The 56,398-nt window shown below is 71.4% G+C and carries 54 protein-coding genes (1 of these 54 cut by a window edge); 25 read left to right on the plus strand and 29 right to left on the minus strand.

Annotation, left to right across the window (positions count from 1 at the left end; translation table 11 throughout):
* The first annotated feature begins 72 nt into the window (after positions 1-72).
* From DEI83_RS16140 to DEI83_RS12980, 4 genes are all read left to right on the plus strand, one after another.
* A complete protein-coding gene (locus DEI83_RS16140) occupies positions 73-315 on the plus strand; it encodes a siderophore-interacting protein (protein WP_220036798.1) in 243 nt (80 codons plus the stop codon).
* Positions 308-895, plus strand: a complete 588-nt coding sequence (locus tag DEI83_RS12970; RefSeq protein ID WP_258371212.1) for a siderophore-interacting protein — start codon at positions 308-310, stop codon at positions 893-895. The genes DEI83_RS16140 and DEI83_RS12970 overlap by 8 nt, the downstream gene beginning before the upstream one ends.
* 80 nt (positions 896-975) lie before the next feature.
* Positions 976-1,749 (plus strand): hypothetical protein, encoded by a 774-nt coding sequence (locus DEI83_RS12975; protein WP_111082371.1) that lies wholly within the window; start codon positions 976-978, stop codon positions 1,747-1,749.
* A 36-nt stretch (positions 1,750-1,785) separates the two neighbouring features.
* The gene (locus tag DEI83_RS12980) at positions 1,786-2,172 is read left to right on the plus strand and encodes a VOC family protein (RefSeq protein WP_111082372.1); all 387 of its coding nucleotides are present in this window, start codon (positions 1,786-1,788) and stop codon (positions 2,170-2,172) included.
* A 72-nt stretch (positions 2,173-2,244) separates the two neighbouring features.
* Here DEI83_RS12980 and DEI83_RS12985 read toward each other — a convergent pair whose 3' ends face one another.
* Genes DEI83_RS12985 through DEI83_RS12995 form a run of 3 tightly spaced genes read right to left on the minus strand, consistent with a single transcriptional unit; the run spans position 2,245 to position 5,524 of the window.
* On the minus strand, positions 2,245-3,159 hold the full coding sequence (locus DEI83_RS12985; protein WP_111082373.1) for a carbohydrate ABC transporter permease: 915 nt from the start codon (positions 3,157-3,159) through the stop codon (positions 2,245-2,247).
* A 1-nt stretch (position 3,160) separates the two neighbouring features.
* Complete coding sequence (locus DEI83_RS12990) at positions 3,161-4,126, minus strand: carbohydrate ABC transporter permease (RefSeq protein ID WP_111082374.1); 966 nt, start codon at positions 4,124-4,126, stop codon at positions 3,161-3,163.
* Positions 4,127-4,162: 36 nt separating this feature from the next.
* Positions 4,163-5,524: an extracellular solute-binding protein gene (locus DEI83_RS12995; protein WP_111082375.1), complete on the minus strand. Its 1,362-nt coding sequence runs from the start codon at positions 5,522-5,524 to the stop codon at positions 4,163-4,165.
* Between the two features lie 232 nt (positions 5,525-5,756).
* Between DEI83_RS12995 and DEI83_RS13000 the strand changes: the two genes are divergently transcribed.
* On the plus strand, positions 5,757-7,259 hold the full coding sequence (locus DEI83_RS13000; RefSeq protein WP_111082376.1) for an alpha-N-arabinofuranosidase: 1,503 nt from the start codon (positions 5,757-5,759) through the stop codon (positions 7,257-7,259).
* A gap of 416 nt (positions 7,260-7,675) precedes the next feature.
* On the opposite strand, the gene DEI83_RS13005 is transcribed toward DEI83_RS13000, so the two are convergent.
* Entirely contained in the window at positions 7,676-8,716 is a 1,041-nt protein-coding gene (locus DEI83_RS13005) for a LacI family DNA-binding transcriptional regulator (protein ID WP_375334673.1), read from the minus strand.
* 209 nt (positions 8,717-8,925) lie between these two features.
* On the opposite strand from DEI83_RS13005, the gene DEI83_RS13010 reads away from it, so the two are divergent.
* The 4 genes from DEI83_RS13010 (at position 8,926) to DEI83_RS13025 (ending at position 14,233) form a co-directional block, all read left to right on the plus strand.
* A complete protein-coding gene (locus DEI83_RS13010; RefSeq protein WP_111082378.1) occupies positions 8,926-9,876 on the plus strand; it encodes a carbohydrate ABC transporter permease in 951 nt (316 codons plus the stop codon).
* Complete coding sequence (locus DEI83_RS13015; protein ID WP_220034343.1) at positions 9,873-10,844, plus strand: carbohydrate ABC transporter permease; 972 nt, start codon at positions 9,873-9,875, stop codon at positions 10,842-10,844. The genes DEI83_RS13010 and DEI83_RS13015 overlap by 4 nt, the downstream gene beginning before the upstream one ends.
* A 146-nt stretch (positions 10,845-10,990) precedes the next feature.
* Positions 10,991-12,325: a sugar ABC transporter substrate-binding protein gene (locus tag DEI83_RS13020; protein WP_111082379.1), complete on the plus strand. Its 1,335-nt coding sequence runs from the start codon at positions 10,991-10,993 to the stop codon at positions 12,323-12,325.
* Positions 12,326-12,403: 78 nt separating this feature from the next.
* Positions 12,404-14,233, plus strand: coding sequence for a beta-galactosidase family protein (locus tag DEI83_RS13025; protein WP_111082380.1), 1,830 nt, complete (start codon positions 12,404-12,406; stop codon positions 14,231-14,233).
* 64 nt (positions 14,234-14,297) lie between these two features.
* On the opposite strand, the gene DEI83_RS13030 is transcribed toward DEI83_RS13025, so the two are convergent.
* Positions 14,298-14,603: a hypothetical protein gene (locus DEI83_RS13030; RefSeq protein ID WP_110911731.1), complete on the minus strand. Its 306-nt coding sequence runs from the start codon at positions 14,601-14,603 to the stop codon at positions 14,298-14,300.
* A 126-nt stretch (positions 14,604-14,729) separates the two neighbouring features.
* Complete coding sequence (locus DEI83_RS13035) at positions 14,730-15,038, minus strand: biopolymer transporter Tol (RefSeq protein ID WP_111082381.1); 309 nt, start codon at positions 15,036-15,038, stop codon at positions 14,730-14,732.
* A 62-nt stretch (positions 15,039-15,100) separates the two neighbouring features.
* Between DEI83_RS13035 and DEI83_RS13040 the strand changes: the two genes are divergently transcribed.
* Positions 15,101-16,174, plus strand: a complete 1,074-nt coding sequence (locus DEI83_RS13040) for a spore photoproduct lyase family protein (RefSeq protein WP_111082382.1) — start codon at positions 15,101-15,103, stop codon at positions 16,172-16,174.
* Between the two features lie 24 nt (positions 16,175-16,198).
* Entirely contained in the window at positions 16,199-16,603 is a 405-nt protein-coding gene (locus tag DEI83_RS13045) for a DUF6640 family protein (RefSeq protein ID WP_220036799.1), read from the plus strand.
* 141 nt (positions 16,604-16,744) lie between these two features.
* Here the strand turns inward: DEI83_RS13045 and DEI83_RS16255 are convergent, their stop codons facing one another.
* Together DEI83_RS16255 and DEI83_RS13050 are read right to left on the minus strand one after the other, a co-directional pair.
* Positions 16,745-16,873 carry a hypothetical protein gene (locus DEI83_RS16255; RefSeq protein WP_258371202.1) on the minus strand — a complete coding sequence of 43 codons (129 nt, stop codon included), beginning with the start codon at positions 16,871-16,873 and terminating at the stop codon, positions 16,745-16,747.
* A 45-nt stretch (positions 16,874-16,918) separates the two neighbouring features.
* Positions 16,919-17,230 carry a DUF3253 domain-containing protein gene (locus DEI83_RS13050; protein WP_258371203.1) on the minus strand — a complete coding sequence of 104 codons (312 nt, stop codon included), beginning with the start codon at positions 17,228-17,230 and terminating at the stop codon, positions 16,919-16,921.
* Positions 17,231-17,409: 179 nt separating this feature from the next.
* Between DEI83_RS13050 and DEI83_RS13055 the strand changes: the two genes are divergently transcribed.
* The gene (locus DEI83_RS13055; protein ID WP_111082384.1) at positions 17,410-18,774 is read left to right on the plus strand and encodes an alpha-amylase family glycosyl hydrolase; all 1,365 of its coding nucleotides are present in this window, start codon (positions 17,410-17,412) and stop codon (positions 18,772-18,774) included.
* Between the two features lie 88 nt (positions 18,775-18,862).
* On the opposite strand, the gene mmsB is transcribed toward DEI83_RS13055, so the two are convergent.
* The 3 genes from mmsB to chvE form a co-directional block, all read right to left on the minus strand.
* Positions 18,863-20,044: a multiple monosaccharide ABC transporter permease gene (gene mmsB, locus DEI83_RS13060; protein ID WP_111082385.1), complete on the minus strand. Its 1,182-nt coding sequence runs from the start codon at positions 20,042-20,044 to the stop codon at positions 18,863-18,865.
* Complete coding sequence (gene mmsA / locus DEI83_RS13065) at positions 20,031-21,581, minus strand: multiple monosaccharide ABC transporter ATP-binding protein (RefSeq protein WP_111082386.1); 1,551 nt, start codon at positions 21,579-21,581, stop codon at positions 20,031-20,033. The genes mmsB and mmsA overlap by 14 nt, the downstream gene beginning before the upstream one ends.
* Before the next feature lie 109 nt (positions 21,582-21,690).
* Complete coding sequence (gene chvE, locus DEI83_RS13070) at positions 21,691-22,827, minus strand: multiple monosaccharide ABC transporter substrate-binding protein (RefSeq protein WP_111082387.1); 1,137 nt, start codon at positions 22,825-22,827, stop codon at positions 21,691-21,693.
* Between the two features lie 185 nt (positions 22,828-23,012).
* Between chvE and DEI83_RS13075 the strand changes: the two genes are divergently transcribed.
* The 7 genes from DEI83_RS13075 to DEI83_RS13105 all read left to right on the plus strand — a co-directional run bounded on the left by DEI83_RS13075 (position 23,013) and on the right by DEI83_RS13105 (position 32,528).
* A complete protein-coding gene (locus tag DEI83_RS13075) occupies positions 23,013-24,071 on the plus strand; it encodes a substrate-binding domain-containing protein (protein WP_220036800.1) in 1,059 nt (352 codons plus the stop codon).
* 30 nt (positions 24,072-24,101) lie between these two features.
* Positions 24,102-25,997 carry a glycoside hydrolase family 127 protein gene (locus DEI83_RS13080; protein WP_111082388.1) on the plus strand — a complete coding sequence of 632 codons (1,896 nt, stop codon included), beginning with the start codon at positions 24,102-24,104 and terminating at the stop codon, positions 25,995-25,997.
* A 97-nt stretch (positions 25,998-26,094) separates the two neighbouring features.
* Positions 26,095-27,786, plus strand: coding sequence for a xylulokinase (locus tag DEI83_RS13085; protein WP_111082389.1), 1,692 nt, complete (start codon positions 26,095-26,097; stop codon positions 27,784-27,786).
* Positions 27,783-28,484, plus strand: a complete 702-nt coding sequence (locus DEI83_RS13090; RefSeq protein ID WP_111082390.1) for an L-ribulose-5-phosphate 4-epimerase — start codon at positions 27,783-27,785, stop codon at positions 28,482-28,484. Before DEI83_RS13085 ends, DEI83_RS13090 begins: the two co-directional genes overlap by 4 nt.
* The gene (araA, locus tag DEI83_RS13095; RefSeq protein ID WP_111082391.1) at positions 28,481-30,013 is read left to right on the plus strand and encodes an L-arabinose isomerase; all 1,533 of its coding nucleotides are present in this window, start codon (positions 28,481-28,483) and stop codon (positions 30,011-30,013) included. The genes DEI83_RS13090 and araA overlap by 4 nt, the downstream gene beginning before the upstream one ends.
* 28 nt (positions 30,014-30,041) lie before the next feature.
* Positions 30,042-31,322, plus strand: a complete 1,281-nt coding sequence (locus DEI83_RS13100; protein ID WP_258371204.1) for an FAD-binding protein — start codon at positions 30,042-30,044, stop codon at positions 31,320-31,322.
* 303 nt (positions 31,323-31,625) lie between these two features.
* On the plus strand, positions 31,626-32,528 hold the full coding sequence (locus DEI83_RS13105) for a cation-transporting ATPase (protein WP_111082393.1): 903 nt from the start codon (positions 31,626-31,628) through the stop codon (positions 32,526-32,528).
* A gap of 64 nt (positions 32,529-32,592) precedes the next feature.
* Here the strand turns inward: DEI83_RS13105 and DEI83_RS13110 are convergent, their stop codons facing one another.
* Both DEI83_RS13110 and DEI83_RS13115 read right to left on the minus strand, forming a co-directional pair.
* Complete coding sequence (locus tag DEI83_RS13110; RefSeq protein WP_111082394.1) at positions 32,593-33,921, minus strand: GNAT family N-acetyltransferase; 1,329 nt, start codon at positions 33,919-33,921, stop codon at positions 32,593-32,595.
* 115 nt (positions 33,922-34,036) lie between these two features.
* Positions 34,037-34,564 carry a hypothetical protein gene (locus tag DEI83_RS13115; RefSeq protein ID WP_111082395.1) on the minus strand — a complete coding sequence of 176 codons (528 nt, stop codon included), beginning with the start codon at positions 34,562-34,564 and terminating at the stop codon, positions 34,037-34,039.
* A 230-nt stretch (positions 34,565-34,794) separates the two neighbouring features.
* Here DEI83_RS13115 and DEI83_RS13120 point away from each other — a divergent pair, with 230 nt between their 5' ends.
* Positions 34,795-36,345 carry a Mur ligase family protein gene (locus DEI83_RS13120; protein WP_181431225.1) on the plus strand — a complete coding sequence of 517 codons (1,551 nt, stop codon included), beginning with the start codon at positions 34,795-34,797 and terminating at the stop codon, positions 36,343-36,345.
* Here DEI83_RS13120 and DEI83_RS13125 read toward each other — a convergent pair.
* From DEI83_RS13125 to DEI83_RS13145, 4 genes are all read right to left on the minus strand, one after another.
* Positions 36,312-37,007, minus strand: a complete 696-nt coding sequence (locus DEI83_RS13125; protein ID WP_111082434.1) for a signal peptidase I — start codon at positions 37,005-37,007, stop codon at positions 36,312-36,314. The two genes, DEI83_RS13120 and DEI83_RS13125, sit on opposite strands and share 34 nt — an antisense overlap.
* Entirely contained in the window at positions 37,004-37,882 is an 879-nt protein-coding gene (locus DEI83_RS13130; protein ID WP_111082397.1) for a hypothetical protein, read from the minus strand. The genes DEI83_RS13125 and DEI83_RS13130 overlap by 4 nt, the downstream gene beginning before the upstream one ends.
* Entirely contained in the window at positions 37,879-38,481 is a 603-nt protein-coding gene (locus DEI83_RS13135; RefSeq protein ID WP_146241607.1) for a TasA family protein, read from the minus strand. The genes DEI83_RS13130 and DEI83_RS13135 overlap by 4 nt, the downstream gene beginning before the upstream one ends.
* A 106-nt stretch (positions 38,482-38,587) precedes the next feature.
* Positions 38,588-39,136: an alternate-type signal peptide domain-containing protein gene (locus DEI83_RS13145; RefSeq protein ID WP_111082400.1), complete on the minus strand. Its 549-nt coding sequence runs from the start codon at positions 39,134-39,136 to the stop codon at positions 38,588-38,590.
* A gap of 315 nt (positions 39,137-39,451) precedes the next feature.
* On the opposite strand from DEI83_RS13145, the gene pnuC reads away from it, so the two are divergent.
* Together pnuC and DEI83_RS13155 are read left to right on the plus strand one after the other, a co-directional pair.
* A complete protein-coding gene (pnuC, locus tag DEI83_RS13150; protein WP_111082401.1) occupies positions 39,452-40,117 on the plus strand; it encodes a nicotinamide riboside transporter PnuC in 666 nt (221 codons plus the stop codon).
* 19 nt (positions 40,118-40,136) lie between these two features.
* The gene (locus DEI83_RS13155) at positions 40,137-40,829 is read left to right on the plus strand and encodes a hypothetical protein (protein ID WP_111082402.1); all 693 of its coding nucleotides are present in this window, start codon (positions 40,137-40,139) and stop codon (positions 40,827-40,829) included.
* 48 nt (positions 40,830-40,877) lie between these two features.
* On the opposite strand, the gene DEI83_RS13160 is transcribed toward DEI83_RS13155, so the two are convergent.
* The 6 genes from DEI83_RS13160 to DEI83_RS13185 all read right to left on the minus strand — a co-directional run bounded on the left by DEI83_RS13160 (position 40,878) and on the right by DEI83_RS13185 (position 48,096).
* Positions 40,878-42,110, minus strand: coding sequence for an ABC transporter permease (locus DEI83_RS13160; RefSeq protein WP_111082403.1), 1,233 nt, complete (start codon positions 42,108-42,110; stop codon positions 40,878-40,880).
* A complete protein-coding gene (locus DEI83_RS13165) occupies positions 42,107-43,075 on the minus strand; it encodes an ABC transporter ATP-binding protein (RefSeq protein ID WP_258371205.1) in 969 nt (322 codons plus the stop codon). The genes DEI83_RS13160 and DEI83_RS13165 overlap by 4 nt, the downstream gene beginning before the upstream one ends.
* Before the next feature lie 129 nt (positions 43,076-43,204).
* Complete coding sequence (locus DEI83_RS13170) at positions 43,205-44,893, minus strand: glycoside hydrolase family 13 protein (RefSeq protein ID WP_111082404.1); 1,689 nt, start codon at positions 44,891-44,893, stop codon at positions 43,205-43,207.
* Between the two features lie 37 nt (positions 44,894-44,930).
* Complete coding sequence (locus tag DEI83_RS13175) at positions 44,931-45,851, minus strand: carbohydrate ABC transporter permease (RefSeq protein ID WP_111082405.1); 921 nt, start codon at positions 45,849-45,851, stop codon at positions 44,931-44,933.
* Complete coding sequence (locus tag DEI83_RS13180) at positions 45,851-46,783, minus strand: carbohydrate ABC transporter permease (RefSeq protein WP_258371206.1); 933 nt, start codon at positions 46,781-46,783, stop codon at positions 45,851-45,853. Before DEI83_RS13180 ends, DEI83_RS13175 begins: the two co-directional genes overlap by 1 nt.
* Positions 46,784-46,794: 11 nt before the next feature.
* Positions 46,795-48,096: an ABC transporter substrate-binding protein gene (locus DEI83_RS13185; protein WP_111082406.1), complete on the minus strand. Its 1,302-nt coding sequence runs from the start codon at positions 48,094-48,096 to the stop codon at positions 46,795-46,797.
* A gap of 131 nt (positions 48,097-48,227) precedes the next feature.
* Here DEI83_RS13185 and DEI83_RS13190 point away from each other — a divergent pair, with 131 nt between their 5' ends.
* The gene (locus DEI83_RS13190) at positions 48,228-49,436 is read left to right on the plus strand and encodes an ROK family protein (RefSeq protein ID WP_111082407.1); all 1,209 of its coding nucleotides are present in this window, start codon (positions 48,228-48,230) and stop codon (positions 49,434-49,436) included.
* Positions 49,437-49,455: 19 nt separating this feature from the next.
* Here DEI83_RS13190 and DEI83_RS13195 read toward each other — a convergent pair whose 3' ends face one another.
* Positions 49,456-50,454, minus strand: coding sequence for a low specificity L-threonine aldolase (locus DEI83_RS13195; RefSeq protein ID WP_111082408.1), 999 nt, complete (start codon positions 50,452-50,454; stop codon positions 49,456-49,458).
* A gap of 59 nt (positions 50,455-50,513) precedes the next feature.
* Here DEI83_RS13195 and DEI83_RS13200 point away from each other — a divergent pair, with 59 nt between their 5' ends.
* Both DEI83_RS13200 and DEI83_RS13205 read left to right on the plus strand, forming a co-directional pair.
* Positions 50,514-51,425: a metallophosphoesterase gene (locus DEI83_RS13200; protein WP_111082409.1), complete on the plus strand. Its 912-nt coding sequence runs from the start codon at positions 50,514-50,516 to the stop codon at positions 51,423-51,425.
* Between the two features lie 173 nt (positions 51,426-51,598).
* Entirely contained in the window at positions 51,599-52,660 is a 1,062-nt protein-coding gene (locus DEI83_RS13205; protein ID WP_111082410.1) for an NADP-dependent oxidoreductase, read from the plus strand.
* 59 nt (positions 52,661-52,719) lie between these two features.
* On the opposite strand, the gene DEI83_RS13210 is transcribed toward DEI83_RS13205, so the two are convergent.
* From DEI83_RS13210 to DEI83_RS13230, 5 genes are all read right to left on the minus strand, one after another.
* Positions 52,720-53,607: an ABC transporter permease gene (locus DEI83_RS13210; RefSeq protein ID WP_258371207.1), complete on the minus strand. Its 888-nt coding sequence runs from the start codon at positions 53,605-53,607 to the stop codon at positions 52,720-52,722.
* Complete coding sequence (locus tag DEI83_RS13215; protein WP_111082412.1) at positions 53,594-54,583, minus strand: ABC transporter ATP-binding protein; 990 nt, start codon at positions 54,581-54,583, stop codon at positions 53,594-53,596. Before DEI83_RS13215 ends, DEI83_RS13210 begins: the two co-directional genes overlap by 14 nt.
* Positions 54,580-55,659 carry a DUF2092 domain-containing protein gene (locus DEI83_RS13220; RefSeq protein ID WP_111082413.1) on the minus strand — a complete coding sequence of 360 codons (1,080 nt, stop codon included), beginning with the start codon at positions 55,657-55,659 and terminating at the stop codon, positions 54,580-54,582. Before DEI83_RS13220 ends, DEI83_RS13215 begins: the two co-directional genes overlap by 4 nt.
* Before the next feature lie 129 nt (positions 55,660-55,788).
* On the minus strand, positions 55,789-56,250 hold the full coding sequence (locus DEI83_RS13225; RefSeq protein WP_111082414.1) for a ribose-5-phosphate isomerase: 462 nt from the start codon (positions 56,248-56,250) through the stop codon (positions 55,789-55,791).
* Positions 56,247-56,398: the 3' end of a dihydroxyacetone kinase family protein gene (locus tag DEI83_RS13230; RefSeq protein ID WP_111082415.1), read on the minus strand. It continues 1,663 nt past the right edge of the window; only the last 152 of its 1,815 coding nucleotides appear in the window; its start codon lies beyond the right edge, outside the window — the gene reads right to left on this strand; its stop codon occupies positions 56,247-56,249. Before DEI83_RS13230 ends, DEI83_RS13225 begins: the two co-directional genes overlap by 4 nt.

The raw sequence follows: 56,398 nt of genomic DNA on the forward strand, positions 1-56,398 counted from the left end.
TGTATAAGAGACAGGGTGGGGACGGCGAGGGGAGGGGGTGGCACGGAAGCCATATTAGGTTAGCCTTCCCTCATGGCGAAGATCCCGAGGCTGATGCCCGAGAACCCGCGGCTGTTCCGGGCACGGGTCGTGCGCACCGGACGGCACACCCCGTCGATCCACCGCGTCACCATCGCGAGCGACGAGATCCGCGACTTCCCGTTCCTCGGCTTCGACCACTGGTTCCGCCTGTTCCTGCAGCGCCCTGAGCAGGACGCCTTCTGGATGCCCGATCGACGGCGCCAAGTGGTGGCCGCAGTACCTCCGCATCCCTGAGGAGTCGCGACCGCACTGCGCCAACTACACGGTCGCCGGACACCGGCCGGAACTCGGCGAGATGGACATCGACTTCGTCGTGCACACGAACGGTGACGGTGGACTCGAGGGCCGCGCCGCCGTCTGGGCCTGCGGAGCCCGCCCCGGGGACGAACTCGCCCTGCTCGACCAGGGCTGCATCTTCGACTGCCCGGACGACACCAGCGAGGTCGTCATCGCCGCCGAGGAGACCGGCCTGCCCGCCGTCGTCGGCATCGCCCGGTCCCTGCCCCGTGACACCGTCGGCCGCATCATCCAGGAGGTACCGACCGCGCTCGACATCCGCGACCTGGACGCTCCGGTCGGCGTCACCGTGACGTGGCTCGTCCGCGGCGACGCCCACGCGGTGCCCGGCCGGGCGGCGCTCGCGGAACTCCAGCGGCACGTGCCCCGTGACGACCGCGGGTACGCCTTCGTCGTCGGGGAGTCCCGGCTCGCCACCGAGGGGCGCCGCCACCTGCACCGCGCGGGGCTCCCGAAGTCGCGGATCACCTTCTCCGGGTTCTGGAAGCACGACGCCCGGATGCCCGTCCCGGCCTGAGGCGCTGCGCCCGGCGGTCCCCGTGGACCGCGTCCGCCACCGGCCGGTGGCGTCCGCACCCGATGTGGCACGCTGTGCGCATGGGGGAACACGACGGACGACACATCCGACGCGCGGGCACGACGGGGGCGGCCGTCGCAGCGCTCCTGCTCGTCGCCGGCTGCTCGATGCTGACGGGCGGCAGCGTCCCGGACACCGCCGCGACCGACGGCACGGCTCCGCGACGGACCGCGTCACCGAGCCCGTCAGCGACGCCGACCCCGACGGCGACGACGCCGCCGGTCGCGGAACTCGTCGGGGTCACGCTGGACGCCGGGGACGTCGGTGAGGGCGCTCCCGCGACCGTCTCCGGCACCGGCCCCGCCGACGTCGCCTTCCGGGTCCGCGGCGACTTCGCCGTGGTGATGGACCTGGACTGCTCGCGGTGCGTCGGCACCGCGGCCGTCACGGCACCCGGGCGGATGTCGCCGTTCGGTGAGGCCACGGCTCCGCTGACCGCGTCCTTCCTGACGGGGGTCATGCGGTCCGATCCGGACGAGCAGATGCTCATCGTCCAGGCGGACGGTCCCTGGTCGATGACGATGCGGAGCTGGAACGACCTGCCGTCGGTGTCCGGCCCGCAGTCGGGCACGGGCCCCGCGGTCCTGTTCTTCTCGGACGACGTCTCGCACGTGCAGGTCGACTACACGCCGGCCGATGCCGACGACCGGTTCGGTGCCCGGGTCTTCACGACGTCGGACGACACGCAGCTGTTCGGGGACACCGAGGCGTTCTCGGACACCTTCGAAGCCGACCTGCCAGGCGTGGTGGCCGTCGCGACGAACGGGTCGTGGAGCATCACCCCGACGCCCTGAGCCGGTCCGGTCGGGAGACGCGCGTAGCCTCGCGCCATGAGCTGCCGCCTGAGCGAACTGGTCCTCAACTGCGACGACCCCGAGGCGCTGTCGCGCTTCTGGTGCGCCGTCCTCGACTACGTGGAACTCGGCCGGGAGGACGACGGCATCGAGATCGGCCCGGCCTCCGGTTTCGGCGGAGCGGCCCCGACGATCATCCTGGCGCGCGTCGCACACGCGAAGTCCCAGCCGCTGCGCCTGCACCTCGACGTCAACCCCGTCGACCGCGACCAGGACGCGGAACTCGAGCGGCTCCTCGCCCTCGGCGCGCGTCCGGCCGACGTGGGGCAGACCGGTGACGAGTCGTGGCACGTGCTGCAGGACCCGGAGGGAAACGAGTTCTGCCTGCTGCGCTCGCGCCTCGCGCCGCTCGCCTCCGCCTGAGGCGACCCCCGACGGACGGGAGGCTCCCCACCTGCTGGTGGGGAGCCTCCCGTCCGTCGTGCGGTCCGGACGTCAGCCCTTCAGACCGGACCCCGTGACGCCCTCGACGATCTGCCGCTGGAAGACCAGGTACAGGATGATGAGCGGCAGCGCGGCGAGGAGCGCGCCCGCCTGGATGTCCGCGTACCGCTGGCCGAAGCTGCCCTGGACCGTGGCGAGCCCCACCGGGATCGTCATGAGGTCCGGGTTCGACAGCACGAACAGGGGCAGCAGCAGGTTGTTCCACACCCCGACGAAGGTCAGGATCGTCACCGCGGCGATGACCGGGCGGGACAGCGGCAGGATGACCGACCAGTAGACCTTCCAGATGCTCGCGCCGTCGATGCGGGCGGCTTCCTCGAGCTCCTTCGGGATGCCGTCGAAGAACTGCTTGAAGATGAACACCGCGATCACGGCGGGCACCTGCGGGAAGATCACCGACCAGTAGGTGTTGAGCAGGCCGACCGCGTTGAGCTCCTGGAAGATCGGGATGATCAGCACCTGCGTCGGGATCATGATGCCCAGGATGATGAGCAGGAACGCGACGTTGCGGCCGCGGAACACCAGGCGGGACAGCGCGAAGGCCGCCATCGAGGCGAACATCACCGTGAGCACCGCCGTGACGACGCTCGTGATGCCGCTGGCCAGGTACCAGTTCCAGATGTCGCCGGACTGGAACAGCGACGAGTAGGAGTGGAGCGTCGGGTTCCAGTCCGACAGGATCGCGCCCGCACCGAGCGCGGCGACGCCGTTGTCGGACAGCGACGTCTTCAGGGCGAACAGGCTCGGGATGAGCCAGATGATCGCGAAGACCGTCAGGACGACGGCCGACGCGATCGTGAACCCCCTGCCGGAGACGCCGATCTTCGCGGCGCTCGTGGGCGCGGCCGAGGAGACGCCGGTGCGGAGCTTGGTGCGACCGGTGGTGATGCTCTCGGTGGCGGTCATGTCAGGCCCCGATCTCTCGCTTGGCGGCAGCGCGCTCGACGAGCTGCCGGATGACCGCGATCGCGACGATCACGATGAACAGGAGGACGGACGCTGCCGAGGCGGCGCCGAGCCGGTTGTCGGTGAAGCCGACGCCGGTGATGAGCTGCAGTGAGACCTGGGTCGAGATGCCCGGCCCACCGTTCGTCATCAGGTACACCTGGTCGAAGATCTTCAGGGACGCGATGATCTGCAGCAGGATGACCAGCGTCGTGGTGCGGCCGAGCAGCGGCAGGGTGATCGACTTGATCTGCTGCCAGTTCGACGCACCGTCGACGGCGGCGGCCTCGTACAGCTCGCGCGGGATCTCCTGCAGGCCGGCCAGGTACAGCACGAAGTTGAAGCCGAGGGTCCACCAGATCGTGGCGATGGCGACACCGATCATCGCGGTGTTCGGGCTCGACAGCATGCCCGAGCCCGGGGTCATGCCGAGTGCGGTCTGCAGGGTCGCCCAGAGGCCGGTCGCCGGGGTGAAGATGAACACCCAGATGAGCGAGATCGTCGCCGACGGCAGGATGAACGGCAGGAAGAACGCCAGGCGGAAGAACCACTGGCCCTTGTTCATCCGGTTCGTCAGCACCGCGAAGACGAACGCCAGGACCACCAGCGGCGGCGTCGTGTAGAGCGTGAACTGCAGGGTGTGCCACAGCGACGACCAGAAGTCGGAGCGTCCGAGCATCTCCGCGTAGTTCGCGAACCCGGCGAAGCTGCCGAGCCCGGTCCGCACGGTCGAGGTGTTGAAGAAGCTCGTGACGATCATCCAGATCGTCGGGCCGAGCAGGAAGGCCACGTAGAACAGGCCGAACGGGGCGAGGAACAGCCATCCGCTGCGACCCTGGCCGCGGGTGACGCTGGTGCGGTAGCTGCGGAGTCGCCGCGGCGCGGTCGCCGCGTCCGTCGGGCGGTCGAGGACTGGTGCTGTGGTCACGTCATCGTGCCTTTCGCAGGGTGTTCACGTGCCCGCTCACAGGGGGCTCGGGGTGTTGAGGTAGGTCGCCAGCTGGCTCTTGATCGCGCTGAGCGCCTGCGCAGGGGACGAGCTGCCCTGCTGCACGAGGGCGAGCTGGGCGCCCACGGTGCCCTCGAAGGTCGAACCGGACCCGCCGTACCAGGCGGCGTCGTCGAAGACCGCGGTCTCGGCGGCGGCGGCGTAGTTCGACTGCGGCTTGAGCTCCTTGTACGCGCTGCTGTCGAAGGTGGGCATGTAGGCCGGGACGTGCCCGCCCTCCGCCCAGGTCAGGCTCTGCTCGAGCATCTGCTTGATGAAGAGCATGTGCTGCTTGCGCTGCTCGGGCGTTCGGTCCTTCTTCGGCAGGATGAAGGTGTGCGCGTCGGCCTGCGTGGCGGGCTTGTCGTAGAGCTGCGGGATCGGCGCCATGCCGAACTCCAGACCCTTGATCGACTGGGCCGTGCTGATCTCCCACTCGCCCTGCATGAAGAAGCCGGCCTTGCCGTCGAACATGAGCGACTGCGCGGTGGCGTAGTCCAGGGCCTTGTTCATCCAGCCCTCCTTCACCCACTTCTGGGTGCGGCTGGTGACCTCGTTGTAGGCGTCCTCGTTGACGGTGAGCTTCGCGCCGCCGTCACTGATGAACGGGGTGGCACCCTCGATCTGGTTGTACATCGTCCAGAAGAACCGCCACGGTGTCGCGGTCTCGGGCACGACGTTCGCGACGTTGACCGCGTTGCCACCGGTGACCTTCGACACGGCGGCGAGGGCACGCTCGAAGTTCTCCATCCCGTTCAGGTCCGTGAGCTGGTCGTCGCTGTCGAGCAGTCCGGCCTTGCGGCAGACCTCGACGTTGTAGAACAGCACGAACGGGTGCGTGTCGAGCGGGATCGCGATGTTGTTGCCGTCGGTCTTCTGCGCGGTCCACGCCTTCTGGTTGAAGTCGCTCGCCTTGAGGCCCACGCTCGCCAGGTCGTCCGCCGTGATCGGGTCGAGCAGGTCGCCGTCCCAGAGTGGCTTCGCGCGGGTCAGGTGCGCGATCGCGACGTCCGGCGGCTTGTTCCCGACGGTCGCCAGTGTGACCTTCGAGTAGTACGGGTTCCCCCACGCGAACGTGGTGGCCTGCAGGGCGGAGGAGCCGCCGTGCTGCTTCGCGTACCCGTCCTCCATGGTCTTCATGCGGACGCCGTCGCCACCACCGAACAGGTTCCAGAAGACGAGCGTCTCGGGGTTCAGGGGGGCGCCGGCGATCCCGGCTGCGAGGGGGCTCGCGCACGAGGCGAGCGGCAGGACCGTGGCCGCCGCTGCCCCGGCGGCGAGCAGGCTCCTGCGGGTGAACGTGGACCCGCGGGGTGGCGGGACTGGACGGTTCGGCATGGCATCACTCCATCGGGACGGGCCGAAGCGGGACGTCATCCGGGGATGCTGCCGTCCCGATCGCGGGGCGTCGGTGCCCCGTGAGCGCTCACATTAGCGCCGCGCCGACGCGCGCGCCAGCCCTTCCGTCCGGTGTCGACACCCGGTAGCGTTCCTGTCAGGTGAGCGCTCACTTCCGTGACACCGCGGAACACTTGTGCTCGACGCACAGCCTGATCGAAGGAGATCATCCATGCCCCGCACACACCTCGTCCTCGACTCCGCGTTCACGGTGGGCCCGGTGCGGCGCCGACTGTTCGGCGGGTTCGTCGAGCACCTCGGCCGCCACGTCTACGACGGCATCCACGAGCCCGCGCACGAGTCGGCCGACGAACACGGCTTCCGCAAGGACGTCATCGAACTCGTCAAGGAGCTCGGCGTCACCACCATCCGCTACCCCGGCGGCAACTTCGTCTCCGGCTACAAGTGGGAGGACGGCGTCGGACCGGTCGAGCAGCGTCCCCGGCGCCTCGACCTGGCGTGGCACTCGACCGAGACGAACGAGGTCGGCCTGCACGAGTTCCAGCAGTGGCTCGACTCGGTCGGCTCCGAGCTCATGCTCGCCGTGAACCTCGGCACCCGCGGCACCGCCGAAGCCATCGAACTGCTCGAGTACGCGAACATCGGCGGCGGCACCGCCCGGTCCGAGGAGCGCAAGGCCAACGGCCGCGAGGAGCCCTTCGGCATCACCATGTGGTGCCTCGGCAACGAGATGGACGGCCCGTGGCAGCTCGGCCACAAGAACGCCGAGGACTACGGCAAGCTCGCCGCGATGACGGCCAAGGCGATGCGACAGATCCAGCCTGACCTGGAACTCGTCGCCTGCGGTTCCTCGGGGGCGTCGATGCCGACGTTCGGCGAGTGGGAGCGCACCGTGCTCGAGCACGCGTACGACGACGTCGACTACATCTCGGCGCACGCGTACTACGAGGAGGACGACGACCTCACCTCGTTCCTGGCCTCCGGCGCCAACATGGACCACTTCATCAAGACGGTGACCACGGCGGCGGACCACGTGCAGGCGCACAAGAAGTCCGACAAGCGCATCGACATCTCGTTCGACGAGTGGAACGTCTGGTCGATCACGAAGTGGGAGGCGAAGGCCAAGACCTTCACGCTCGAGGACTGGCCGGTCGCCCCGCGCCTCCTGGAGGACGTCTACACCGTGGCCGACGCGGTCGTGCTCGGCGGTCTGCTCATCTCGCTCCTCCGCCATGCCGACCGCGTCGCGTCCGCGTCGATCGCGCAGCTCGTCAACGTCATCGGGCCGATCATGACCGAGCCCGGTGGCGAGGCCTGGCGCCAGACCACGTTCTTCCCGTTCTCGGTCACCTCGCGCCTGGCCCAGGGCACGTCGCTCGACGTCGTCGCCTCGGGTGACACCGTCGACGGCGGCAAGCACGGCACCGTCCCGGTCGTCGACGCTGCCGCCACGGTGGAGGAGGGCCGCGCCGCGGTCTTCCTCGTCAACCGCCACCAGACCGAGAGCACCACCGTGACGATCGACCTGGCCGGCCTGTCCGTCGAGGGCGACGTCCACGCCGAGGGCATCTGGGACGACGACCTGCACGCCGTGAACGACCTGTCGAACACCGCCCGCGTCGGCCTGCGGACCAACGAGTCCGTCCGCCGCGAGGGTGACACGGTCACGATCGAGCTGCCGCCCGTGTCCTGGACGGCGCTCTCGATCGGTTGAGTGCCTCGGCGCACGCTGCACGCGGCGGGCGTCGAGTGAGCAGAGGACGCCGGGTCCCTTCGGGAGCCCGGCGTTCCTCGTGTCGGGGCCGGGCCGGCGCCGGCGGGCATCGGCCGGACGGGCCCGAGGCTCGGCTGTGCGGACACTTCCCGGCTCCCGGGACCGGGATCTCGTCCGCCGAGCCGAGCCTCGGCTGTGCCCGGCGCGGCACGACCGGGAGGCCCGCTCCGGGCCCGCCCCGAGCCTCCCGTCCGCTGAGCCTCGCCTGGGCGGGCACGTCCTGGACGCCGTCGGGCGCGTTCTGTCCGCGGGGCCGAGCCTCGGCACCGCGCGTCGCGCTCCGCGACGCCGCACTTGGTCGCCGTCGCGAGGACTGTCGCGGAGCGCGGAGCGCGGAGCGTGCCCGTGCCCGCCGCTCAGCGCGCCGGCGGCGCCGCCGTGCTCGCGCGCTCGACGAGCCGCACCGGCACCAGGTCCGTCGCCGCGGTGGCCGCCCCGCCCTCGATCTGGGTGAGCAGCGTGGCGACCGCGCGTCGTCCGACCTCGTCGAACGACTGGTGCACGGTGGTCAGCGGCGGCCAGAACGAGTCGGACTCGGGGGAGTCGTCGAAGCCCACCACGCTCAGGGTCGACGGGACCGGCCGGCCGAGCTCGTGGCAGGCGCGGAGCACTCCGAGTGCGGTCTGGTCGTTCGCCGCGAACACCGCCGTGATATCGGGCCGTGCCGCGATCGACAGACCGGCGCGGTACCCGGACGAGGTGTTCCAGTCGCCCTCGAACACCGGGGGCACGGTGCGTCCCGCCGCCGTCAGCGTCGCCGCCCACGCTGCCTGCCGTCGCGCCGCCGAGTACGACGACGCCGGACCGGAGACGTGCCAGACGGTCTCGTGGCCGAGGTCGAGCAGGTGCTGCGTGGCGAGCCGGGCGCCGTCGGCCTGGTCGGTGTCGATCGCCGGGTGCTCGGTGGTACCGGTCGAGTCGACCACGACCATGGGGACGCCGTCGGGCAGGGCGACCTCGGCGGTGTCGATGACGTGCGACTCGATGATGATGACGACGCCGTCGACGGCCTGTTCGTGCAGGCGGGAGAAGGCGCTCCGGACGCCCTCCTCGGTCCGTGAGGCCATGGGCAGCAGCGTGATCGTGAAGTCGGCGGCTCCCGCGGCGTCGGCGATGGCCTCGAGCGTGCGCATGTTGCCGAAGGACGCCAGGGTGAACATGATCACGCCGATGGTCCGGAAGCGCCCGGAACGCAGCGCGCGGGCGGCACGGTTCGGGCGGTACCCGAGTTCGGCCATCGCCTGCTGGACGCGGGACCGGGTCTCGGGGCTGACGTTGTCGAAGCCCCGGGCCACCCGGGAGACGGTCTGCATGGAGACGCCGGCGACCTCGGCCACGGCGGAGAGCGACGGCGCGCGGCGAGGGGTCGCCGCGGGGTCGGTGGTGGTGGTCGAGATGGTCACGCGCCCCCTTCGTGCGGACGGCCGGGTCGGCGTCGGAGCGCGACCACTCCTGCGAACGCTAGCGCATGTTGACGTTGCCATGGTACGGTCGCCTCGTTCGATGTTGACGTCAACATCGGTCGTCCGCAGACAGCACGCAGCAGTGCTGGCGCACGACGACCGAGGTCACATCGACGTCCCGCAGGACACGACGAAGGAGTCACATGAGCACGCTCACCGCGCGGAGCCCCGAGGCCGCGCCGCGACGCGGCGAGGGTACGACGCCCGCACCGCGTCGCCGTGCGAAGCCTCGCGGCCGCATGACCGGCTGGCTCTTCGTCGGCCCGTTCGTCGCCGTCCTCGTCCTCATGCTCATCGTCCCGATCGGCTACGCCCTGTGGCTCAGCCTGTTCCGCGACCAGCTCATCGGTGGCAACCAGTTCGTCTGGTTCGCCAACTACGTCCAGCTCTTCCAGGACGCCAAGTTCTGGTCCGGGTTCGGTCGGGTCGCGGTCTTCCTGGTCGTGCAGGTGCCGATCATGCTCGGTCTCGCCCTCGTCGCCGCCCTGGCCCTCGACAGCGCCCGCCTGTGGGGCACGTCCTTCTTCCGCATCGCGGTGTTCCTGCCGTACGCGGTCCCCGGCGTCGTCGCAGCACTCATCTGGGGCTTCATCTACGGCAACCAGTTCGGTCTCACCGGTGCGGCGAACGACGCGCTCGGCATCGACCTGCTCCAGCCGTTCAGCCCGACCTGGGTCCTCACGTCGATCGGCAACGTCGTCACGTGGGAGTTCCTCGGCTACAACATGCTGATCTTCTACGCCGCCCTGCGGACCGTCCCCGGCGAGCTGTACGAGGCGGCCGAGCTCGACGGCGCCGGCCCGATGCGCACCGTCTTCTCGATCAAGCTCCCGGCCCTCCGCGGTCCGATGGTCATCGCCACGATCTTCTCGATCATCGGCAGCTTCCAGCTCTTCAACGAGCCGAACCTGCTCAAGACCCTGGCTCCGAACGTCATCGGCAGCGCCTTCACCCCGAACATGTACGCCTACTCGCTGTCCTTCAGCGGCCAGCAGTTCAACTACTCCGCCACCGTCGCGATCGTGATGGGCGTCATCACCGCGGTGATCGCCTACGTCGTCCAGGTCCGCGGCACCCGCGAGGAGAACCGATGAGCACCATCCAGCACCCCACCGGACCCGCCGCGGCCACGGTCACCGAGGCGACCACGACGCAGCGTGAGCCGCGTACCCGGTCGACCCGTGCCTCCCGGAAGGCCGAGCAGCACGTCGACGGACGCAAGCCGAAGCGTTCCGGCCTGCTGACGGCGGTCATGGTCGTCTTCGTCGTCTACTCGTTCGCACCGCTCTTCTACCTGCTGGTGAACAGCACGAAGACGCAGGCGTCGCTGCTGTCCACCTTCGGCCTCTGGTTCGGCGGGGACTTCCACCTCTGGCAGAACATCGTCGACACGCTCACCTACAACGACGGCATCTTCGTCCAGTGGCTCGGCAACACGCTGCTCTACGTGGTCGTCGGGGCCGGTGGCGCGACGCTGCTCGCGACCGTCGCCGGGTACGGCATGGCGAAGTTCCAGTTCCCCGGGCGCCGCGCCGTGTTCGCCGTCGTCCTCGGCGCGATCGCCGTCCCGGGCACCGCCCTGGCGGTCCCGACGTTCCTGCTCTTCTCGCAGGTCGGCCTGACGAACACCCCGTGGGCGATCATCCTGCCCTCGCTCATCAGTCCGTTCGGGATGTACCTCATCTGGACCTACGCGGTCGAGGCGATCCCGACGGAGCTCATCGAGGCCGCCCGCATGGACGGCGCCGGTGAGTTCCGGATCTTCTTCACCATCGCACTGAAGCTCCTGGCCCCCGGCGTCGTCACGGTCTTGCTGTTCGCGGTCGTCGCCACATGGAACAACTACTTCCTGCCGCTCATCATGCTCAGCGACCCGAAGTGGTACCCGCTGACCGTCGGCCTCAACCAGTGGAACGCGCAGGCCACCGGCTCCGGTGCGCAGCCGATCTACAACCTCGTCGTCACCGGTTCACTCCTCACGATCATCCCGATCGTGGTCGCGTTCCTCTTCCTCCAGCGCTTCTGGCAGTCCGGCCTCGCGGCCGGGTCCGTCAAGGCCTGATCCCGCCCTCCGGCCCCGGGCAGCAGCACCGGACCCCCGGCCGGGAGGCACGGCGCGGCCCCGCAACGGACCGCACCGACCAGCACCGAGCAGTCCCTCCCCACACGAAGAAACACCTTCTCCACGACGAAGTGAAAGGCACCACCATGCAGAAGCGTCTCCGGCGCGGGCTCAGCGCCCTCGCCATCGGCGTCACCGCCGCCATGGCCCTCGCCGCCTGTGCGTCCGGCGGCTCCGGCTCCGGCGGCTCCGCCTCGGACATCGACAAGGCCCTCGACGAGGGTGGCACCCTGACCTACTGGTCGTGGACGCCGTCCGCGAAGGACCAGGTCGCCGCGTTCGAGAAGGCCTACCCGAAGGTGAAGGTCAAGCTCGTCAACGCCGGCACCGGCGCCGACCAGTACACCAAGCTGCAGAACACCGTGAAGGCCGGCTCGGGCGCGCCCGACGTCGCCCAGGTCGAGTACTACGCCCTGCCGCAGTTCGCCCTGTCCGAGTCGCTCCTCAACCTGTCCGACTACGGGTTCGGTGACCTGGAGGACAAGTTCGCCGCGAGCACCTGGAACTCCGTGTCGATGGACGGCGAGGTCTACGGCCTGCCCCAGGACTCCGGCCCCATGGCGATGTTCTACAACAAGACCGTGTTCGACGAGTACGGCATCGAGGTGCCGAAGACCTGGGACGAGTACGTCGCGGCTGCGAAGAAGCTGCACGAAGCCGACCCCGAGAAGTACCTGGCCGCCGACTCCGGCGACGCGGGCTTCACGACGAGCATGATCGCCCAGGCCGGCGGCACCCCGTTCACCACCGACGGTGAGGAGGTGACGATCAACCTGCAGGACGAGGGCACGAAGAAGTGGACCGAGACCTGGGACCAGCTCGTCGAGCAGGGGCTCCTGGCCAAGACCGTCGGCTGGACCGACGACTGGTACAAGCAGCTCGGCAACGGCCAGATCGCGACGATGATCACCGGCGCGTGGATGCCCGGCAACCTCGAGGCGAGCGTCGCCGAGGCCGCAGGCGACTGGCGTGTCGCCCCGATGCCGACCTACGACGGCGGCACCGCGACCACCGCGAACAACGGCGGCAGCGCCGAGGTCGTCATGGAGCAGTCGAAGAACCCGGCCCTGGCCGCGGGCTTCCTCAAGTGGCTGAACTCGTCGGAGGAGTCCACGAAGGTCTTCATGGAGTCGGGCGGGTTCCCGTCGACCACCGCCGACCTGGAGTCCTCGGCGTTCCTCGAGGAGAAGCCCGAGTACTTCGGCGGGCAGCAGATCAACAAGGTGCTCGTCGATGCGTCGAAGTCCTCGGACAACGACTTCAGCTACCTGCCGTACCAGGTGTACGCCAACAGCGTCTACGCCGACACCGTCGGACAGTCGTACGAGAAGGGCACGTCGCTCGAGTCCGGGCTCGAGGCCTGGCAGGACGCGCTCGTGAAGTACGGCAAGGACCAGGGCTTCACGGTCTCCACGAAGTAGCAGCACCCCACCGACGCGGCCGTGCGGGCATCCCGCACGGCCGCGTCACCCTGCCGTCCCCTCCCAGAAAGGCGCGAGATGCGCTTCGCCATCGGCGACACCGACTTCCTGCTCGACGGGCAGCCGCACCGCGTGCTCTCCGGCGCGATCCACTACTTCCGCGTCCACCCCGACCTGTGGGCGGACCGCATCCGCAAGGCCAAGCTCATGGGCCTCAACACCGTCGAGACCTACGTCGCCTGGAACGCGCACGAAGCGACTCCCGGCACCTTCGACTTCTCCGGCGGGCTCGACCTCGGCCGGTTCCTCGACCTCGTGGCCGCCGAGGGCATGCACGCGATCGTCCGCCCTGGCCCGTACATCTGCGCCGAGTGGACCAACGGTGGGCTCCCGTTCTGGTTGTTCACCGACGGCACGGTCGGCATCCGCCGCGACGAACCGCAGTTCCTCGCCGCCGTCGGCCGCTACCTCGATGCCCTCGCGCCCGTCCTGGTGCCCCGCCAGATCGACGCCGGCGGACCGATCGTGCTCGTGCAGGTGGAGAACGAGTACGGCGCGTACGGCTCCGACCCCGTGTACCTCGAGAAGCTCGAGCGCATGCACCGGGACATCGGGCTCACCGTGCCGTTCACGAGCGTCGACCAGCCGATGGACTCCATGCTCGAGGACGGGTCGCTGCCGTCGTTGCACAAGACCGGGTCGTTCGGGTCCCGGTCCGCCGAGCGGCTGGCGCGCCTCCGCCGGGCACAGCCGACCGGACCGCTCATGTGCTCCGAGTTCTGGGACGGGTGGTTCGACAGCTGGGGCGAGCACCACCACACCACGCCGGCCGCGGCCAGCGCCGAGGACCTCGACGTCCTGCTCGCCGCCGGGGGATCCGTGAACATCTACATGTTCCACGGCGGGACCAACTTCGGCTTCACCAACGGTGCGAACGACAAGGGCGTCTACCGTCCCATCGCGACGTCCTACGACTACGACGCCCCGCTCGACGAGGCCGGCCGTCCGACCGACAAGTTCCACGCCTTCCGTCAGGTCATCGCGCGCTACGCGCCTGTGCCGGAGCTGCCGCCGACGATGCAGCCAGGCGGGTCCGGTCGGCTCGCGACGCACGACGACGGACGGGAGGCCCGACCCAGCCCCGCCGCTGACGTGGCCGTCCGCCTCGACCGCGTCGTGCCCCTCGCCGGCCTCCTGCCGACGATCACGTCCTGGAGCACGCACGAGACGCCGCCGACGTTCGACGAGCTCGGCGCCGCCTCCGGGTTCGTCCTGTACCGGACCGAGGTCGACCTGCCGGAGGGCGGCGTCCTCACCGTCGCCGAGGAGGTCCGTGACCGCGTGCTCGTCAGCCTCGACGGGCGTCCGGTCGGGGTCCTGGAGCGGGAGCACCACGACCGTGCGATCGCGCTGCCGCCGGCCACGGGCCTCCTGGAGCTGCTCGTCGAGGACCAGGGCCGCGTCGACTACGGGCCCCGGATCGGCGAGCCGAAGGGGCTCATCGGTGCCGTGCGTGTCGACGACGTCGTGCTCTCGCGGTGGACGGTCTCGCCGCTCGCCCTCGACCCGGTGCCGGAGGCTGCGCTCGAGGTGCTCCGCACGGCACCGTCGGCGATGGGGGAGACCGTCGCCGGACCCGCGTTCGCCGTGGGGACGTTCGACCTCTCCGAGCGCGCGGCGGACCTCGACCGCTACCTGGCGCTCGACGGCTTCCGCAAGGGCGTGGCCTGGGTCAACGGGTTCTGCCTCGGCCGGTACTGGTCGCGCGGGCCCCAGGGCACGTTGGCCGTCCCCGGTCCGGTGCTCCGACCCGGGCGCAACGAGGTCGTCGTCTTCGAGGTGCACGCGTCGGCATCCCGCACGGTCTGCATGTGCGTCGAGCCCGAGCTCGGACACACCGAGGCCTGACGGCGGGCTCCACGACGACGAACGGCCCCGGGGATGCCCGGGGCCGTTCGTCGTGGTCGTGCGGTCAGCAGGTCGGTTCGGGCACGAGCACCGCGATCCGCCCGACCCGCACGAGCGGCACCCCACCGCGCTCGCCCAGACGCTCGCCAGCGAACCGGACGAGCACCCCGGGCTCGGTCCGTTCCGCCTCGACGAGCGCGGCCGCCTGCGCCGGCGTGACCAGCAACTCCCACGGGCGGCGGACCCCGGCGCTGTCCTCGGAGCACAGCTCCAGCAGCACGCCGACCCGCGTCCCCGTCGGTCCCTCGGTGGTGGTCGTCCCGGTGCGCAGCCCCACCAGCGCGCCCGTGTGCGTGACGATCTCGTTCATGGTTCCCCCTCGTTCTCGGCGTCCTCGCCGCGACGAGCTTACGGCTGCGAGGATCTCTCGCACCTCATCCGGAAGGTGGGGAAACGCGACCTGTCGTCAGCCGTTCGGCTGACGGCGGCGACGGCGCTACTGCTCGTCGAGGCGGTCGAGGTCCGCGAGGGCCTGCTCGGCCTGGGCGAGTCGCTCGGACTCCGGGCGGGTCCACCACTCCGGGCCGCGTTCCCCGAGGCCGTGCTTCGCGAGCCCGTTGCGGTGTCGAGCAGCCGCGACGGCGTCCTCGTCGCCGGCTCGTCTCGCCTGCTTCACGGCGTTGCGACCGCGGCCGAGGTGGGACCGGAGGCGTGCTGCGAGGTCCTCGGGGAGCGCCGGGTCGGTCCGCCGCCAGCGTCGTCCGTCCACGACGAAGAAGTGGTCGTCCTCCACACCGGCGGTCATGCCGTCGAGTCTGCACGGGCCACCCCCAGAGGTGTCAGTGGTGACCGGTAGAACGGTGGGTGATGACCGACTCCCGCGTGCGCCCCCTGCTCGACGTCAAGCGCATCTACGCCGAGGACGCCGCCCTCGAACTGCCACGCGGGCAGGAGATCGTCGGGCAGTGGCCGGACGCCGAGATCGTGCCCGTCGCGTCGCACTGGCAGATCCCCGAGGTGCACGGCGACGAGCGCAACGTCTCCCGCTGGGTGCGGATCAAGACCGAGGCGCTCGTCCTCGGTGTGAAGAAGTCCCTCGTCACGAGGCCGAACGGACGCTCAGCGGACTTCATCGCCCCGTCGACCGCGAACGGGTGTGCGATGGCGTGCGCGTACTGCTACGTCCCCCGACGCAAGGGCTACAGCAACCCGGTCACCGTCTTCGCCAACATCGAGCAGATCACCAAGCACCTCGCTCGCAACATCCAGAAGCAGGGGCAGAAGACCGAGCCGAACCAGTGCGACCCCGATGCGTGGGTCTACGACATCGGCGAGAACAGCGACTGTTCGGTGGACGCGATGCTCAGCGACAACGTGCGCGACCTGTGCGACCTGTTCCGGATGACACCGACGGCGAAGGCCTCGTTCGCCACCAAGTACGTCAACCGCGATCTGCTCGACTGGGATCCGATGGGACGGACGCGGATCCGGTTCTCGCTGATGCCGCACGAGACCGCGAAGGTGACCGACATCCGGACGTCACCGATCGCCGAACGACTGGCGGCCGTGAACGACTTCGTCGAGGCCGGGTACGAGGTCCACCTGAACTTCTCGCCCGTCATCCTGACGCCGACGTGGGAGACCGACTGGGCCGCCCTGCTGCGGGAGGTCGACGACGTGCTCTCGCCGGCCGCGAAGGCGCAGCTCGGGGCCGAGGTGATCTTCCTCACCCACAACGAGCAGCTGCACGAGGTGAACCTCGGCTGGCACCCGAAGGCGGAGGACCTGCTCTGGCGTCCGGACCTGCAGGAGCAGAAGCTGTCCCAGAACGGTGCCGTCAACATCCGGTACCGCGCGGCGATGAAGGCGCGACACATCGAGCGCTTCCGCCAGCTCGTCGACGAGAACCTGCCCTCCTGCCGCATCCGCTACGCCTTCTGATCCGGTCCCGGGCAGGCTGGCGTCATGACACTCTCTGCGCGTGAGCTGGCCGGGCGGATCTGCATCGGCGTCGCTGCGGTCGCCGCCCCCGTGGGCGCTTTCGTCTTCGACTACAACGAGACCCACGTGAAGAACCCGGCATGGCCGCCGCACGCGAAGTTCCACAACGCGCAGACGATGTCGCTCGCGGTGGCGTTGGCCGGCCTCACGGTGTGGCGCCTGCGTCCCTCGGTCCGGGACGTCGGTCTCGCGAGCAGCATCGCCTCGACCTACTGGGTGACACAGGTGACGAGCCTCGCCTTCCCCGGCACGGCGCTGGCCGATCCCGGAGTGCAGTACCGCGACGTCAAGGGCGACCAGCGCGTCCCGATGATCGCCTGCCTCGCGCTCGTCGCCGTGGGGACGGTGCTCGCCCGACGACGTCGCTGATGCCGCGGCCTGGCGACCGTGCCGCTGTACACAAATCGAGTACATGTGTACCGATTTTGTGTACACACGTCCGCTCGACTGCCTCGCCACACGACGAACGCCCGCACCGCGAGCGGTACGGGCGTCGTGGTCCAGCAACGGTCAGTGACCGTCGACGGCGTCCTTCGCCTTCTCGGTGTCCATGCGGGCTTCGCCCATGCCCTGGTCCTTGTGGCCCTGCGCGGTGAGTTCGGCGCGTGCAGCTGACCGTGGACGCGTGCCCGACGTCACTCACGGCGGGTCCGAGCGCCGTGTACCCCGGGCCGCTCCACGGCCTCAGCGCGGACGGCGGATGCGGATCGGGCCCTTCGCGGTCGACGGGTCGATGACGTTCCCGCCCTGGGTGATCTCGACCTCGCCACGCGCGACCATCCGCCGGGCGGCGCGACGCGCGGGTTCCATGAGGTCGCGCCAGTCCTCACCGCCGACGGCGCGTGCCGCGTCCGACGGGCAGATGCTCGAGGTCAGCGCGCGAGCGTCGAGCAGCGCGTCGATCGTGTGCTCGAGGGTCCGGTCGGTGTCGTCGAGCCCGTGGCGTCGGCACGCGTCGGAGCACCACTTCGTGTCCGGGCCGGCGGTGTCGGGCATGCGCCGTCCGCAGGACGCGCACGTCCGTTCCGCGTGCGCGGCCTCGAGTCGGCGTGCGTCGTCCTCGGTCCGGATGGCTCGTCCCATACGCCCATGATCGTCCCGGCCACCGACGCGCTTCCAGGCTGGCGGTACCCCGGTCCACGGCCCTGACCAGGGCCGCCTGGCAGCATGCATGGATGGACACAGCAGCCGAGCCGAACCCCGCCGCCGCGACGAGGCCGAGCGAGCCCGCCTGGGTCGAGCACGTCATGTGGTGGCACGTCTACCCGCTCGGCTTCGTCGGAGCAGAGGTCCGCCCGGCAACGCCGGTCGACGAGCGTGCGGTCGAGCACCGCCTCGGCCACCTGGAGGGCTGGCTCGACCACGTGGTGGACCTCGGCCTGAACGGACTGCTGCTCGGCCCGGTCTTCGCGAGTTCGTCGCACGGCTACGACACGGTCGACCACTTCCGGATCGACCCGCGGCTCGGCGACGACGCGGACTTCGACCGCCTGGTGGCCGCTGCGCGCGAGCGGGGGGTCCGCGTGCTGCTCGACGGCGTCTTCAACCACGTCGGCCGTGAGCACCCGGCGTTCCGCCAGCTCGAGACGGCGGGACCGGACGCCGACACCGCGGGCCTGTTCGCCGTCGACTGGTCGGGCTGGCAGCCGGGGCAGCCGGTACCGGTCGGGTCGTTCGAAGGGCACGACATCCTCGTCGCACTCGACCACGCGTCGCAGCAGACCGAGGACCTCGTCGTCGCGGTCATGACGCACTGGCTGGAGCGTGGCATCGACGGCTGGCGGCTCGACGCGGCCTACGCGGTGCCGCCGGCGTTCTGGGCCCGGGTGCTGCCACGCGTGCGCGAGCGGTTCCCGGACGCCTGGTTCTCGGGCGAGGTCATCCACGGCGACACCGCGGCGATCGTCCGGGGGTCGACGATGGACTCGACCACCCAGTACGAGCTGTGGCAGGGCATCTGGCACGGCATCGCGGACCGGAACTGCTTCGAACTGGCGCACGCGATCGAGCGGCACGACGAGTTGCTCGCGACCTCCGCCCCGAGCACGTTCGTCGGCAACCACGACGTCACCCGGATCGCGAGCGCGGTGGGGGAGGGGTTCGTCGGTCACGCCGTCGCGGTGCTCTTCACCGTCGCCGGCACGCCGTCGGTGTACGCGGGCGACGAGTTCGGTTGGACCGGCGTCAAGGAGCAGCGCGAGGGCGGCGACGACGCGGTCCGCCCCGCGTTCCCGGCTGCGCCAACCGAGCCGAGCGGGACCGCAGCCGAGCTGGTGCACGCGCACCAGGCGCTCGTCGCCCTCCGGCGTCGGCACCCGTGGCTGCACCGTGCGCACACCGACGTGGTGCACCTGTCGAACGAGGCGCTGGTCCTCCGGACCGCGACCGACCGGGAGGCCGTGGTCACCGCCCTGAACCTCTCGCCGGAGCCGGTGGTGCTGCCCGCGGCCGACGCGACGCGCGTCGAGGCGGGCCGGGCCGATCTGTCGGAGGGCGGGCTGCGCCTCCCGGCCGGCGCCTGGGCGGTCCTGACCGCCTGAGCCGTCCGGCCTGACGGGAACGCGAAAGCGACAGATCTCCGTGGAACTTCCACGGAGATCTGTCGCTTTCGGGGAGGAACCGCGGTTGCTACTTCCGAGCGGAGGCGGCGCGGCGCTTGTTGAAGACGTCGAACGCGACGGCGGCGAGGAGCACCAGGCCCTTGATGAGCTGCTGGAACTCGGAACCGACACCGAGGATCGACATGCCGTTGTTGAGCAGACCGATGATGAGACCACCGACGATCGCACCCGGGACCGTGCCGATGCCACCGGTGACGGCGGCACCACCGATGAACACGGCCGCGATGGCGTCGAGCTCGAACCCGTTGCCCGCGCTCGGCGAGGCGAGGTTGAGCTGGCCGGTGAAGACGACGCCGGCGAGGGCCGAGATGACACCCATGTTCACGAACAGCAGGAACGTGACGCGCTTCGTCTTGACGCCCGACAGCTGTGCGGCCAGCGGGTTGCCGCCGATCGCGTAGATGTGGCGACCGAAGACCGCGCTGCGCATGACCATCGAGTACGCGATGACCAGGACGCCGAGGATCACGAGGACGATCGGGGTGCCGTTGTAGCTGGCGAGCAGCAGCGCGATGAAGATGACCAGCGCGACGGTGAACGCCATCTTGGTGATGAACCACGCGAACGGCTCGTCCTCGAGCTGGTACTTGCGACGGGTCGCACGACCGCGGAAGCCGGTGATCACGAGGATCGCCGCGGCGGCGAGGCCGAGGACCATCGTGAGCGGCTCGTAGCCCGAGGTGCCGAAGGACGGCAGGAAGCCGGAGCCGAGCGAGCGGAAGCCGTCCGGGAAGGGCGAGATCTGCTGGTTCTGCAGGGCGATCTGCGCGGCACCACGGAAGGCGAGCATGCCCGCCAGGGTCACGATGAACGCCGGGATCCCGAAGTAGGCGATCCAGAAGCCCTGCCACGCACCGACCAGGGCGCCGAGGACGAGGCAGAGGACGACGGCGACCGGCCAGGGGATGCCCCACTGGGTGATCATGACGCCGGCCATGGCGCCCGTGAACGCGACGACCGAACCGACCGAGAGGTCGATGTGCCCGGCGATGATCACCATCACCATGCCGATCGCGAGGATCAGGATGTAGCTGTTCTGGACGATCAGGTTCGAGACGTTGATCGGGGCCAGCGTGATGCCGTTCGTCGTCACCTGGAAGAAGATGACGATGACGATCAGCGCGATGAACAGGCCGATCTGTCGGAGCTGCCCGGTGAGGTAGCTGGCGGCGGACTTAAGCGCGTTCATTGACTGGGGTCTCCCGTTCCTGGGTCATGTACTGCATGAGGACTTCCGGCGACGCCTCGGAGCGCGGGACGTCGGCGGTGATGGTGCCCTCGGAGAGCGTGTAGATGCGGTCGCAGATGCCGAGCAGCTCGGGCAGCTCGGAGGAGATCACGATGATCCCCTTCCCCTGGTCCGCGAGCGCGTTGATGATCGTGTAGATCTCGTACTTCGCGCCGACGTCGATGCCGCGGGTGGGCTCGTCGAGGATGAGCACGTCCGGGTCGGAGTACATCCACTTCGACAGGACGACCTTCTGCTGGTTCCCGCCGGAGAGCTTGCCGGTCACCGCGTTCACGGTCGGCGCCTTGATGTTCATGTTCTTGAGGAACTGGCGCGCGACGGTGGTCTCCTCGGAGCCGTTCACGAAGCCCCACTTGGCGAGCTTGCCGAGTGCCGAGCCGGAGACGTTCCGCTTGATGTCGTCGATGAGGTTGAGGCCGTAGCGCTTCCGGTCCTCGGTCGCGTAGGCCAGGCCGTTGTCGATCGCGGCGGTGACCGTGTTCGTCTTGATCGGGGTCCCGCGCTTGTAGACGGTGCCGCTGATCCCGGTGCCGTACGAGTGCCCGAAGACGCTCATCGCGAGCTCGGTGCGGCCGGCGCCCATCAGCCCGGCGATCCCGACGATCTCACCGGCGCGGACGGTGAGGTTCGCCTGGTGGATGATCTCGCGGGAGGCGTCGAGCGGGTGGTGGACGGTCCAGTCCTCGATGCGCAGGAGCTCTTCGCCGATGTTCGACTCGTGCTCCGGGTACCGGTTGGAGAGGTCCCGCCCGACCATGCCGCGGATGATGCGGTCCTCGGAGACCTCGCCGGCGTGCATGTCGAGGGTCTCGATGGTCTGTCCGTCACGGATGATCGTGACCTTGTCCGCGATCGCCTTGATCTCGTTGAGCTTGTGGCTGATGATGATCGCCGTCATGCCCTCGGCCTGCAGCGAGCGGATGAGCTCGAGCAGGTGCGCGGAGTCGTCGTCGTTCAGTGCGGCGGTCGGCTCGTCGAGGATGAGGAGCTTCACCTTCTTCGACAGCGCCTTCGCGATCTCGACGAGCTGCTGCTTGCCGACGCCGATGTCCGTGATCTTGGTGATCGGGTTGTCCTTGAGGCCGACGCGCTTCAGGAGCGTCGCGGCCTCGAGGTTCGTCTTGTTCCAGTCGATGAAGCCGCCCTTGGCGCGCTCGTTGCCGAGGAAGATGTTCTCGGCGATCGACAGGTAGGGGCTCAGCGCGAGCTCCTGGTGGATGATGACGACGCCCGCGTCCTCGGAGTCGTTGATGTTCGAGAACGAGACGGGCTTGCCGTCGAGCAGGATCTCGCCGGCGAAGCTGCCGGCCGGGTAGACACCGGACAGGACCTTCATGAGCGTGGACTTGCCCGCGCCGTTCTCACCGCAGATCGCGTGGACCTGGCCCCGTTCGACCTGGAGCGAGACGTTCTGCAGGGCCTTGACGCCGGGGAACGTCTTGGTGATGTCGCGCATCTCGAGGATGGTGTCCGCCACGGGACCGCCTTCCGTTGGGCGCCGGGACGGCGCGCGAGTGGGTGGGGACGGAACGGGAGGCCCGGTGCCAGCCCGGCACCGGGCCTCCTGTCCGAAGAGGAGTCGCGACCTACTTGAGGTCGGCGTCCGTGTAGTACCCGGAGTCGACGAGGACCTTCTCGTAGTTCTCCTTGGTGACGATCGTCGGCTGGAACAGGTAGGTCGGGACGACCTTGGCCTTGTTGTCGTAGGTCTTGGTGTCGTTGACCTCGGGCTTCTTGCCCGACAGCAGGTCCTGGGCCATCGACGCGGACTTGTCGGCGAGCTGACGCGTGTCCTTGTAGATGGTCGAGTACTGCTGGTCGTTGATGATCGACTTGACCGAGGCGGCCTCGGCGTCCTGGCCGGTGATCACCGGGAGCGGGCGGTCGCCCGAACCGTAGCCGGCACCCTGGAGCGCCGAGATGATGCCGATCGAGATGCCGTCGTACGGCGAGAGCACGCCGTCGAGCGTGGTGCCGCCCGAGTACGACTTCGCGACGAGGTTCTGCATGCGGGACTTGGCGAGCGCCGGGTCCCACTGCTGGGTGGCGGCCTGGGTGAAGCCGTCCTGGCCGGAGCCGATCGTCAGGGTGCCGTCCTCGAGGTAGGGCTTGAGGGTGTCCATCGCGCCGTTGAAGAAGAACGTGGCGTTGTTGTCGTCGGCCGAGCCGGCGAAGACCTCGATGTTGAAGGGGCCCTTCTCGTCGGTCTTCTCGCCGTTCTCGTCGAGGAGCCCGAGGCCGGTCAGGAGCGAGGTCGCCTGGTCGACGCCCACCTTGTAGTTGTCGAACGAGACGTAGTAGTCGACGTTCTCGTTGCCGGTCAGCAGGCGGTCGTAGGAGATCACCTTGATGCCGGCCTCGGCCGCTGCGTCGAGCTGGTCGGACAGCGAGCCGCCGTCGATGGACGCGACGATGAGGACCTTCGCGCCCTTCGTGATCATGTTGCTGACCTGCTGGACCTGCTGCGGGATCTTGTTGTCCGCGTACTCGAGGTCGACCTTGTAGCCGGCCTTCTCGAGGCTGCTCTTGACGGCGTCGCCGTCCTTGATCCAGCGCTCGGAGACCTTGGTCGGCATCGCGACGCCGACGAGGGCGCCCTTGTTGCCGTTGCTCTCGTCGCCGCCGTCGGAACCGGTGGCGCCGCGGCCGCCGGCAGAGCAGGCGGCCAGGGAGAGGGCGAGACCGAGAGCGGTGACGCTCGCGACGATCCTGCGCTTCTTCATCGAAGTACCTCTGTTCCTCTCGCGTCGACGTCGACGCGCTCGGGTGCGGGGCTGCTGTGTCCCGCTGGGGATGTGATGCTCGAAGTGAGCGCTCACATCATGTGGGTTGTGTCCCACGGTGTCAACTCGTCGTGACCGGATCGGGATGTCGCCGCACCGAACTGGCGCCGCGGTACGGTGACCGGGTGACGACGACCGCGACGCCGAACGGCAGGCCCCGCAAGGCCCCGACGATCTTCGACGTCGCCGAGCGTGCGGGCGTCTCGCACCAGACCGTCAGCCGCGTGATCAACGGTGACCCGACGGTCCGGGACGGCTTCCGCTCCCGGGTGACCACCGCGATCGGGGAACTCGGCTACCGGCCCCGCGCTGCGGCCCGGGCCCTGGCCGGTGGGCGGAGCCGGGCGCTCGGCCTGGTCAGCGCAGGCGACGCGCTGTACGGACCGTCGAGCACGGCGATCGGGTTCGAACGGGCCGCGCGCACCGCCGGGTACCACGTGCTCCTCTCGACGCTGCCCGACGACCCCCGGCCGACGGACCTGTCGGAGGCCCTCACGACGCTGCTCGCGCAGGACGTCGCCGCCGTGGTCCTCGTCGCCGCCGACAACCGGGTGCTCGACGCCCTCGGCTCACTGACGATGGCCGTGACGGTGCCCGTCGTGGTCGCGAACGCCGTGCAGCGGGACGCGGTGCCCACCGACCTGGTCGTGCCCGGCAGCGGTGGCGCCACCGTCTCCGCCGTCGCGATCGACCAGGCCGCCGGCACCACCATGGCGTTGCAGCACCTGTTCGACCGGGGCCACCGGCGGATCGTGCACATCGCCGGACCCGCCGTCTCGCAGGAGGGCGAGGTGCGGCGCGCCACCTACGAGCGGACCATGCGCTCCCGCGGTCTGACCCCGGTCGTGCTGGACGGCGACTGGACCCCCGCGAGCGGATTCGCGGCCGGGCGGTCCCTCGACGTCACGGCGGTCGACGCGGTCTTCGCGGGGAACGACCAGATGGCGCTCGGCGTCCTGCACGCCTTCGCCGAGGAGGGCCTCCGTGTCCCGGACGACATCGCGGTCGTCGGCTTCGACGACATCCCGGAGGCGGCGCACTTCACCCCGCCGCTGACCACCGTGCGACAGGACTTCCAGGCGATGGGGGAGCGGGTGCTCGCGTCGGCCCGGGCGCTGCTCGAGGGCGGGCAGCACGACGAGGCACTCCTGCAGCCGGAGCTGGTGGTGCGGCGCAGCGCTTGACCCCGGGCGCTGGGAGCGTACGGTCGGGGCATGACGACGACGTCTCCACAGTCCGGCCCGGTCGCGCCCTCGACCTCCGTCCTCCGCCCGCTGCCGCACGGTGCCCTCCGCCTGACAGGCGGGTACTGGGGCGGGTGGCAGGAACGCAACGGCGCGGTCGTCCTCCGGCACTGCGAGGACTGGATCGAGCGGATCGGCTGGGCCGGCAACTTCGACGGTGCCGCCAGCGGAGCGGAGTTCGCCCACGCCGGCATCGAGTTCGTGGACTCCGAGGTGTACAAGCTCCTCGAGGCGATGGCGTGGGAGCTCGGCCGGACCGGTGACCCGGAGCTCGCCGCGCGGTACGAGCGGCTCGTCGAGCGGGTCGCCGCGGCCCAGGACGACGACGGCTACCTGCACACCGCCTTCGGCCGGCCGTGGCAGCGCCCGCGGTGGTCGGACCTGGAGTGGGGGCACGAGCTCTACTGCATGGGGCACCTCCTCCAGGCGGCCGTCGCGCGCCTCCGTACCGCCGGCAGTGGCCGGCTGGTCGACGTGGCGGTCCGCGTCGCCGACCACCTGGTCGAGGTGTTCGGGGACGGCGGACGGGAAGCGGTGTGCGGACACCCCGAGATCGAGCCGGCACTCGTGGAGCTGGGCCGGGCGGTCGGCGACCCGCGCTACGTCCGGCTCGCCCAGCTGTTCGTCGACCGTCGGGGGCACGGGCGCCTCGGGCCGATCGCGTTCGGCCCGGAGTACTTCCAGGACGACCTGCCGGTGCGCGAGGCCGAGGTCTGGCGCGGTCATGCCGTCCGGGCGATGTACCTGGCGGCGGGAGCGGTGGACGTGGCGGTGGAGACCTGTGACGCGGAGCTCGTCGCGGCCGTCGAGCGGCAGTGGACGAACACGGTCGCACGGCGGACCTACCTGACGGGAGCGATGGGGTCGCACCACCAGGACGAGGCCTTCGGCGCGGACTTCGAGCTGCCACCGGACCGCGAGTACGGCGAGACGTGCGCCGCCATCGCCTCGAACATGGTGTCGTGGCGGCTGCTGCTCCAGACGGGGGAGTCGAAGTACGCGGACCTCATGGAGCGGACCCTGCACAACGCCGTGATGGTCGCGCCGCGGCAGGACGGGCGGGCGTTCTTCTACGCCAACACCCTGCACCAGCGGGTCGAGGGGAGCGTGCCGCCGGAGGACGACCTCAGTGCCCGAGCGCTGTCGAGCCTCCGGGCGCCGTGGTTCGAGGTCTCCTGCTGCCCGACGAACCTGGCCAGGACGCTCGCCAGTGTCGAGTCGGTGTTCGCCACCACGACCGACACCGGTCTGCAGCTGCACCAGTACGGCGACTACGACGTCGACGTGACCCTGCCCGGCGGCACCCCGGTCGGGTTCAGGGTGCGTTCCGACTGGCCGTCCGGGGGCACGGTCACCATCGAGGCGACCGCGGACACCGGGACCTGCGTCGCCCTGCGCCTCCGCGTGCCGGCGTGGGCCTCCGATGCCGTCCTCGAGACGCCCGAAGACACCCGCAGGGCTTCCGGCACGGACACGGTCACCGTCGAGCGGGTGTTCGCGGTCGGTGACCGGGTCACCCTCACCGTGCCGGTCACCGCCCGGCTGACGACCCCGGACCCGCGGATCGACGCCGTCCGCGGCACGGTCGCCGTGGAACGCGGACCGCTCGTCTACGCCCTGGAGTCCGTCGACCTCGGTCGGGATGTCGGGGACGTCGTCCTCCAGCCCGGGGCCGAGCCGCTCGACGACGGGCCGGACGACGTCCGCGTCCGGGTGGCACCCCGCACCGTCCGGACCGCTGGCGTGCTGCCGTACGGCGGTCCGGAGGTCACGACCGAGGAGGCCGGAACCGTCCGCCTCGTGCCGTACGCCACCTGGGGCAACCGCGGTCCGTCGACGATGCGCGTGTTCCTGCCGGTCGGGTAGCGCGACACGCGTCGACGACACCCGGACGAGTTGTCCGGGTGAGCGCTCACGCGCTACGGTGTGAGCGCTCACTCGACGGCGAGAGCAGGAGGCCACCATGAGCGACGACCGGACCCGCGAGATCGCGGACGGCCGCACGACCCTCGGCATCGAACTCGGTTCGACCCGCATCAAGGCGTGCCTGGTGGGTGAGGACCTGACGGTCATCGCCGCCGGCTCGCACGAGTGGGAGAACGAGTTCGTCGACGGTCGCTGGACCTATCCGCTGGCAGCCGTCGAGACCGGCGTGCGCGCCGCCTACGCCGCGCTCGTCGCCGACCTGCAGGAGCAGCACGCCTCGGTCCCGACGACGTTCAAGGCCGTCGGCGTCTCGGCCATGATGCACGGCTACCTGCCGTTCGACGCAGCGGGCGACCTCCTCGTCCCGTTCCGCACCTGGCGCAACACCTCGACGGGCCCCGCCGCCGCCGCGCTCAGCGACGCGCTCGGCTTCAACATCCCGCTCCGCTGGTCGGTTGCGCACCTGTACCAGGCCGTCCTCGACGACGAGCAGCACGTCGCGCACATCGACGGCGTCACGACGCTCGCCGGGTACGTGCACCGCCGCCTGACCGGTCGGGACGTGCTCGGGGTCGGCGACGCCTCCGGGATGTTCCCGATCGACCCGGCGACGCAGGACTACGACGCCGCCATGCTCAGCGCCGCGCAGGACCTCATCGGCGTCCCCGACCTCCGGGCGCTGCTGCCCGAGGTGCTCGTCGCCGGACAGGACGCCGGCACGCTCACCGCCGAGGGCGCAGCGTGGTTGGACGCGACCGGGACGCTGCAGCCCGGCGCACCGCTCTGCCCGCCCGAGGGCGACGCCGGCACCGGCATGGTCGCGACCAACGCGGTCGCCCAGCGCACCGGCAACGTCAGCGTCGGCACGAGCATCTTCGCGATGGTCGTCCTCGAACGCCCGCTCAGCACCCCGCACGAAGAACTCGACGTCGTCACCACCCCCGCCGGGGACGCCGTCGCCATGGTGCACTGCAACAACGGCGCCAGCGAGATCGGCAGCTGGGCCCGGGTGTTCGGTCGCTTCGCCGAGGCCGCCGGCAGCCCCGTCGACGCCGACACGGTGTTCCGCACCCTGCTCGACGAGGCGGCCGCAGCCGAGCCGGACGCCGGTGGACTGCTCGCCGTGAACTACCTCGCCGGGGAGCCCGTGACCGGCGTCGAAGACGGTCGGCCGCTGCTCCTGCGCGCCCCCGACGCCCGCTTCACGCTCGGCAACCTCGTCCGCGCGGAACTCATGGGGGCCTTCGCGACGCTCGCGATCGGGATGGACGTGCTGCACGGGGAGGGCGTCGCCGTCGACCGGATGACCGCCCACGGTGGGCTCTTCCGGACGCCCGGCCTGCCGCAGCGTCAGCTCGCCGCGGCCCTCCGTGTACCGGTCGCCCTCGAGGCCACCGCGAGCGAGGGCGGAGCGTGGGGCATCGCGGTCCTCGCCGCCTACCTCGAGCACGCCGCCGACACCTCGCTCGCCGAGTACCTCGACACCACGGTGTTCGGGTCCGCCGCGACGAACGTCGTCCAGCCGGACGACCGCGACGTCGACGGGTTCACCGCGTACCGCGGCCGCTTCCGCGCCGCGCTGCCGATCCAGGCGATCGCCGCCGCGGTCCCGGGAACACCCGCCGGCGTCGCGCCCGACGCGGCCACGTCGAGCGGCGTGACGACGACGACGGCGGCCGAGCCGCGCCTCCCGACCGACCCCCAGCAGGAACAGGACGTGACCCGATGACCGACACCACCACCCAGGAGGCCGTGGCCGCCGCACGCGAGCGCGTCGCCCGCCTGCACGGCGAACTCGTCCGCTACGGACTGGTCATCTGGACCGGCGGCAACGTCTCCGAGCGCGTCGCCGGCACCGACCTGTTCGTCATCAAGCCGAGCGGTGTCGTCAGCGAGGACCTCGCCCCCGAGAACCAGGTCGTCTGCACGCTCGACGGCGTCCCGGCCGAGGGGTGGGGCAACGCGCACGGCCCGTCGTCCGACACCGCCGCGCACGCCTTCGTGTACCGGAACATGCCCGAGGTGAACGGCGTCGTGCACACCCACTCGACCTACGCCACCGCCTGGGCCGCCCGCGCCGAGGAGATCCCGTGCGTGATCACCGCGATGGCGGACGAGTTCGGCGGCCCGATCCCGGTCGGGCCCTTCGCGATCATCGGGGATGACTCGATCGGCCAGGGCATCGTCGCGACCCTCAAGGACCACCGGTCGCGTGCGGTGCTCATGCAGAACCACGGCGTCTTCACGATCGGCAAGGACGCGAAGGACGCCGTCAAGGCCGCCGTGATGTGCGAGGACGTCGCCCGCACCGTGCACATCGCGAAGCAGGGCGGTGACCTCGTGCCGATCGCGCCCGAGGACATCGACCGACTGTTCGACCGATACCAGAACGTCTACGGACAGAACCCCGAAGGAGCCATGCGATGACGCAGGACACCCCCGTCGACCCCCGGACCACCCTCGACGGCTACGAGGTCTGGTTCCTCACCGGCTCGCAGGGTCTCTACGGCGAGGAGACCCTCCGCCAGGTCGAGGAGCAGAGCCGCGCCGTGCACGCCGAGCTCGCGCCGCACGTGCCGGTGACGCTGGTCTGGAAGCCCGTGCTCAAGGACGCGGACGGCATCCGCCGGGCGCTCATCGAGGCGAGCGCGGACGACAAGGTCATCGGCGTCACGACCTGGATGCACACGTTCAGCCCGGCGAAGATGTGGATCGGCGGCCTCAACGCGCTGACCAAGCCGTTGCTGCACCTGCACACGCAGGCGAACGTCGCGCTGCCCTGGGCGGACATCGACTTCGACTTCATGAACCTCAACCAGGCCGCGCACGGCGACCGCGAGTTCGGCTACGCCCTGGCCCGCATGGGCGTGCGACACGCCACCGCCGTCGGGCACGTGTCCGACCCCCGCGTCCAGCAGCGCGTGTCCGACTGGACCCGTGCCGCCGCCGGTGCAGCCGCCATCCGCGAGCTCAAGCTGACGCGGTTCGGCGACAACATGCGCTACGTCGCCGTCACCGAGGGTGACAAGACCGAGGCCGAGATCGAGCTCGGCGTCCAGGTCAACACCTGGGGCGTCAACGACCTGGTCGCGGCCGTCGAGACCGCGACGGCCGACACCGCCGCCGTCGACGCGCTCGTCGCCGAGTACGACGGCCTGTACGACCTGGTCCCGGAGCTGCAGGAGGGTGGCGCCCGTCGCCAGTCCCTGCGGGACGGTGCCGCGATCGAGCTCGGCCTGCGCGCACTGCTGGCGGAGAACGGGTCCGCGGCGTTCACGACGAACTTCGAGGACCTCGGCGCGCTCAAGCAGCTGCCCGGCCTCGCCGTGCAGCGGCTCATGGCCGACGGCTACGGGTTCGGCGCCGAGGGCGACTGGAAGACGGCCGTGCTCGTCCGCGCGATGAACGTGGCCGGCGCCGGTCTCCCGGGTGGCGCGAGCCTCATGGAGGACTACACGTACGACCTCACGCCGGGTGCGGAGAAGATCCTCGGCGCGCACATGCTCGAGGTCTCGCCCACGCTGACGTCGTCCACCCCGACGCTCGAGATCCACCCGCTCGGCATTGGCGGCAAGGACGACCCGGTGCGCCTGGTCTTCACCGCCGACGCCGGACCCGCGGTGGTCGCGGCACTGTCCGACACGCGCGACGGCTTCCGCCTCACCGCGAACGTCGTCGAGGTCGTCGAGCCCACCGCGGCGCTGCCGAACCTGCCCGTCGGCCGTGCCGTCTGGGAGCCGCAGCCGTCGTTCCCGGTGTCCGCCGAGGCCTGGCTCACCGCCGGCGCCGCACACCACACCGTGATGACCACGGCCGTCGGCATCCAGGTGGTCGAGGACCTCGCCACGATGATCGGCACCGAGTTCCTGGTGATCGACGAGCACACCACGCTGCGCGGCTTCCGCGACGAGGTCCGCACGCAGCAGACCTGGCACCGGCTCGACCGGGGCTTCTGAGTCGGTCGGGAGGCCTACGATGAGCGACGTGATCGACGACGACGACACCACCACCGCAGCCCGCACCCGCACCAACTGGGCGGGGAACGTCACCTACTCGGCGAGCCACCTGGCGGAACCGACGAGCCTCGACGAACTCCAGCGGCTGGTCGCCACCACCACGCGCCTGACGGCGCTCGGGTCCCGGCACTCGTTCAACACGATCGCCGACACCGACGCGGTGCAGGTGACGCTCACGGGCCTCCCGCCCGAACTCGACGTGGACGGCGAGCGACGCGTGGCCCGCGTCGCCGCCGGCCTCACGCACGCCCAGGTGGCCGTCGACCTGGAGGCCCGTGGCTGGGCGCTCGCGAACCTCGCGTCCCTGCCGCACATCTCCGTCGCCGGTGCCGTCGCCACGGGCACCCACGGCTCGGGTGTCGGGAACGCCTCGCTGGCGCAGTCGGTCGTCGGGGTCGAGATCGTGCGGGCCTCGGGGGAGGTCGAGCTCGTCGGTGCGGACGACCCCCGGCTCGACGCGCACCGGGTCGCGCTCGGCGCCCTCGGCGTCGTCGTCGCGGTGCACCTCGCCGTCGAGCCGAGCTACCGCGTCGCCCAGACGGTGCACACCGGGCTCGGTTGGGACGTCGTCGACGCGCAGTTCGAGCAGATCATGTCGGCCGGCTACAGCGTCAGCATGTTCACCGGGTACACCGCCGACGGCGTCCGGCAGATCTGGACGAAGCGGCGCGAGGACCGGGACGACGCGGTCATCGACCTCGCCGCACTCGGGGCCGTCGCCGGCGCCGAGCCCGTCCACCCCGTACCGGGCAGCGAGACCGCGGGTGTCACCGAGCAGGGCGGTGTGCCGGGCCCCTGGCACGAGCGGCTCCCGCACTTCCGGTCGTCGTTCACGCCGTCCGCCGGAGCGGAGATCCAGGCGGAGTACATGGTCGCCGCCACGGACGCCGTCCCCGCGATCCAGGCGCTCCGCGAGATCGGCGAGGCCATCGCGCCGGTCCTGTACGTCTCGGAGATCCGTCGGATCGCAGCCGACGACGCCTGGCTCGCGCCGAGTTCGGAGCGGGACTCCGTGGCCTTCCACTTCACGTTCCGCCGACAGGCCGAGGACGTGGCCGTCGCGCTGCCGCTCATCGAGAACGCCCTCGCGCCCTTCGCTCCCCGCCCGCACTGGGGGAAGGTGACGGCCGCGAGCCCGGAGCGGCTCCACCGGGTCTACCCGCAGCTCGCGGCGTTCTCGGCGCTGGCGCGGGACCTCGACCCGGAGGGGCGCTTCCGCAACCCGTTCCTGGAGCGCGTGCTCGGCTAGCGCGCGGCGCAGTGGGCCGGAGCGCCCCGCACCGCTGGATGCGATGCGGGGCGCTTCCCCTGGCCCTCCACTCGGAGAGCGAACGGAAGCCCGGAACTGTGTCCGCAGTTCCGGGCTTCGTCGTCCGCCCGGAGCGCGCTCCGGCGGTTGCGCGCTCGACGACCAGCCGACCGGCGTGATGCACGTTTTCCGGTTCGGCGTCGCCCCTTCAGCGTCGCCGCTCACAGGGGATGTCGGGGGAGTGCACCGCCGGCGCACCGGCGCGTCGCCGTGTGCGCACATGTGAGGACGCAAAGGTCAGGTATGGCGAACCTGAACCGCATCCTCGGCATGGCCTCGAAGGTCATCGACAAGCAACTCCAGAAGCGATCCGGCCAGCCCGGGACCGGGAACCAGGGCGGCCCGCAGCAGCCGGGCGGCATGCAGCAGTACCGGCAGCCCGGACGATCGGGTGGCACCGATTGGCGCGGCCTGGTCCGGACGGCCGCGGACAGGTTGACCGGCGACGACCGTGGCGGTCACGACTCCGCGCGGCAGCCGCAGCAGCCGCACGGACAGCAGCCGTACGGACAGCAGCCGTACGGACAGCAGCCGTACGGACAGCAGCCGTACGGGCAGCCGAGCGGTGAACGATCCGGACGGACGCCGTCGACCGATGCCGACCGCGTGGCGATCGCCAAGTACGACTACCTGCTGAAGACCGCGGACCCCGAGCGTCTGGAGCAGGCGCACCACGACGCATTCGCTCGCCTGAGCCCGGAGCAGCGACAGCAGGTGCTCCAGCGACTCAACGCCGAGGTCCCGCAGGTCGACCGGTCGACCGATGCGTCCCCGGCCGGCTTGGCGAGGGCCGCGACCCGGGGTGAGACGAGCCGTCCGGGGACGATGCGGAAGGTCCTCGCCGGCACCGCGATCGGTGGCGGAGCACTCGCGGTCGGCGGACTCGCGGTGGCGGTCGCGGGCGGCGCGGTGCTCAGCGCAGCAGCGGGACCGGTGCTCGCGCAGGCGGCTGACCTCGGCGTCGACTTCGAGGGCGTCGCGTCCGGGCTGGGCGACACCGTGAGCGGTGGGCTCGGTGACCTCGGCGGTGGCGTCGAGGGCGTCGCCGCACAGGGTGAGCAGGCACTCGGCGGGCTCGGCGAACAGGTCGGGAACCTCGGCGAGGGCTTCCAGTGGCCCGGGATCGGCGACTTCTTCGACCGCTGAGCCGGTCGCGGAGGTCGCCCCCCTGGTCCGCCGTCGGCGTGTGCCCCGACGGACCAGGCCGGCGTCAGAAGTACGTGATCCCGTGCGGCGTGCGCGGCGGGGTCAGCATCGACCGCAGCAGGGTCGGGGCGGTCTCGTCGGCGGCGCGCAGCAGCCCGGCGGCCGCCAGGGTCTGCGGCGAGACCGATCCGATGAGCACCGCGCCGAGGTCGGCGACGTCGAGCGCGATGTCGGAGCCGGCCGCGTCGGCGTCGTCGGCCAGGCGCGTGACGGTGCCGCGGGCCTCCCGGACGTCGAGCCGGTACGTGCCGGAGGCGTGACCGAGCGCATCCGTGACGGCGAGCGTGAGCGAGCCGTCGACCGCGTACGGGCGGGACTCGAGCACGGCGGCGACGTCCAGGACGCGGAGCCAGACGTGGTCCTCCTCGTGGTCGACGTCGAACGCCCGGTTGTCGGCGATCGCGGCGACGATCGGGTCGTCCAGGCGCGAGCGGTCGTAGACCACCACGTCGTTCAGGTCGATCGAGAGCAGGAACTCCCACAGCGACAGGTAGGCCTCGTCGGTCACGTAGACCAGGTCGACGACCTCGACGCGGGTGTCCTCACCGGTCTTGCCCTCGACGACGCGCCAGGTGACGTAGCCGTCGACCTCGTCCGCGCCGTCGGGGCGGTGCACGGCGGCGCGGACGTCCTTCGCCTTCTGGCCGTCGCGGCCGATCTCGCCGAACACGATCGGCCACGTGCCGGTGTTGCGGACCATCGAGCCCGGCGTGCGGGCGTGGAACCGGGCGAAGACCTCCTGGCCGACACCGTCCGCGAGCCACTGCGGTGGGACCATCGCGACGGTGCCGGTGGTCGCGGCGAGGAAGGGGAGCGCGCGGGCACGGCGGACACGGACCGCACGCTCGCGGATGGCGCAGCCGAACCCGAAGCGGCGGTAGATCGTGCCCTCGGACGCCGTGAGGGACGCCATCGCGTAGCCCTCGGCGACACCGCGCTCGAGCGCGTGCGTCATCATCCGCCGGAGGATCCCGCGCCGACGCTCGGTCGGGCGGACGGTCACCGCTGACACCGCCTGCGTGTCGATCGCGGTCCCGTCACCCCAGCTGAGTGCCTTCCGGAACCACGTGAACGTACCGGCCGGCCAGGTCTCGTCGACCGACCCCGGGGCGGGCTTCCGGACGTACACGCCGAGGAAGGTCTCCTGGTCGGCCATGAAGTGCGACGCCATCCGCGCTGCTGCTTCGTCCGTCTCGGGCGGTTCGTGGAAGCCGAGGCCCACGGCGTCCATCCACGCCCTGGTCGTCGTGTCCGGTGCCCCCTGGTCGTCGGTCTCCGGCCGGAACTCCCGGAGCTCGTAGCGGTCGTCGAATGCGTCGTTGATCGAAGCCACGTGGCCGACCCTACCGGCGTCCGATGGCGGCCGTCAGGGCGTCCGGCGGGTGGCCTCCTGGGCGACGACCCGGTCGCGGTCCCGGTGTCGTCGGGGACGGTCCGGGGGTCGGTTGCTAGTCGGTCGCGCCACGGGGCGGGTCGACGAGCAGGGCGACGCGGTCGTCGAGGTAGTCGGCGAGCGGGACGTCAGTGCCCGCGGTCGCCGACCACCGGACCCACGGCGCGCCGTCGCGGACGAACAGCGTGCCGCTGCCGTCGACCAGGGAGTCGTCGAGGGGGATCGGCGTCGCGCCGTGGTTCACGGTGTCGCCGGGGGCGAAGTGCCCCTTCGCTGCGGCTGCCCGGTAGGCGCGGCGGACCTCGGCGGACACGGACACGAACTGCGCGCGACCGGCCTCGGTGACCCGGGTGATGGACCCGGTCGACCACACCCGCCCGGCCGTCTCGGGCGAGGACCCGAGCAGCAGCGCCCCGACGCGCCAGACCCGGCCGAGCGAGCGGATCGTCGGGTCGCGTCGGATCCCGAGTACGGGCTTCGGCTCGACGTACTCCCCGAGCGCCTCGTCCCGGGTACCGGCCGCACCGAGTCGGTCCGCCGCCCCGGTGAGCAGCACCCGCGCCCGCTCCACCCCGTCCGTCACCCGCCAGAGCCTAGACGCGTCGGGATGGTCGAGCGGTCGGGGTACGAGCAGCTGTGGCCGCGCTCGGTTCGTTGGGGTTCACTGGTGGTCCGGTCTGAGTCTGACTGTCGCGACAGCTGCGTCACCGACGACGTGACCGGGCGGTCGGCACCCTGGCCACCGCACCACGACGTCCGTCGCATCGATGCTCGTCGACCCCGACGACCACCGCTCCTGCCGAGGAGGACATCGTGCCGCACGCCTTCGACCCCGAGCGCCCCCGGCGGGTCGCGCTGGCCGACGTCGCGGCGGCAGCCGGCGCGGGGCCGCTGACCGGGACTGCCGCACGGACCGTCGTCACGGGCGCCGCGGTCGCCACCGAGGACCTCCGCCCCGGGTGGCTCTTCGTCGCCGTGCCCGGCCGTCGTGGTCACGGTTCCCAGCACGTCGAGACCGCCCGGGCTGCCGGCGCGGTGGCGGTCCTCACGGACGACGCCGGGGCGCGCGACGCTGTGCTCGCGGGACTGCCGACCCTCGTCGTCCCGGACCCGCGCGCGGTCCTCGGTGCGGTCGCCCGGGTGGTCTCCGGCGGCGCCGACCTCGGGTTCCCGCTGTTCGGTGTCACCGGGACCAACGGCAAGACCTCCACCGTCTCGGTCCTCGACGCGGTCATGCAGCGCCTCGGATGGACCACCGCCATGACCTCCACCGCCGAACGCCGGATCGCCGACGAGGTCGTCGCGAGCCGGTTGACGACGCCGGAGGCCACGGAACTCCACGCGTTCCTCGCGTGTGCCCGCGAACGCCGCGTCGACGGAGCCGCGGTCGAGGTCAGTGCACAGGGGCTCACGCGCCACCGCGTCGACGGCGTGTGGTTCGACGTCGCCGGGTTCACGAACCTCAGCCACGACCACCTCGACGACTACGCGGACATGGACGACTACCTCCGCGCGAAGGTGCAGTTGTTCCAACCCGACCGGGCCGGACGCGGCGTCGTGTCGCTCGACTCTGCCGCCGGTCGCGCCGTCGTCCGGGCGAGCGGGATCCCGGTCGCGACGGTCACGAGCGACCCGTGCACCCCGGCGGACTGGCGGGTCACGGTCCTGGAGCAGCGCTCCGACGGCACCCGCTTCCGGATCGACGGCCCGGGACTGCACGTGAGCACCGAAGTGCCCTTGCTCGGCCGGCACATGGCGGCGAACGTCGGGCTGGCGGTCGCGATGCTCCGTGCCGGTGGTGTCCCCGCGGACGACCTCGTCGCGGCGGTCGACGGCGGGCTCGACGTCGTCGTGCCGGGGCGGATGGCCGACGCGTCGAGTGTGACGGGCCCGCGCGTGTTCGTCGACTTCGCGCACACCCCCGACGCGTTCGCGAAGAGCCTCGCGGCGATCCGTGCGTTCGCCAGCGGCCCGGTGGCGATCGTTCTCGGCGCGGACGGCGACCGCGACCCGAGCAAGCGCGGTCCCATGGGCGCGGTGGCGGCGACGATGGCGGACCTCGTGGTCGTCGCCGACCACCATCCGCGGTTCGAGGACCCGGACGCCATCCGGGCCGCGGTCCTGGACGGTGCCCGGCGGTCCGGGGGGACGGCGACCGTCGTGGAACTGGCGGACCCGGCGCAGGCGATCCGCCACGCCCTCGCCGCGGTGGGGGAGGACGGTGTCGTGTACTGGGCCGGTCCGGGGTTGACCGACTACCGGGACGTCCGCGGCGTCCACGTGCCGTACTCGTCCTTCCGGGACGCACAGGCCGCGCTCGCGGAGGCCGGTCACCCTGCGCGGGAGGCCGTCTCCGCCGTGTGACCGTCGCGGGCGACGTGGTCACGGCCCGCCCGGCGACGTTCCGCCCGGCGCCGACGCCGACGCATGGCGGAGACCGTCCCGGTGCTGATCATCACGACGCCGTAGGCGAGAAACAGGCCAGCGAGTGTCGGCAGCAGCCAGGTCCGGGACCCGTTCACCACCTGGTTGACCGCGCCGAGCCCGGGCACGCTGTACCAGACCTCGCCGCGGACCTGCGCCGGGATCACGGGGTCGGCGTCGGCCTCGGCGTTCGCGTCGCCGCGGAACACGAACGTCCGGGAGCCGTCCGAGGACGCACCGATCGCGACGACCCGGTGGGTGACCACCTCCGGCCGCCCGGAGACGAGCTGGTAGGTGACGACGTCCCCGACCCGGATGTCCTCGGGTGAAACCGGACGGACGACGACGAGCGTCCCCGCCGGCAGGGTCGGCTCCATCGACTGCGTCAGCACGGAGAGCGGCACCGAGCCGGTGGCCTTCGGGACCACCACGAGTACGACGGCCAACGCCGCCACGAGCAGGACCAGCCCGGTGCTCAGACCGAGTCCGACCGCGCGGAGGAGCGCCGGGACCCCGGTCGTGACGCGACGGACGGCGGGGCGGGCGGCGTGGCGGGGCTGGGACGCGCCTCCCGACCGGGTGCCGCTGCTGATCGCGGTCATGCGCCGCACCGGATGGCGGGGCCGTCCTGCTGCGTGAACAGGGTCACCGGCCCGGAACCGGCGATGTCGTCGGTCGGCTGCCCGGCGTCGTCGAGGACGCGGACGTCCACGGTCACGGGCCCGGCGGGGGTGCCCTGCGGGAGGTCCACCGGGGCGATCTGGATCGACCCGTGGTAGCCCTGGTCGGCCGCGCCGACCCGCTTCTCGCCCACGTAGGCGGCGTAGTAGGTGGTGTCCGAGCGTGTACCCCGGGCCCAGGCCACGTCGACGTAGTTGCCGTCGTGGTCCGTGCAGGTGAACGCGGGGAGGCCGGTGCCCGTGTTGAGGTACAGCCCGCCCGAGACGGTGGCGGACACCCAACTCCCGTTCGCGGTCGTCAGCTCGAGGTGCACGTCCGTGGTCGCCCGCGGGGGTGCGTCTGCCCGGATCGTCGACCGGATGCACCACACGGCGTCGGCGCCCGGCCCGAGGCGGGACACCAGGCTCGGGAGTGCGGCCCAGGTCCCTCGGACGGCACCGCTGCCGACGACCGCGGTCGCGGTGCATGCACCGGCCGACGGGACGGGCCACGCCACGACGTCGACGGTCTGGGCGAGTGCGACGGACCCGGCCGCCACCAGGACGCGCGTCGCGGTGGTGCCCGCGATGTTCCCGGTGTTCCGCAGGGTGACCGGGCGGGTGAGAGTCGGGTCCGCGGCGGTGAAGGTCGTCGTGATGGCCTCGGTGCCCGTGATGCCCGCGACCACCTTGCCGTTCGTGACGCTGGACGCGGTGGTCCCGGTCGCGGTCCACAGCGCCCAAGCGACGGAGGAGCCGCCGCCGACGAACGCGGCGACGAGCACCACGGCGAGCAGGACCCGGAGGCGGGCGGTCACGCCGCCACCTGCGTCCCCGTCACCGTCAGGGTGAAGTCGGTCACGGCACCGGAGACGGTCTGCGGCGCGTCCGCGTCGAGGACCACCTCGACGCAGGCCGTGCCCGTGACCCCGACCGGCAGCGTGTAGTAGCCGCTCCCGGTGTCGAACGTGGTCGGCCGGGCGCTGTAGCCGCCGAGCCCGGCCCGGCAGTCGGAAGCCCGCGCCACCGCGGCGAGACGCACGGTGAGCTCGTCGAGCACGGCGGCGGCCGGGACCGACGGGCTGTAAGCGACCTTCGTCCCGGTCAACGCGAGCCGGATGGAGAGCGGGACCGTGCCGGTGTTCCGGACCGTGAACGTCCCCGTCGTGCTCGTCCCCGGCGCGAGCGGTGCCGCGTCCCCGACGCTCATCGCCGTGACGGCGAGGGTCGCCGTGCCCGACCGGATCGTGACAGCGTCGGTCTCGGCGGAGCTGTTCCACAGGGCGTACGTGCTCCCGCTGCTCACCACGGCGGCGGTCACGGTCACGGTCGCGACGAGTGCGGCGCCGAGCGCCCGGACCCGGTGCCGACGACGGGGCGCGCGGTGGCGTCCCGTCGTCGGTGTGGTCCTCGTCATGGTCGTCCCCCTGGACGTCGCGGTCCTCGTGGTGTGACGGACGACGGGCGGGTCAGGGGCCCGCCGTCCGCCGTGTCCGGGTCGCCGTCCGCTCCCGGGCGGTGGCTCAGGAACCGATGGCGGTCTGGGTGAGCGTGAACGCGAGCGCGCCGACGTCCACGGTGCCGCCCTGGCCGGTGGTCGCGGACTCGGGCAGGCTGATGGTGAAGACGACCTGGACGGTCGACCGGGCTCGGGACGGCGTGACCTCGAAGGCCGTGGCGGAGGTCCTGCGGAGCGCGGCACTCGACGAGGTGACCTCGAGGTCCTGCGTGCTCGCGTCGATGAGCTCCTGGTCACCGGTGATGCTCTGCGGCGCGTACGTGAGCAGGGCGCGGAGGTCCGTGCCGGTCGCGCCGACCACGAGGGTCTGCGTGAAGCGGTAGGTGTTGCCCGGGACCATGAGCACCTCCGCCGGGTCGATGGGAGTGGACCTCCCGTTCGTGATGTCGGTCCAGGCGCCGTCGTCGTTCGCCGTCAGGCTGAAGGTGCCGGAGCTCACCCCGGTCGCGGCACTGCTGGCCTGCGCGTTCCACAGGGCGAAGGAACCCGCTCCGCCGAGGAGGAGTGCGACCCCGGCGGCGCTCGCGATGGTGCCGGTCACGATCTTGTGCATGGATGTTCCGTTCCTGCGCAGGGCAGCGCTGTTGGCGTCATGGACTTCGGGAGAGCCCGACGGGACGGCTGTCACCGACCCCTGCGTGCAGGGGGCGCGGCTGACCGGTGCCGGAGGACGACCGGCTGCCCAGGAGTGAGGGAAGCTCGGGCTCGGTCGTCCTGTGGTCGAACCTACCCGGTCCCCCATACTGCGGACAGGGCAGTATGCGTCCGCATCGTCCCCAGTTCGGGGGAGGGGGCCCAGCCGCGCGCGTCGGCCTCGGAATGTGTACCGGGTCGTTGCAGTTGCATCGACCGGATCGAGGAGGGTCTCATGGGCTTCGTGCGGTGGTTGTTCGACGCACAACTCGTCATCGGTGACCAGACGGTGCTGTGGCGTGAAGTGATCGGCAACGCGTTCGGCCTGCTCAGCGCCCTCGGCGGCATGCGTCGCAAGGTGTGGGCCTGGCCGGTCGGGATCGCCGGCAACGCCCTCCTCTTCACGGTCTTCATGGGGGCGCTGTTCGACACCCCGAACCCGGTCAACCTGCTCGGTCAGGCCGGTCGCCAGGTCATGTTCATCCTCGTCAGCGTGTACGGCTGGTACCGGTGGACGCACCGCGCAGGCGACACGGCGCGGGTACTCGAGCCGCGATGGGCATCCTGGCGGTCCCGGGCCCTGCTCGTCGTCGGGCTGGTCGGCGGCACGGCCCTGCTGACGCCGGTGTTCCGGGCGCTCGGCTCGTACGAGCCGGTGTGGAGCGACGCGTGGATCTTCGTCGGGTCCCTCCTCGCCACCTACGGCATGGCGAAGGGCTGGGTCGAGTTCTGGCTCATCTGGGTGGCCGTCGACCTGGTCGGCGTGCCCCTGCTGTTCTCGGCCGGGTACTACGCCTCGGGCCTGATGTACGTCGTCTACGGCGCGTTCACGCTCGCCGGGTTCTTCGTCTGGATGCAGCAGCGTCGGAAGCCGTCGGCGGCGCCGGTCACCGTCGGCTGACCCCGGGCATGCTGGGGTCATGAGCGACTCCGCGTTCCGCACCGGCTGGGACGTGTACCGCCGTCAGCGCCGGGCGTTGCTCGATCGTCGGCTGGTGCGGCGTCGGCGGGTGGTCGCCCTCTCGGTGGCCGTGTCGGCCGGAACCGCGATCGTGGTCACGCAGCTGCTCGCGTCCTGGGTGCCCGGTGGCGCGGTCCGGCTGGCCGTCGTGCTGCTCGCCACCGCGGTGGCGGCCGGTTTCGTCGCGACGGTGTTCCTGCCGGAGTCACGCCTACCGGAGTGGCAGGAGGACCGGCAGGACGACCCCGAGTGGCGGCGCACCGAGCGGATCGAGGCGCAGTTCCGTCGCCAGCCGCCCCCGCTGGACCCCGCCGACCGCGCAGCGGTGCTCGCGACGGTCGAGCGGGTCGTCGACCCGCTCGTGGTCTCGATCAGCCGGACCGCGTTCCTCGGGCCCGCCTGGCTGGCGATCTGGGCCGCCGGGCTGGCGCTCGGCGGGACGGGGATGATGTTCATGCTGACCGTCTGGCCGCCGGTGGCCGCGTTCTTCCAGCTCGGTCCGTCGATCGCCCTCGTCCATCGGCTGGGCCGGGTGAGCACCGCCGGGGCGCGGGCGGAGGCGCTGGACCCGGCCGAACCGGTGGCACCGGCGCCGGTGCCTCCACGCAACGCGGACCCGCGCGGGTCGAAGGTGCGGCTACCGGGGGACTGACCGGCCCGTCGGCCGGGAGGCGCGTGCCGACCCGCTCCGGGCCTCCCGTCAGCGGGAGCGCGCCACCGTGCGGGACCGCCGCCACCCGGCGATCTGCCTGAGCGTCACCTTCGACCCGTACTGCGCGACCGAGTGCCGGAACAGGTACTCGGAGAACCACAGCAGGGCGACGGCCACCGCGAACACCTCGACGATGCAGACCACCGTCTCGACGACCGACAGCGACCCGACCGCGTTCCGCACCATCGCCGTCACGGGGGTGAACGTCGGGAAGTACGTGAAGAACGCGGCGATCGGCGACGAGGGTGTCGTCATGACGAAGAACGCGGCGTACAGCGGGATGATCACCGCGAAGAGCGCCGCGGACTGCAGCGTCGACGCGTCCTTGATCGTGGGGACCGAGGCGCCGACGGCGACGAACAGTGCGGACGCGAGCAGCACCCCACCGGCCAGGAGCAGCGCCCCGGCGACCATCCGCCACGGATCGAGCGCGACGCTGCCGACCCGCCCGGCGACGAGGGGCAGCACCACGGCCAACGAGAGGAGCCCCGGCACCAGGAACACGCCGACCTGCACGAGTCCGACCAGGAGCATCGCGATGACCTTGCCGCGGATGAGCGTGCCGGCGGTGACGGTCGTCAGGATCATCTCGGAGATGCGGTTCTCCTTCTCCTCGACCACGACGGTCACCATCCGGGCGGCGAGCAGGACGACGAGCCCGAAGAACGCGGCGACGTACAGCAGCGGCGGCACGATCGACAGCCACCCGGGGGCGATCTGCCCGTCGGCGTACGTGGTGACGTCGGCGGAGGGTGGGGAACGCAGGATCCGGACGGCCTCGGCGTCGTCGACCTGTGCGGCGACGCTCTGCTCGAGCACCCGTCCCGCCAGCGCCGAGTAGCCGTTGTTCGCGAACAATCCGCGGTCGGCGCCGAGGACGGTGACCGGTGACGTGGACGGCTTCGCGGGGAACTCGATGAACGCGTCGAGGTGCCCGGAGCGCACCGCTGCCCGGTCGGCCGCCGGGTCTTCGGACGGGGACCCGCCCCACTTCGCCGCGACCGTCCGCGACACCAGCCCGGAGTGGTCGACGTAGTGGAACGGCGTCTTGGCCGCCGACCCGCTCGAGACCGCCGAGTCCGTCCCCGCCGCCTGCCCGACGCCGACGAGCAGCGAGACGACGATGACGACGAGGGGGAGGGCGAGCGTCCCGATCCAGAACGCGGGCTTCTTGACCGCTCGGACGAACTCGAACCGGACGACGGTGCCGAGCCGGCTCACCGCGTCGCTCCGGCCGCTGCCACCGCGGCGCCCTGGCGTCGGTCGGCCCGGGCGGCGTCGCTGCCCGCGTCGTGCCCGTAGAGCTGGACGAAGATCTCGTCGAGGGGGATGCGCCGCATCGCGAACCCGGTGACGTGCACCCCGGCGCCGACGAGCTCGGCGAGGATGTCGGACCCGTCGCGGGCGGCGGCCGCCGTGGGCACGAGGTGCGCGACGTGCCCCTCGTGCCGGACGAGCCGGTAGCGGTCGGACGGTGGGACGGGGCCGGTCAGACCGACCTCCGCGACCGCGCCGCCGAAGGCGTCCTGCACCTCGGGGATCGTGCCGTACGCGGCCGCGACGCCGTCCCTGAGGAGCAGGATCCGGTCGCACAGCCGCTCGACCTCGTCCATGTGGTGGGTGACGAGGACGACGGTCGCGCCGTCGGCCTTGCGCTCGTCGACGAGGTCGAGGAGCAGCCGCCGGTTCACCGGGTCGAGGCCCTTCGTCGGTTCGTCGAGGATGAGCAGCCGCGGCCGGTCCATGATCGTGATGCCGAGCTGCACCTTCTGCTGCTGGCCGCCGGAGAGCCTGTCGATGCGGACCTTGGCCTTGTCCGCCAGCCCGACGCGCTCCAGGTAGTCGCTCGACCAGCGCGTCGCCGGGCCCCTGGGCATCCCGCGGAGCGCCGCGAAGTACGTCATCACGTCGATGACGGTCTCCTTGCGGTAGAGCCCGCGCTCCTCCGGCAGGTACCCGATGCCGCCCGTGGCCGGCCGGTACGGCTCGCCGTCGATCGTGAGCGTGCCCGCTGTCGGTGCCGTGATGCCGAGCAGGGCGCGGATCGTCGTGGTCTTGCCGGAGCCGTTGCTGCCGAGCAGCCCGAACGTCTCACCGGGGGCGATGTCGAACGTCAGTCCGTCCACGACGTTCCGGTCCCCGAACCGCATGACGAAGTCCCGCACGCTGATGCCTGCTCCGGCCACGCGGCCCCCTCTCGACGTGCCGACCCTACCGAGCCCGACTGACGGCTCCGGCCGCAGCGGTGACCCGACGGCGGACGGGAGGCCCGGCACACGTCGTGCACCGGGCCTCCCGTCCGCCAACGGGTCGCGTCAGGGACGCAACCAAGCGGTGCCCACCCCCGTCAGCACGCCGTCTGCCACCGGCGCACTGGCGAGCAGCAGCTCACCCCGGGGGAGCCGGTACGGCTCGTCGCCGAACACCGTCACGCTCGTCCAGCCGTTCGGGCGACGGAAGGCCAGGACGTCGTCGCGCCCGGTCTCGAGCCACTCGAGGTGTTCCTCGGACTGCAGCGTGCGACGGAGCCGGAGCGCTGCGCGGTACAGGTTGAGGGTCGAGTCGGGATCGGTGTCCTCCGCCTCGACGCTGGAGTCGGCGAACCAGGCCGGCTGCGGCAGGTGCGCGCCGTCGGGCCCGAAGCCGAAGGACGAGCCCTCCCTGGTCCAGGGGATCGGGACGCGGCACCCGTCGCGGCCGACGTCGACGCCCGGGTTCCGGAAGTACGCCGGGTCCTGGCGGTCGGCGTCGGGGATGTCCCCGACCTCGTGCAGGCCGAGCTCCTCGCCCTGGTACAGGTAGGCGGACCCGGGCAGCGCGAGCTCGAGGAGTGTCGCGGCACGGGCACGTCGGAGGCCGAGGTCACGGTCGAGGTCGTCCTGCGAGCCACCGGCGAGCAGCCACGCGCTGCCCTGCTTCTCGGTGGTCGGGGCGTGCTCGGCGTCACCGCTGCGCGGGGGCAGTGCGTAGCGGGTGGCGTGCCGGACGACGTCGTGGTTGGAGAACACCCACGTCGTCGACGAGCCGGACTGCTCCGCCAGTCCGAGGTTGAACTCGATGATCGTCCGGAACGACCCGGCGTCGAAGTCGGCCTCGAGCAGGTCGAAGTTGAAGGCCTGCCCGAGTCCCTCGGCGCTGGCGTAGCGGGCACGTCGGTCGGCGGCGACCCAGGCCTCGGCGACCGCCGTGCGGGCCGGGGTGTACTCCTCGAACACCCGACGCCACTCGGCGTAGATCTCGTGCACCTCGTCGCGGTCCCACAGCGGGTGTGTGCCGTCCTTCGGCAGCGCGGAGACCTCGGCCCACGTCGGCAGGTCGCCCGCGGGCAGGTCCTTCGCCAGGCCGTGCGCCACGTCGATGCGGAACCCGTCCACGCCGCGGTCCGACCAGAACCGGAGCGTGGTGAGGAAGTCGTCCCGCACCTCCCGGTTCGCCCAGTTCAGGTCCGGCTGCTCCTTCGCGAAGCTGTGCAGGTACCACTGGCCGTCGCCGACCGCGGTCCAGGCCGGGCCACCGAAGATGGAGATCCAGTCGGCGGGGGCGTCCTGCCCGGACGGGCCGGTGCCGTCGCGGAACACGTAGCGGTCCCGGGCGGGCGAGCCCTTCGGGGACGCGAGGGCTTCGCGGAACCACTCGTGCCGGTCGCTGGTGTGGTTCGGGACGACGTCGACGATCACCCTGATCCCGGCGTCGTGCAGCGCCGTGACCATCGCGTCGAAGTCGTCGAGCGTGCCGAGTCGCGGGTCGACGTCGCGGTAGTCGTCCACGTCGTAGCCGCCGTCGGCGAGGGCGGACGGGTAGAAGGGGCTGAGCCAGACGGCCTCGACGCCGAGGGACGTCAGGTACGGCACCTTGGCCGTGACGCCGCGGAGGTCGCCGATGCCGTCACCGTCGGCGTCCGCGAAGGACCGAGGGTAGATCTGGTAGACGCTCGCCTGGCGCCACCAGGTCTCGTCGGTGGCGGTGGTCGTCGGCTGCACGGCCGGGTCGAGCACGTCGGTCATGGGGTGCTTCCTTCGTTCGGGGTCGAGATGCTGTCGGTCACTTGATCGCGCCCTGGGTCACGCCGGCCATGACCCACCGCTGGGTGATCAGGTAGACGATGATCGCCGGGGCCATCGCCATCAGGTACGAGGCGAACGACACGTTGTAGTTGTTGCTGAACTGGGTCTGGAACATCTGCTGCAGCACCGGCAGGGTCTGCAGCGCCGGGTCGGAGGTGATCAGCGACGGCATCACGAAGTCGTTCCACGAGGCGAGGAACGCGAAGATGCCGACGGTGGCGCTCATCGGTGCCAGCAGCGGGAACACGAGTCGCCAGAACACCTGCCCCGTGCTCGCACCGTCGATGCGGGCACTCTCCTCCAGCTCGGCCGGGATCGACCGCAGGAACGCGGTGAAGAGCAGCACGCTGAACGACAGCTGGAACATGACGTGCAGGATCGCGACGCCGAACGGGTTGTCGAGTCCGACCAGTCCGGTGAGCTTCACCTGCGACAGCGCGAGCACCGGGAACGGCAGGAACATCGCCGCGAGCAGGTAGAAGAACGACCAGCGGAAGAGCTTGCGGTCCCAGTTCCGGGCGATCGCGTACGCCGTGAACGAGGCGAGCAGGATCGTGCCGGCGACGGTGATCGCGGCGACGAGCACCGAGATGCCGAACGCCCTCGGGAAGTCGGTGAGCTCCCACGCCTGCACGAACCCGTCGACGCTGAACGGCGCCGGCAGCGAGAACGCGTTGCCGTCGACGGCCTGCCCGGTGGTCTTGAAGGCCATCGTCAGCGTCACGTAGAGCGGGACGAGCACGGACAGCGCGCAGAGCACGAGGACGACCGTGACCGGCCAGTTCGCGCTCCGACCGCGACGACCGGCACTGCGGCCGCCGGCGGTCCGATCGGCGTCGACCGACCGCATGCTGCCGGTCGCCGTGGTGGTGGGCTGGAGTGGTGCCTGCAGGGACATCAGAGCGCTGCCTTCCCGCGGGTGGCCCGCAGCTGGATCACGGCGATCACGACGGCGATCACGAAGAAGATCGTCGCGTTGGCCATCTGGTAGGCGTAGTCGCCACCGTTGAAGCCCTTGAAGATCGACATCGCGACGCTGGTCGTCGAGGTGCCGGGGCCACCGTCGGTGAGGCCGACGATGATGTCGTACGAGTTGAGGAAGTTCTTGAACCCGATGACCAGGTTGATGAGGATGTACCCGGCGGTCAGCGGCACCGTGATCGACACCAGCTGACGCCACGCACTGGCGCCGTCGAGCGACGCCGCCTCGTACACGTCGCCGGGGATCGACAGGACCCCGGCGATGTAGATGAGGAGCGTCGAGGGGATCGCCTGCCATGCGGTGACCACCACGATCGCGATCCACGCCAGGTCCGGGTCCGCCAGGATGCTCTGCTCGAGCGGCGCGAACCCGAGCGTGGTCGCGAGCGCCGGCAGGCTGTTGGCGAACAGGAACGAGAACACGTAGGCGATCACGATGCCGGAGATCACCATCGGCAGGACGAACACCGCCCGCAGCGCGATCTTGCCGCGCACCTTCGACGTCAGCGCGATCGCGAGCAGGAACGCGATCGCGTTGACGACGAGAACGGTGACGAGCGAGAACCCGATCGTGAACAGGTACGCCTGCAGGATCGCCGGGTCCGAGAACACCGCCACGTAGTTCGTCACCCCGATGAAGCGGAACTCGCCGAAGCCGACGGAGTTCGTGAAGCTCAGCACGATGCCCATCACCGCCGGCAGCGTGATGGCGAGCGTGAACAGGACGAGGGTGGGGAGCAGGAACGCGAGGAACAGCGGGTCGACGCGTGGCCGCTTGCGCCGTCCGACCTGGAGGCCCGTGGTCGGGCCGTCGGCACGGCTCGCGGGGGCCTTCGTTGCGAGGGTCATGGTCGTCTCCTTCACGCGGCCGAGCGGAGCGCCAGCCGCGCCCAGTCGGAGTCGAGGGTGCGGAGTTGTCGCTGCGGGTCGCCACCGAAGGCGATCGACTGCGCGTAGTTCGCGACGGGGATCTCGGCGGGGATGAGCTGCGAGGCGCCGAGGTAGAAGGCCGCGTCGTCATAGTACGACTGCATGCCGCGGAGGGCGGGGTTCGACGCGGGCGGTGCGTCCTTCCGGACGCCGAACCCGTTGTTGTCGGCGTTGTACCGGTCGTTCACCGCCGGGGCCATGAGGAACGACAGGAACTCCCGCGCCGCCTCCTGCTTCCGTGACGCCTCCGGGATCCACAGCGCCAGGTCGACGTTGACCCGGACCTTCCGGTCGGCCGGGTCGTCGGTCACGGGCAGCGGGAACGTGCCGAGGTCCATGTCGGGAGTCGTCTTCGCGATCTCGCCGAGTGCCCACGGACCCTGCAGGTACATCGCCGCCTTGCCCTGGGCGAACGCCAGGTTGCCGTCGCCGTACCCGCGGCTGACGGCGCCGGGCTGGTGCCACTCGCGCAGCTGCGCCATCCGCTCCATCGGGGCCGCGAAGTCCTCCGCGAACGACGGCGCCGAGCCGGTGCCGACCCGGGTGCCGGCCTCGCGGAGCGCCGCGAACGTCGCCGGGGTGTCGATCATCCCCCCGATGCTGTAGTCGAACATGCCCTGCGCGATCGTCCAGTTGTCCTTGAACGTGCCGTACATCGGCGCGATCCCGGCCCGCTGGAGTCGCTCGCAGACGTCCGAGAACTCGGACCAGGTCGTCGGGACGTCGAGTCCCTGCTCCGCGAACAGGCGGCGGTCGTAGATGACCGAGGCGGCGGTCACCGAGTACGGCAGGGCGCTCTTCCGGCCCGGGTAGTCGGCGGTCTGCTCCATGAGGGGCCACAGGTCGGGGTTGATCGTGGCGGCCTCGGGCAGGTCGGAGAGGTCGGTGAGCGCCCCGTGCTCGACGAACGGCACCACCGAGAAGTTGTAGTTCCAGCAGCCGAGGTCCGGCGGGCTGTTCCGCACGAAGTTCGCCGACATGCTCGACGTGGAGTCGCGGACCACGCGGATCTTCGACTGGACCTGGTGGAACTGCGCGATGAGGTCGTCGAAGTAGCCGATCACCTCGGGCTTCGACACGTAGAAGCTGATCGTCTCCGGCCGGGACCCCGATGCCCCGACCGGTGCACAGCCGGCGAGTGCGAGGCCGCTGGCGATGCCGCCCGCTCCGAGCAGGAACGACCGCCGGCTCAGCGCGGATGCGTCGGCGGCTCGTGTGGCGCGTGGTTGCACGTCGTCTCCGTTCGCCGGGACCGGCGCCGTCGCCGTCCCGGTGTGCGAGCTGCTCCGATGCGGCTCGCAGGACTAAATATACGGAGAAAATCTAATCGCGCAAGCAAGTCGCGTCGCGGTAGTCTCGCCCCATGCCGCAGCGTCGAGGGTCTCCCCGTGCCTCCAGTGCGGAGACCGTCCTCGACCACGCGCTCGCCGTCGCCGCGTTCACCGCGACCGAGGCGATGGAGGCCACCGGACTGACGCGCTCCACCGTGCTCGCGGCGTGCGAGGACCTCGTCGCCCGCGGTTGGCTGACCGAACTCGACGACGCGCGTGCCGCGGGGGAGTACCGCATCGGCCGGCCTGCCCGCCGTTACGAACTCGACCCGACCGCGGGGCTCGTCGTCGGGGTCGACGCCGGGCAGCACCGGGTGGCGGCGTACGTCGCCGACCTCCGCGGCACGGTGCTCGCGCGGGCGGAGACCGACCTCGGCACCCGCGGCCTCGACGTCGCCGTCCGCCTCGAGGCCGTCGCGACCACCGTGGCCGCAGCGCTCGCCGAAGCCCCGGCCGACGCCGACCGGGTCCTCGTGACGACCGTCGGCATCCCCGCACCCGTGGACGCCCGGGGTGCCTCACCGGACGACGGCGGGTTCTGGGTGCGGATGAACCCCGGCTTCGACGCCGTGGTGCCCGGGGCACGCGTGGTCGTCGAGAACGACGCGAACCTCGCCGCCATCGCCGAACGGCCGTCGTCCCCCGAGGCCTCGTTCGCCGCGCTCCTGGCGGGGGAGCGGTTCGGCGCCGGTCTCGTCGTCGACGGGGTGCTGCTCCGCGGTGCCCGGGGCGGCGCGGGCGAACTGCGCGCGCTCGAACTCGTCGTGGGCGTCGGGTCGTCCGACGGCCTCGGCGCCGCCGCACGCACCGCCGTCACCGCGGCTGCGGAAGCGGGCCGGATCGCACCGGACACCCCGCTCGGCCGTGCCGTCGCCCGCGGTGCGCTCGACGCGGGCGCGGTGTTCCGCGCAGCCGGAGCGGGCGATCCCGTGGCCGCCGGAGTGGTGGACCAACTCGGGGACCTGCTCGCCCGGGTCTGCGTGCTGCTCGCGAGCCTGCTCGACATCGACCGCGTGGTCGTCGCCGGAGCGATCGCCGGGCACGCCGGCGCCGTCATCGACCGTGCCGCCGAGGTGCTCGGCAGCGGACGGTTCGACCCGGTGCCCGAGATCGTCGCCTCGACGCTCGGCGCGGACGTCGTCGTGACGGGTGCCGTCGCGCTCGCGCTCGACACGGTCCGGGCGGACCCGCTGACGTTCGAGCTGCGCCCGGCGCACGCGGCGACGGTGGCTGTCGGCTGACAGCCGTCCGCGCGGTGGGTCAGCGGGGGAGCGTGGCGAGCACCTCGGCCGCCCGCTCGGCGTCCTCCGCCGACACGTCCAGGTGCGTCACCAGCCGGACCGTCGTCCGTCCGAGCCGCATGACCCGCACGCCAGCGGTCTCGGCGGCGGTGACGAACGCGGCCGGGTCGGACACCTGTGCGAAGACGATGTTCGTGTCGACGGTCTCCGGGTCGACGTCGAGCGCTGCCGCGAGCACCCGGGCGTTCGCGTGGTCCTCGGCCAGCCGGTCCACGTGCTCGTGCAGGGCGTGGCGGGCTCCCGCCGCGAGGATGCCCGTCTGCCGCATGCCCCCGCCGTAGCGCTTCCGCCAGATCCGCGCGGCCGCGATCCGCTCGGCCGTGCTGACGAGCACCGAGCCGACGGGTGCGCCGAGGCCCTTCGACATGCAGACGGAGACCGTGTCGAACCCACTCGCGAGTTCGCGGAACGGGGTACCCGACGCCACGTGTGCGTTCCACAGCCGGGCACCGTCCAGGTGCAGCCCGATGCCGTGCTCGCGCGCGAACTCCTGCACCGCGCGGACCTCGCCGACCGGCTGCACGGTGCCCCCGCCGAAGTTGTGGGTGTTCTCGATCGCGATCGCCGTCGTCGACACCGAGTACGCGCCGGCGTTCGGCTCGGCGATGTCGCGCACCGCATCAGCCACGAGCCGGCCGCGCTCGGACGCCCAGGTCCGGGTCGTGATGCCGGAGAACACGGCGGCGGCACCGAGCTCGGCGCGCACGACGTGGGCCTGCACGTCGGCGAGCAGTTCCTCCCCGGGACCGACGAGCAGCCGCAGCCCGAGCTGGTTCGCCATCGACCCGGACGGGGTGAAGAGACCGGCCTCGTGCCCGAGGAGCTCCGCGACCTCCTGTTCGAGCGCCGTGGTCTCGGGGTCCTCGCCGAACACGTCGTCGCCGACCTCGGCCTCCACCATGGCGCGGCGCATCGCCGGGGTCGGACGGGTGACGGTGTCGGAGCGCAGGTCGATCACCGGACAACGGTAACCCCGACGACGGACCCGGGACGCAGGGCCCGGCTACGGTGTGCCACATGCAGCCTCCCGCACCCGGAACACTCCGCATCCTGCACCTGTCGGACACACACCTGACCGGTGACGGCTCCCTGCACCAGGGCACGGTCGACACCACGGCGGCGCTGACGGCCCTGCTCGACCACGTGGACGGGATCGAGGGCGTGGGACTCGTCGTCGTCTCCGGCGACGTGTCCGAGGACGGTTCGCCGGAGTCGTACACGACGGCCCTCGACACGGTCGGCGGCTGGGCGGAACGACACGGTGCCGCCTTCGTGACGGTGCCGGGCAACCACGACCAGCGCGCCGGGTTCCGCCGCGTCCTGTTCGACGGGCACGTCCTCGGCGACGGCGGCGGACCGCTCATGCACACGATGGAGCACCACGACCCCTCGGTCCCGGTCCGGGGGCAGTCGCTCGTGGCCGGTCGCCGGATCGTCACCGTCGACACGAGCGTCCCCGGAGCCGGGTACGGGGAGCTGTCGACCGCGGCCCTGGACCACCTCCGGTCCGCGCTCGCCGAGCCGGCACCGCACGGATCGGTCGTGGTCCTGCACCACCCGCCGCTGCCCGCGCCCACCTCCCTGCACGACGCCCTGAAGCTCCGGAACCCGGAGGACCTCGCCGGCGTGCTCCGCGGCACGGACGTCCGGGTCGTGCTCGGCGGGCACTACCACCACCACTTCGCCGGGTCGCTCGGGGGCGTCCCGGTCCTCGTCGCCCCCGGGGTCGCGAACGACAACGACGTCGCGGGCCCCTACGCCGAGGAGACCGCGCTCATCGGCACCGGTGCCCTGGTCGTCGACCTCGCCGAGGACGGCTCGACGTGGTCGACACCGGTCCGGCTGCCCCGACCGGATGCCGACCGGCGAGCGCTGCACCTCGACGCCGGGTCCGCCGCCCGCATCGCGGAGGCGTTCGGTCCGTCCTGACCGACGGCGTCGGCCTGCTGGCGGCGGGCGGGTGTGGCCCGCCCGGGGCGAGGCGCGTGGCGGCCCCGCCCCGGGCCTCCCGGCCGGTCCCTCCCTGCGAGTCCCCCAAGTCCACGGACACCGACACGGCTGCGGCGAGTAGGACGGACGCACGACGTCCCGAGGAGGGTGACATGCGAACCGGTAGCGCAGTCCAGTACGAGCGGTACGGCGACTTCGACGTGGTCGAGGTCGTGTCACAGGAACGGCCCACGCCCGGACCCGGCGAGGTCCTCGTCGAGGTCATCGCGGCCGGCCTCAACCACATCGAACGCTTCCTCCGCGAGGGCAAGCTGCAGGACCACATCCAGGTCGACTTCCCAGCCCGTCAGGGCGTCGACGTGGCCGGGATCGTGCGGGCACGCGGCGACGGCGTGAAGGACCTGCGCGTCGGTGACGAGGTCATGGGCCACGCCCCCGAGGGCGGCTCGCACGCCACCTGGGTGGTCGTGCCCCGTGACGCCGTCGTCATCAAGCCGACGCACGTGGGGTGGGAGGTCGCTGGCGGACTCTACCTGGCGGGCTGTACCGCGGTCGACGTCGTCCGGAAGCTCCGGCTCGGCCCGGACGACACCGTCGTCATCAGCGCCGCCGCCGGTGGTGTCGGTCACATCCAGTGCCAGCTCGCCCGCGACGCCGGCGCGACCGTCATCGGGCTCGGCAGCCCGCGGAACCACGACTACCTCCGGCAGATCGGCATCCTGCCCGTCGCGTACGGCGACGGTGAGGAGGCCCGGATCACCGAGATCGCGGACGGCCGACCCGTCACCGCGTTCATCGACAACCACGGTGACGACTCCGCGCACGAACTCGCACTCCGGCTCGGTGTCGACGAGAAGCGGTTCGTGTCGTCAGAGGCCCGGCGTGACGCCGAACTCCGATTCCTCCGTGCCCCGGCGTCCGACCCGGAGGCGAAGGAGCTCATCCTCTTCCTGGCGAAGGCCGTCGAGGACCGCCGCGTGCAGATCCTCATCTCGGGCTTCTACCCGTTCGAGTACATCGTCGACGCGTACGAGGACCTCGCCGAGATGCACTCCCGCGGCAAGGTCGTCGTCGGCATGCAGCCCGTCGAGACCGGAGCCCGACAGGACTGGTACCGGTCCGAGAAGGCCCGCGACCTGCGCGACCGCTACGCCGAGGAGAAGGCCGACGGCACGCTCGAGAGCGGCTCGCCGGCCGCGCGCGGCGCCGACTGACGTCGCACCCTCCTACCGGCCCGGGGCGCCGTTGCGCACGCTCCGTGTGCGCCCGGTGACTAGCTGAGGATGTCCTTGCTCGCGAAACGACCGTAGGCCAGGGCGCCGAAGACGACCAGGTACCCGAGCTGGAGCAGCGCGTTGCTGCCGAACGAGTCGAACGAGATCGGGTCGCGGAGCAGGTCCCCGAAGCCCAGCCACAGGTGCGAGAACAGGAACGGGTGCAGCCAGTCGAGCTGCGGGAGCTGGTCGAGCACCTGTGACGCGCCGGCCAGGACCACCGTCGCCGCCATCGCGCCGACCGGCACGTTCGTCAGCGTCGAGGCGAACAGACCGATCGCGACGAGGCCGAGCATCGACAGGGTGACGTAGAGCGCGAGCAACACAGCCCTGCCGGCGGAGGACCACCCGTCGACCTGGGTGCCCGAGAGCAGCGTCACGGGGCCGATCGGGAACAGCGCCGCACCGATCGCGGCCCCGACGAGCACGACGAGCAGGGTGGCGGCGAGGCAGAACGCGATCGCTCCGGCGGTCTTCACGAGGATGAAGCGCACGCGCCCGGTCGGGGCGACGAGCAGGTACCGCAGGGTGCCGTGGCTGGCCTCGCCCGCGACGGTGTCCCCGGCGACGACCCCGACCGTGAGGGGCAGGAAGAGCGGGATCGACACCGTCAACGCGGTGAACGACACGAAGAGCCCGTTGTTCGTGATGTCCCCGAGGAACGCCGGTCCCCCGTCGTCACCGTCCGTGGTGAGCCGGACCGCGACGGCGATGAGGACCGGCACGAGCGCGAGGGCACCGAGCATGGCCCAGGTGCGGCGACGGCGGAACACGAGCGCCAGTTCCGAGCCGAGGAGCGCGAACGGTCGGTTCCGCCGCACCGGTGACGGCCGCCCGCCCGTTGCGTCGGCCGGTGCGGTCGCGCGACCGGGGTCAACCAGCGACATCGAATCCCTCTCCGGTGAGTGCGACGAACAGGTCCTCGAGGGTGCCGCCGCCGACCGCGAGGCCGCGGACCCGGACGTCGGCGCGGACGAGTTCGGCGGTGATGGTCTCCGGGGCGACGTCCGCGGTGAGGTCGGCGACCAGGACGTCCGAGCCACCGTCCCGACGCGGTTCCAGGCCGAGGCGGGTGAGGACGACGGCGCCCTGCCCGACGTCGGGTGTACGGACCGTGACGGTCCGGGCACCGGCGGCCCGGAGCTCGTCGAGCGGCCCCTGCGCCACGAGCGAGCCGGTGCGCATGACGGCGGCGTGCGTGCAGACCTGCTCGATCTCGGCGAGGAGGTGGCTCGAGACGAAGACGGTGGTGCCGTCGTCGGCGAGCGAGCGGATGAGGTGCCGGACCTCCCGCGTGCCCTGCGGGTCGAGGCCGTTCGTCGGCTCGTCCAGCACGAGGAGTTCACGCGGGGACAGCAGTGCGTTCGCGAGGCCCAGACGCTGCTTCATGCCGAGCGAGTACGCGTGCGCCTTCTTGTCGGCAGCGTGGGTCAGCCCGACGCGGTCGAGGGCGTGCGCGACACGGTCCTTCCGGGTGCGCGGGTCGGAGGTCGGGTCGGCGGCGTCGAAGCGGGACAGGTTCGCCCGGCCGGACAGGTACGGGTAGAACGCCGGTCCCTCGACGAGCGCGCCGACCCGGGGGAGCACCGAGTGCAGCCCGCGCGGCATCGGTTCGCCGAGGACGTCGATGGAGCCGCTCGTCGCGCTGGACAGCCCGAGGAGCATCCGGATCGTCGTCGTCTTGCCCGACCCGTTCGGACCGAGGAACCCGAACACCGATCCGCGGGGTACGGCGAGGTCGATGCCGTCGACGGCACGCTGCTTCCGGAACACCTTGCGGAGACCGGTCGTGCGGATCGCGAGCTCCGTCGTGCTGTCGGCCGTGCTCGCGCTGGCGAGAGCGGTGTCCGTCCCGGTGGTCACTTCGCCGCGGCGACCAGTGCCGCGACCGGCACCGCGCCCGCGAGGACCCGGCCGTCGTCCGTCAGGTACACGGAGACGAGCGAGGTCTGCACGGCACGACCACCGGCGACCGAGGTCGTCAGCTGGTCGAGGAGGCCGGCGGCGTCCGTCCCGAGGCCGGCCTGGTCGGCGGTCCCCGCGGGGAGCGTCACGACGGTGTCCCAGCCGCTGCCGGAGACCGTCGCTCCGGCGTGTTCCGCCCCGTCGTGGCCCGCGCTGCCGTCGGCGTGGCCGGTGCCGGGGTCGACGTCGGAGAGGTCCTTCGTGGTCACGTCCGCACCGCTCGGCGGCGTGAAGTCGAACAAGCGGGACGCCGAAGCGCCGTAGTCGAGGCTCGTGAAGCCCACCTGGAACGCCGGGTCGTCCTCGCCCGCAGCGGTGACGGCGGCGCGCAACGGCAGGCCGGTCTGCTGGTCGACGGCGAGCTGCACGGTGCCGACGAGGGTGTCGGAGGACTTCGGCGTGAGGGTCAGCAGCCATGCGTCGTGTCCGGCGACCGAGGTCGCGACCGGCTTCGACACCGTGGTGGTGGGCGTGATGGCGTCGATCGCACGCTCGGCGACCTCGGTCGGGGTGGTGGTCCCGCTGCCCGGCGTCTCGTCCGTGCGGCTCGGGAGCGTCACCCGCGTCGCCGTCCGTTCCTCGGAGTCCCAGGTCCACACGGTGTCCCCGTTGCGGACGAGGTCCTGCTCGGCGAGCTGCTCGGTCACCTGGATGCGCTGCTTGTCCGCACCGTCGACGTAGACCCTGGCGGTGTGCGACGCGGTCAACAGCCCGAGTGCGTCCGACGCGTCGCCCTCGAGGGACGAGCCGCCCGAGCCGCTGGGCAGCTCCGGGAGCCCGAGGTCGCTCGACTGCGAGAGCTTGCCGGAGTACTGCGCGTCCGAGGACTCCGCGATGCTGGCGATGACCGCGGCGGCGGTCGGGTCGTTCCCGGCGACCGGGGTGGTGGCGGCGCCGGCCAGCGCGGGGGCGGCGACGGCACCGGCGACGACGACGGGTGCGATGACCGCCGGCAGCCAGACGGACTTCTTCATGGGACTTCCCCTCGGTCGAGCATCGGACTCGCGGTCATGCGTCGCGGGTCGGGAGCACGGTACGTCCGAGAACCGACAGAACGCTGTGCTCCGGCCACGTCCGGTGGCCGGAGCACAGCGGGCGTCGGATCACGCCGTCGGGCGCTCGTACGACCGGATCACGTCGACCTTCTCGGCGCTCGACGACGTCGGGTCGAAGCTGTACCCGAGCCACTCGCGAACCAGACGACGAGCGAGCTCGATGCCGATCACCCGCTGCCCGAGGCACAGCACCTGCGCGTCGTTGGACAGTACGGAGCGCTCGACGCTGAAGGGGTCGTGTGCGGTGACGGCCCGGATGCCGGGGACCTTGTTCGCGCTGATCGCCACGCCGAGGCCGGTCCCGCAGACGAGCAGCGCCCGGTCGGCGGACCCGGAGGCGACGAGCCGGGCAGCCTCGACGGCGACGTGCGGGTAGGGAGTGTGGCCGTCGGCGTCGACCCCGACGTCGACGAGGTCCCGGACGCGGGGGTCGACGGCGAGGTCGGCGCGGAGGACCTCCTTCAGGGTGTGGCCGGCGTCGTCGGACCCGATGACGATGCGGAAGCTCATGCGTGGACTCCTTCGGAGCGGACCGCGGGAGCGGCCTCGGTGGTGGTGGTGGTGGTGTCGGACTCGGCCGCCCGGTCGGGGTGGACCCGGGCGGGACGGGTCAGGACCTCGCCGAGGCGGGTCAGGACCATCGCCATCGAGACCGCCC

Source organism: Curtobacterium sp. MCBD17_021, assembly GCF_003234525.1.
In the GTDB taxonomy this organism is placed as follows: domain Bacteria; phylum Actinomycetota; class Actinomycetes; order Actinomycetales; family Microbacteriaceae; genus Curtobacterium.

Bases quoted from the DNA above. Each gene is read 5' to 3' on its own strand.
- DEI83_RS16140 (WP_220036798.1), top strand. From the start codon at position 73: ATGGCGAAGATCCCGAGGCTGATGCCCGAGAACCCGCGGCTGTTCCGG.
- DEI83_RS12975 (WP_111082371.1), top strand. From the start codon at position 976: ATGGGGGAACACGACGGACGACACATCCGACGCGCGGGCACGACGGGG.
- DEI83_RS12980 (WP_111082372.1), top strand. From the start codon at position 1,786: ATGAGCTGCCGCCTGAGCGAACTGGTCCTCAACTGCGACGACCCCGAG.
- DEI83_RS12985 (WP_111082373.1), bottom strand. From the start codon at position 3,159: ATGACCGCCACCGAGAGCATCACCACCGGTCGCACCAAGCTCCGCACC.
- DEI83_RS12995 (WP_111082375.1), bottom strand. From the start codon at position 5,524: ATGCCGAACCGTCCAGTCCCGCCACCCCGCGGGTCCACGTTCACCCGC.
- DEI83_RS13000 (WP_111082376.1), top strand. From the start codon at position 5,757: ATGCCCCGCACACACCTCGTCCTCGACTCCGCGTTCACGGTGGGCCCG.
- DEI83_RS13010 (WP_111082378.1), top strand. From the start codon at position 8,926: ATGAGCACGCTCACCGCGCGGAGCCCCGAGGCCGCGCCGCGACGCGGC.
- DEI83_RS13015 (WP_220034343.1), top strand. From the start codon at position 9,873: ATGAGCACCATCCAGCACCCCACCGGACCCGCCGCGGCCACGGTCACC.
- DEI83_RS13020 (WP_111082379.1), top strand. From the start codon at position 10,991: ATGCAGAAGCGTCTCCGGCGCGGGCTCAGCGCCCTCGCCATCGGCGTC.
- DEI83_RS13025 (WP_111082380.1), top strand. From the start codon at position 12,404: ATGCGCTTCGCCATCGGCGACACCGACTTCCTGCTCGACGGGCAGCCG.
- DEI83_RS13030 (WP_110911731.1), bottom strand. From the start codon at position 14,603: ATGAACGAGATCGTCACGCACACGGGCGCGCTGGTGGGGCTGCGCACC.
- DEI83_RS13035 (WP_111082381.1), bottom strand. From the start codon at position 15,038: ATGACCGCCGGTGTGGAGGACGACCACTTCTTCGTCGTGGACGGACGA.
- DEI83_RS13040 (WP_111082382.1), top strand. From the start codon at position 15,101: ATGACCGACTCCCGCGTGCGCCCCCTGCTCGACGTCAAGCGCATCTAC.
- DEI83_RS13045 (WP_220036799.1), top strand. From the start codon at position 16,199: ATGACACTCTCTGCGCGTGAGCTGGCCGGGCGGATCTGCATCGGCGTC.
- DEI83_RS13050 (WP_258371203.1), bottom strand. From the start codon at position 17,230: ATGCCCGACACCGCCGGCCCGGACACGAAGTGGTGCTCCGACGCGTGC.
- DEI83_RS13055 (WP_111082384.1), top strand. From the start codon at position 17,410: ATGGACACAGCAGCCGAGCCGAACCCCGCCGCCGCGACGAGGCCGAGC.
- mmsB (WP_111082385.1), bottom strand. From the start codon at position 20,044: ATGAACGCGCTTAAGTCCGCCGCCAGCTACCTCACCGGGCAGCTCCGA.
- chvE (WP_111082387.1), bottom strand. From the start codon at position 22,827: ATGAAGAAGCGCAGGATCGTCGCGAGCGTCACCGCTCTCGGTCTCGCC.
- DEI83_RS13080 (WP_111082388.1), top strand. From the start codon at position 24,102: ATGACGACGACGTCTCCACAGTCCGGCCCGGTCGCGCCCTCGACCTCC.
- DEI83_RS13085 (WP_111082389.1), top strand. From the start codon at position 26,095: ATGAGCGACGACCGGACCCGCGAGATCGCGGACGGCCGCACGACCCTC.
- DEI83_RS13090 (WP_111082390.1), top strand. From the start codon at position 27,783: ATGACCGACACCACCACCCAGGAGGCCGTGGCCGCCGCACGCGAGCGC.
- araA (WP_111082391.1), top strand. From the start codon at position 28,481: ATGACGCAGGACACCCCCGTCGACCCCCGGACCACCCTCGACGGCTAC.
- DEI83_RS13105 (WP_111082393.1), top strand. From the start codon at position 31,626: ATGGCGAACCTGAACCGCATCCTCGGCATGGCCTCGAAGGTCATCGAC.
- DEI83_RS13125 (WP_111082434.1), bottom strand. From the start codon at position 37,007: ATGACCGCGATCAGCAGCGGCACCCGGTCGGGAGGCGCGTCCCAGCCC.
- DEI83_RS13135 (WP_146241607.1), bottom strand. From the start codon at position 38,481: ATGACGAGGACCACACCGACGACGGGACGCCACCGCGCGCCCCGTCGT.
- DEI83_RS13145 (WP_111082400.1), bottom strand. From the start codon at position 39,136: ATGCACAAGATCGTGACCGGCACCATCGCGAGCGCCGCCGGGGTCGCA.
- pnuC (WP_111082401.1), top strand. From the start codon at position 39,452: ATGGGCTTCGTGCGGTGGTTGTTCGACGCACAACTCGTCATCGGTGAC.
- DEI83_RS13155 (WP_111082402.1), top strand. From the start codon at position 40,137: ATGAGCGACTCCGCGTTCCGCACCGGCTGGGACGTGTACCGCCGTCAG.
- DEI83_RS13170 (WP_111082404.1), bottom strand. From the start codon at position 44,893: ATGACCGACGTGCTCGACCCGGCCGTGCAGCCGACGACCACCGCCACC.
- DEI83_RS13175 (WP_111082405.1), bottom strand. From the start codon at position 45,851: ATGTCCCTGCAGGCACCACTCCAGCCCACCACCACGGCGACCGGCAGC.
- DEI83_RS13180 (WP_258371206.1), bottom strand. From the start codon at position 46,783: ATGACCCTCGCAACGAAGGCCCCCGCGAGCCGTGCCGACGGCCCGACC.
- DEI83_RS13190 (WP_111082407.1), top strand. From the start codon at position 48,228: ATGCCGCAGCGTCGAGGGTCTCCCCGTGCCTCCAGTGCGGAGACCGTC.
- DEI83_RS13200 (WP_111082409.1), top strand. From the start codon at position 50,514: ATGCAGCCTCCCGCACCCGGAACACTCCGCATCCTGCACCTGTCGGAC.
- DEI83_RS13205 (WP_111082410.1), top strand. From the start codon at position 51,599: ATGCGAACCGGTAGCGCAGTCCAGTACGAGCGGTACGGCGACTTCGAC.
- DEI83_RS13210 (WP_258371207.1), bottom strand. From the start codon at position 53,607: ATGTCGCTGGTTGACCCCGGTCGCGCGACCGCACCGGCCGACGCAACG.
- DEI83_RS13220 (WP_111082413.1), bottom strand. From the start codon at position 55,659: ATGAAGAAGTCCGTCTGGCTGCCGGCGGTCATCGCACCCGTCGTCGTC.
- DEI83_RS13225 (WP_111082414.1), bottom strand. From the start codon at position 56,250: ATGAGCTTCCGCATCGTCATCGGGTCCGACGACGCCGGCCACACCCTG.